The sequence below is a fragment of the Butyrivibrio sp. genome, from assembly GCF_017433805.1.
Classification (GTDB): domain Bacteria; phylum Bacillota; class Clostridia; order Lachnospirales; family Lachnospiraceae; genus Butyrivibrio.
Genome location: NZ_JAFRGN010000052.1, coordinates 1 through 55,941, shown reverse-complemented (window position 1 = coordinate 55,941; position 55,941 = coordinate 1). Strand labels below are relative to the sequence as shown.

The following is a 55,941-nucleotide window of genomic DNA, read 5'->3' as shown; positions in this document are numbered from 1 at the left end:
GTTCATCCTGAGCCAGGATCGAACTCTCACGTTTAAAAGTTTGATCTGGCCAGAACTCAAGCTTGGCTTTTGTTCTGTCCGTTATTTACTAATTTTTGTTCTGAATAATTCTCTTGGAATTTTTCAGGGTTGCATTACTGTTTATTTGTCAAGGTACAGGAGCCTAGAATCCGCTCCACTGCTGCGTTTGCGGTGTTTGTGTCCGCATCAGCAACGAATATAAATATATCACTCGGTAATATAAGTGTCAACAACAAATTTCAATTTTTTTTGAGTTTTTTATAAAAAGGCTGGCAAACCCAGTATTTGCCAGCCTTTCAGTCTATAAACTTTTTATAAAGTTACTTATTATTTAAGTGATACCTTCTGCTCAGCTCCATTAATACTCACTATCATTTCCAACGTCTGAATAGATGTAGCAGCCTCTTTATCTATCTCTGTAAGCACAACCAGACTCTCATGAGCTCTGGAATCAATTGTTCCCACGAAAGATGAAAGATCATTAGGGAGGAATGTAACTGGAGTATATCCTAGATTCTTGCCATTTAATATAACCTGGAACTTTATATTCTTTTCGAGAATATTTACCTTCTTGGCTCCGTCTGATCCATTGTACAGATCAAATCTCAGCACCAGAAGCTTCTTGCCTTTTTCAGCATTTATGACATAACTCTTAGAGCTTTCTGGGTATGTACTGGATACAGAATATCCCTCGTAGGATAAGAATATGTCATCAATAATTTCCTGTGTTTCTTCTGTAGATAAAACTATCGCATCAGGATCTTCTGCTACCTTACTTGGTGTCTCTGATGGAGTATCAGTCTGCTCCTCTGGCTGCGTTTCACTGGTATTTGTTTCTGTGGAACTGTCAGAAGTCTGCATGTTTCCTGCATCATCTTCCACTGGGATCACTTCTTCAATGGATATATCAGTAGTTGGTTCTTCAGGCTGAACTGGTTCTGGCTCAGGTTCTGGAGCAGGCGTAGGAGCAGGAGTTGTAGTCTGAGCGCTCTCCGCTTTCGCCTTTTCTTTTTCTGCCTTAGCTTCTTCTTTTGCTCTTTGCTTGGCTACTTCCTTGGCATCAACATATGTCAGCTTAGCCTGACCATTGTTGGAATACTTCATCAAAAGGCCAACAGCAAATTCAACTGTCTGGTTATACTCATCCTCAGTCATCTCAGGAAAAGCTTCGCCACAGCCAGCCAAACTAAATGCAATACATATAGCTGTCATTATTCCCAAATACTTTTTTGCCCTCATAAGCTATCCTCTCTAGGAGTGATTATTTGGTCTCTAATTCAAAGTAGAATTCTACTCCATTATCATAGTTCTTGACGCCATATTCCTGATGCATGCCTTCCATAATTGCCTTAACAATGGATAATCCAACGCCGCTTCCACCGTATTCCCTGGTTCTGGCTTTATCAACCTTGTAAAACTTCTCCCATATATGACCGATACTGTCATCTGGAATAGGTTTACCAGTGTTAAAGACAGATACCCTTACATGACTATCTTTCTGGGTAAGCTTGATTTCTATGATTCTCTCGCCATCTATATGGTTAAGAGCATTGCTATAATAATTCTGCAATACTTCTTCAATTTTGAATTCATCACCCCATACAAATATCGGCTCATATTCATCAAACTTGATAGTAACATCTTTTTGTCTCGCTAAAAGATCTGCAGATTTAATGTAGTTTGATATCATATCAACGATATCAAATCTCTCCATATTGGCATTTTCGTTGCCAAATTCCAGCTGATTAAGAGTAAGGAGCTTTTTAACCATGATGTTCATCTTGTTGGCTTCATCCATGATTACTTCACAATAAAAGTTCCTGCTCTCTTCATCATCATTAATGCCTTCCTTAAGACCTTCTGCATATCCCTGAATAAGAGCTATTGGGGTTTTAAGTTCATGAGATACATTGGATAAAAATTCCTTACGCATCTCGTCAATTTCTTCTTTTTTAGCAATATCATGTTTGAGCGCTATATTGGCATTCTTGAGTTCTTTGATCGTGAACTCAAGTGTCTCAGACAGTTCATTCATGTTAGAGCCAAGGGCATCAATCTCACTGTGGTAATCACCGGTAGACTCGTACTTAGCTTCGAAATTAAGCTTTTTCATATCATCAGATATAAAGTACAGTCTCTTGATAGGATCTGTTACTCTCTTGGAAATGTACAGGATTACCATGGATCCTGCGACGATGGCAACGATAGCCACATATATCATGAAAGTATTGGAAATAGCTACACTGTCTTTGATACTCTCCATTGTAGAACGCACCAAAACCAGGTTTCCATTTCCTACTACTCCCCACATCTCCAGATATTGTCTGCCGTTTTTATCTTCTTCCCTCTGAAGAGTATAGTTCTCGCCAACATCCAAAATAACTCTATGCTCTATTTCGTACTCTCCACCAGAGGTGTTGATCATATTCTCCCACAGAATCTTGGCCAAAAGCTCTGCGTTACTGGTTGACGACTTGATAGTCTTGGAATCACCATCAAGGACTATCATTTCAATATCATATCTCTCACAGATATGCCTGATTTCCTGATCAAACTCTTCTGATGTAATATCACCTGTAGAGGTAGCACGATCTATACTTCTATACGCTTCGATGATAGCTTCTCTCTTATTTTGTACATAAAAGCTTTCCATGAACAAAAGATTCATGACAAGACAAAAGGTAAAGGTACCAATTATGGTTGCAATGAAAGCAACGCTTATTTCAAAGCGTATGGAATGGGTCTTATTAAACTTTTTATCATTTCCCATATCTACAGCCAAACCAATTCCCCGTATTATTCTGCGTCAAACTTGTAGCCCATTCCCCAGATAGTCTTGATCATATCGCCCTTCTTGCCAAGCTTGCCACGAAGTTTTTTAACATGAGTATCAATGGTTCTGGCATCGCCAAAATAGTCATAGTTCCAAACATTATTAAGAATCTTTTCCCTGGAAAGAGCTACGCCCTTATTCTCAAAGAAAAATGATAAGAGTTCGAATTCCTTATAGCTAAGATCAATCTCTTTACCGTCAACAAGAACGCTATGAGCAACTTTATTAACTACAATTCCGCCAATCTCCATGATCTGATTATTTGCCGTCTGATTAGTTCTGCGCAAAATAGCAGAAACTCTTGCTGCAAGTATCTTGGGACTAAATGGCTTGGAAATGTATTCATCAACACCAAGCTCAAAGCCTAAAAGCTCATCTCTTTCCTCCGCCTTAGCTGTGAGCATAATGATCGGAACCTTAGAATTGGCTCTGATTTCTCTGCACACTTCCCAGCCATCTCTCTTAGGCATCATAACATCAAGAATAATCAGTGATATCTCTTTATCTTCATAAAAAATATCAAGAGCCTGCTGTCCATCCTCAGCCTCAACTACGAGATATCCATCTTTTACTAAAAAGTCTTTGACGAGTTTACGCATCCTGCTCTCATCATCAACTACTAATATTTTAAGATCTTCCACTGTGTCAGTCCTCCTGATTGTCGTCTATATTTTCTGTATCCTCATAATAACTTGAAGTATCAGTGATGCCAAGCCTTTTTTCAGCTATTCTGACTTTTTTCTCCCTCTCTTTAAGGTCCTGTTCCCATGATGCATATCTGTTTGTCACATTACTCTTGTAGTTGATAATGTTGTCGTTTTCGGCTGTTGCAGCAATTACAAAAAGAAGAATCACAAGTATCACAAGCACTATATTGCATATAATCGATAGTATCTTGGTAAAATCTACCTTTTTCCCCTTTTTTTCAGGTTTTATCCTCTGTTTCACAGAAAGGCTCTCAATTGCAGAGTGCCTGGAAAAAGATACACCTACAGGAATAGGAATTATATCCTCCTCACTATATCCGCTTTCAATCAGCCTTATCCTGAGTCCGATAAGATAGCACCAGCCAATGGGGGTTTTGAATATCTTATTCTCAATAGACTTCTCATATACAGCCTTTATATCAGTCGGTTTACTGGACTTTACTCTGGACTGCAGAAGCCTTATCTTGGACGCATCCATAGTAGCCTTCTGAGTATCAGCCTCGGAAGTAAACTGAAAGCCTTCTACTATGAAGTTGTCAGCATTACTTTTATCATCAGCCGCCATATTCTGCTCCGTTAGCTGCAATGAATACACTTACACTTCTGGCCTTAAGGGTTTTATTCCTCCAGGTAAGAGGTTTTGGTCTGTTAAAAAAGTATTTGCCTTCGTCATCACCTGTATCAATGCAAAGTGCCCAGTATGTACCTTCTGGAGGGTTTGGAAGCATGATCTGTATATCCTCCCAATATGCATTGATCGCGATGTATACTATATCGTCATGGCCTTTTTTGTTATAAAAGCCAGCATATCTGACACATACAACCCTGGATTCGCCAGTAATATTGTGGTTATCCGGATTCTCCGTATGAAGTGATATATTAGGATATCCGCATGCTGCTGGCTGTAGGTCTTTTCTGATGCAAGGATGCTTTCTTCTAAACTGGATAACACGTCTGTAAAAATCAAAAAACTCTTTATTCTTATTAAGCAGTTCCCAGTTGAGCCAGGATATCTCATTATCCTGACAATACGCATTGTTATTACCAAACTGAGTGTTGCCAAATTCATCTCCTGAGTAGATCATAGGAGTTCCTCTGCTGCACATTAGAACAGTGATAGCATTTCGCATCATCCTGAATCTCAGGTCATTGATACCAACATCTGAAGTCTCTCCTTCTGCACCGCAGTTCCAGCTTCTGTTATCATTAGCTCCATCAGTATTGTTCCAGCCATTGTCTTCATTGTGCTTGCTGTTATATGCATACAGATCATATAAAGTGAAGCCATCATGGCAGGTAATAAAGTTTACAGAGGATTCATATCCCATATAAGCTCCGCCGTATAGATCCATGGAGCCTGTAATTCTCTTAACAGCTTCTGGTGCAGCCCAGATATCGCCCTTTAAGAAGGATCTGATATCATCCCTATATTTGCCATTCCACTCAGCCCATCTCTTCCATGCAGGGAAATTACCAACCTGATACATTCCGCCTGCATCCCAAGCCTCTGCTATGAGCTTGACGTTACCAAGGATTGGGTCGTAGGCAAGACGCTGAATAAGTGGTGGTCTTTCCATAGGGGATCCATCCTGATCTCTTCCAAGAATACTAGCAAGATCAAATCTGAATCCATCAACTCTGTACTGTTCAACCCAGTATCTAAGGCACTCAACAATGAGCTCCTGAACCATGGGATGGTTACAGTTCATAGTATTACCACATCCGCTGAAGTTGTAATATTGTCCCATAGGAGTTAAAAGATAATAGATATTATTATCAAAGCCCTTAAAGGAAATAAAAGGACCATTCTCATTACCTTCTGCTGTATGATTGAACACGACATCAAGGATAACCTCAATTCCGTTATCCTTAAGTTCTTTGATCATATGCTTGAGTTCAACGCCTTCTTTGTTATACTCACTCTGATAGGCGTAGCTCGTATTTGGAGCAAAAAAGCTTATGGTGTTATAACCCCAATAATCAAGAAGCGTTTTGCCATTAACTTCTCGTTTATCCCTTGTTTCATCAAATTCAAAGATTGGCATAAGCTCTACCGCTGTTACGCCAAGTCTCTTTAGGTATTCAACTTTTTCCTTGATTCCTTCAAAGGTTCCTCTGCACTTAACGCCAGAAGAAGGGTCCATTGTAAATCCCCTTACATGCATTTCATATATAACTGAATCGCACATAGGGATTTCAAGGCTGGAAGTTGCATTCCACTCAAAGTTGTCTCTAACAACTCTGGCTCTGTACTGCCCATTCTTATTAAGCCTCTGTCCCCAGATTCTCTGTCCAGAAACAGCCTTGGCATAAGGATCAAGCAAAACATTATTCTTATTGAACAAAAGACCTTTCTCGGGATCCCAAGGCCCATCAACGCTATAACAGTACTCCAGATTTTCTATATCAAGTCCGAAAACAATCATGGAGTATACTTTACCGATCTTATAGCTCTCAGGAAAAGGGATCTGGGCAAATGGCTTTTCTTCGCCGCGATGGTATAGCAAAAGAGTCACCGATGTAGCGCCGTTAGAATATACGGTGAAATTTACGCCATCAGTGAGCATAGTTGCACCATTAATGCCATAAAAACCAGGCCTCACACGGAAGCCTGATATTTCATCTAGAGCAAGCATCTGTCTGTTAAGATCGCTTTTCCTTAGTTCTCGCCCATGCCGCTCTCCGATCTCTATAGGTTTTCTGCTCTGTCTATGTCTTCTAAACTCGTTCATATTAATATATTAACACATTATTGATAAATTTTCTGTGAAATAAAAAAGACGGCGAGGTAAAAACCTCGCCATCTTATAGTACATTTTTAACTAATTAAACAGGATATGCTCCATTTTTGGTATCAGCAGCTGAAACATCAACTGATGTCTGCTGTGCCATACGATACTTGAAGAAGTCTGTAGCAACCTGTGGGAACAATGCATATGAGAGAACATCCTCATCCTGCTGCTTCCACTGAGCAACTTCCTTCTCGAACTTAGCAAGTCCTGGCTCAAGCCTATCTGCAGGCCTGCATGTGATAACTTCTCTGTCGCCAATGATCTTCTTCTGAACTTCTGGGTTGAAAGGCTTAATTGTCTTACCATACTCACCAGCAAGGAGGTCCTTAGTCTGGTCAGTAGCAACCTTATATCTCTCACCCATAAGTACGTTCATAACAGCCTGTGTTCCAACGATCTGTGATGAAGGTGTTACAAGAGGTGGCTCACCGAAGTCCTTACGAACCTGTGGAATTTCCTCAAGAACTGTATTGTACTTATCGCTAGCATTCTGCTCTTTGAGCTGGCTAACCATGTTAGAAAGCATTCCGCCAGGTACCTGATACATAAGAGTCTTGATGTTAACACCAAGAACCTTAGCATCCATAAGTCCGCTAGCAAGGCACTCTTCTCTATATGGTCTGAAGTGATCTGCAATCTTAGCAAGAATCTTCTGATCAAGACCTGTCTCGAAAGGCTGTCCCTTGAAGGCCTCAACCATAACTTCTGTAGCAGGCTGTGATGTTCCAAGAGCGAATGGAGAAATAGCACAGTCGATGATATCTACACCAGCCTCAGCTGCCTTCATGTATGTCATGCTGGCAACACCTGATGTGTAGTGTGTATGAAGGTCGATAGGAAGGCTTGTAGCACTCTTAAGAGCCTTAACAAGCTTCTCTGCCTCATAAGGAAGAAGAAGTCCAGCCATATCCTTGATACAGATAGAATCTGCTCCCATGTTCTCAATATCCTTAGCGATGTTCATCCAGTACTCTTCTGTGTATGCATCACCAAGTGTGTAAGCAAGAGCGATCTGAGCATGTCCGCCCTCTTTCTTACAAGCCTTAACAGAAGCCTCAAGGTTTCTAAGGTCGTTAAGACAGTCGAAAATTCTGATAATATCGATACCGTTAGCAATAGACTTCTGAACGAAGTACTCTACTACGTCATCTGGATAATGCTTGTATCCGAGGATATTCTGTCCACGAAGAAGCATCTGAAGTTTAGTATTCTTGAAGCCTGCACGAAGCTGACGAAGTCTCTCCCATGGATCTTCCTTAAGGAATCTCATGCAGGAATCGAATGTAGCACCGCCCCAGCACTCAACTGCGTTATATCCAACCTGATCCATTGTCTCAATGATAGGGAGCATAACTTCTGTAGGCATTCTGGTCGCAATAAGTGACTGATGTGCATCACGAAGTACAGTCTCATTGATACGAACTGGTTTTTTCTGTAATTCTGCCATATCTTTTTATCCTTTCGAATTTATTGTTCTACTTATAATCAATTTATACTCCAAATACCGCCATAAATGTACCAGCAACTACGGCTGTACCGATAACTCCGGCAACGTTAGGTCCCATAGCATGCATGAGCAGGAAGTTTGATGGATCATATTCAGCACCAACCTTCTGTGATACACGGGCAGCCATAGGTACGGCAGAAACGCCTGCTGAACCAATAAGTGGATTGATCTTGCCACCTGTTACCAGGCAAAGAAGCTTACCAAGAAGACATCCAGCGGCTGTACCAAATGCAAATGCAATAAGTCCAAGTACAACGATGATGATTGTTGTTGTGTTAAGGAAAGCCTCAGCACTTGTTGTAGCACCAACGGATGTTCCAAGAAGGATAACTACGATGTACATAAGTGCGTTAGAAGCTGTTTCCTGAAGCTGACGAACTACTCCAGACTCTCTAAAGAGGTTACCAAGCATAAGCATACCAATAAGAGGAGCTGTTGTAGGAAGGATCAAACTTACAACGATAGTAACGATTACAGGGAAAAGAATCTTCTCGAGCTTGGATACTTCTCTAAGCTGCTGCATTCTGATCTTTCTCTCTTTATCTGTTGTAAGAAGCTTCATAATAGGTGGCTGAATCATAGGCACGAGAGCCATGTACGAATAAGCAGCTACCGCAATAGGTCCCAGAATAGATGTCTGATGCAGTTTGGATGCAAGGAAGATAGATGTAGGGCCATCTGCTCCACCGATGATTGATACAGCAGCAGCCTGCTGATCATTGAATACAAATGCAAGAGCCATGAAGTATGCTGAGAAAATACCAAACTGAGCACCAGCTCCCATAAGGAAACTGATAGGGTTCGCAATAAGTGGACCAAAGTCAGTCATGGCACCAACACCCAAGAAAATGAGTGAAGGAAGAATTGCCCATTCATCCAAAATGTAGAAATAATGGAGAAGACCACCAGCAGAATCGCCAACTGGCTCAGCCATGATTTCAGGATAAATGTTAACAAGAAGCATACCAAATGAAATTGGTACTAAAAGCAAAGGCTCAAATCCCTTAGCAATTGCAAGATACAAGAACACAAGAGCAACACCGACCATTACGTAGTTACCAGGTGTCATTGTAGTAAATGCTGTCTGTTGCCAGAGATTAGATAATGTATTAACTATGTAATCCATTTTTTATCCTCATTTCTGTTTTAATGAAAACTAATTACTCTGACGTCTCTATTAGTTAAGAGTAGCAAGGCATGTTCCAGCCTCAACAGAATCACCAGCAGCTACATCGATGCTTGCAACTGTTCCGTCCTGAGGAGCAACCATAGGGATCTCCATCTTCATAGACTCGATAGTAACAACTGTGTCACCCTTCTTAACAGCCTGTCCAACGCTAGCGTTGATCTTGAGAACCTTACCAGCTGCACCAGCCTCTACTTTAACAGCACCTGCGCCAGCACTTGCCTTCTTAGCAGGAGCTACAGGAGCCTTAACTACAGGAGCTGAAGCTACAGGAGCAACTCCTGAGCCCGCGCCTTCTTCTACAGTTACATCATATACGTTTCCGTTAACGGTTATTGTATAGTTCTTCATTTATATCTCCTTTCGATGAGCATGGATGTTACCGTGCTCGATCCCCTATATTAGTGTTTTTTCCAGTTATTATTTACTTTTCTGATAGATCTTACACGGAATCCATCTGTACCAGCGCTTCCCTCGTATGCAGCAATTGCAGCAGCGATAACTGCAACAAGCTCTGCATCGCTTGAGAGATCTTCCTGCTCAGCAATCTGATTGATTGTGTTATCCATTGCCTTCTGAGCGATTTCCTTGTCACTCTCTTTCTTTTTCTTGTTGCCACCAAAGAGCATTGGGAAAAGAGAAATGATAAGTGAAATAAGGATAAGAATTGCGAACGCCATACCCATTCCAAGAAGAGTATTAAGTCCAGCATTCTCAAGCTTCTCACCAGTAGTCTTCTGAACAGTTACGCCGATATCAGTAGGCTCACCTCTGTTTGAAAGGTAAATCTCCATATCAGCAGCGTGCTTGGTTCCCTGAATTACAGCATCTACTACTAATTTACCATCTTTATTAACTTCATAGCTGATCTCTTTTACAAAAAGATCACCAGGAAGTGTCTCAACTGATTTGTATCCGAGATCATTAAGTGCCTTGTACCAGCTCTCATATCCACTGGCAAGGACCTCATAACGCTCATCTGAAGTGCTCAGTGCAATATCGAAGTACATCTTCTCTTCGAAGTTATCAGGAGTAATACCCTGTAAATACCACGCTTCGAAATTGTTATCTTCGAGTGCCTCTGCATAGCCCTTCAGGCTTTCCTGTGTGAATATATCAGACGAATACCTGCTTCCTTCTACGGTATTGGATTTAGCATCTTCACCGCAGGCTGTCAGTCCCAGAAGGCAGCTAAGCATTACGCCCAAAACCAACATTTTTCGTTTCATTTTGAGTGCTCCCTTCATTAAACTGTGCCATGTTTCTTGGCAGGACGCTCATCCCTTTTTGTAAAAAGCATTTCGAATGCACCTACAACATACTTTCTAGTATCTGCAGGCTCAACGATTTCATCTACATATCCTCTAGCTGCAGCACTCTTAACATTGTTCTGAAGTGCAGCATATTCTGCAGCAGCCTTAGATACTGTCTCAGCATCCTTACCGTCGCAGATGATCTTGGCAGCAAGATTAGCATCCATAGTTCCAACCTGAGCATCTGGCCAGCTGATAGTAACATCAGCACCAATTGCCTTGGAGTTCATGATGACATATGCGCTACCAAATGCCTTACCAGTGATAAGGTTAACCTTAGGAACTGTAGCATTAGCAAGTGCATAAACAAGCTTGCCTGCAGCCTTAGCTACATGCTTCTCATCGCACTTAGATGCGCCAAATCCTGTTGCGTTTGTAAGTGTAAGAACTGGAAGATCAAAAGCATCACAGAAGTTAATGAACTCAGCTGCCTTCTCACAGCCGTGAGCTGTAAGCTTGTCAGCAAACTTCTCTGCTTCCTTGCCATTCTCATCAAATACAGCTGTACGGTTACCAACAAGACCAACTGTTGCACCGTTAAGTCTGATAAATCCTGTTACCATCTCCTTTGCATACTCTCTCTTTGTCTCAAAGAAGATGCCATTATCTGAGATATGTCTAGCGATAAGTGAAGGATCAGCTGTTGCGCCATCCAAATTCTCGCATGCTCTGTTCAGGTCATCAGCACACTCCTGATATGTATCTCCATCCTCGTTGTTAGAAGGAAGAATAGATACGAGTTCTCTAACCTGAGCATAAATTGTAGCCTCATCAGCAACTACATCAACATTAGCTGTCTCTGTAGCCTGCCACTTAGCAGATGATGTATCACACTTCTCTTTGTAGTTGCCATCAAGAGCGTTAGGTGAGTTTACAAAAAGCTTAGCCTTCTCAGACTCCATGAATGTAAAGTCTGTGATAGAAGGAATGATCGCAAGTCCACCACCACAGGCACCAAAGATGGCTGTGATCTGAGGAACAACTCCAGAAGCCTCCACCTGCTTAAGATAGATTTCGCCAAAGCCGTTAAGGGCGTCTGTTGCCTCCTGAAGACGAAGTCCTGTTGAATCGATAAGTCCGATTACAGGAGATCCTGTCTTGATTGCCAGTTCGTACAGGCGAACGATCTTCTTGGCATGCATCTCACCGATAGATCCGCCAAGTACTGACGCATCCTGGCTGTAAACATAAACCAGATTACCGTCAATAACACCATAGCCAGTAACTACGCCGTCTGATGGTGTTTCTTCCTGTTTCAGATTGAAATCTGTGTTTCTGGCTGTCACAAGAGCACCAATTTCAACGAAACTGTTTTCGTCGAGCAAAGCATTGATTCTTTGTCTCGCTTGTGAAGAACTACTCATTTGTTTACCTCCGAAATTTTTTATAATGAATAATATATGCACAAATGAATTGTAAAAACGCAGAAATCTGCTATTTTCACAACATAAGTCAGAATATATTGTATCATAAAAAATGGCAAAAAAAAGGAAAAATGCATAAAAATTTGCGCATTTTTCCTATTATTTTATGAATTGTATATTATTAATTGTTCTGGCGAAAACCATTAACTGCAAATTGATAAAATAGTATCTGTTAATTAAATGTCAAGCTTGACATTTATCTCCTCTTCAGCCTGAGCCTTAAACTCCTCAACCTGCACAGTTCCTATAGCTGGAAGCTCATCGAGCGATCTGACGCCAAAGCTTCTAAGGAACTCTTCAGTTGTTCCAAACAAAAGTGGTCTTCCTGGAGCATCTAATCTTCCAAGTTCCTGTACCAGTCCAAATTCCACAAGTCTGTTCACAGCGTGATCACTGTTAACTCCTCTTATCTTTTCTACTTCAAGCCTTGTAATAGGCTGTTTGTAGGCGATAATAGACAAAGTTTCCATAAGTGAATCAGTCAGAACTGCCTTTTTAGGCGCCTTGGCAATTTTGACTAAATATTCATACATTTCCTTTTTGGTGCATAACTGAACTGCCTTTTCCAGCTCTATTAAACCAATTCCGCTATCGGACTTTTCATATTTTTCTTTTAAGTATTCAATATACTTCTTTACTTCTTTTGCATCAGTCTCCATAGCCTTAGCAAGTGCGCTAATTTCTACAGAATCCCCCATAGTAAATAGAATAGCTTCTACTACAGCTGCTCCCTCTTCTCTTGTCATATCAGCTTGCCTTCCTGGACGTAATTATAATATCTCCAAATGTTGTTTCCTGCTCGATTTCAATCTCTCCGAGCTTCATCTCCTCCAGCATTACAAGGAACGTAACAATGATTTCCGTCTTGCTATGCTGTTTCTCAAGGAGCTGTCTGAAACTAAAACGTGAATGTTCACGGATATAGGCCTTGATGTACAAGGTCTTGGCATCCATGTCGATTTCCTCTTTTTCAATGTTACCGAACTTACTACGAATAGGATCGACCTTGTCTTCCTGCCTCTTTAATAGCTCCTGGAAAATCTCATTAAGCTTGGATAATGTTGCATCACCGATAAGTCCGGTCAGGTCAACAGGCATCTCATACTCTTTGACTTCCTGTGGAATATTCTTATTTCTGTACCAGGAAAGCCCGGCATCCATCTGCCTGTCCTTAAGCTCATAGGCCATATACTTGTACATCTTGTATTCAAGAAGCTTTTCAACGAGCTCTGCTCTTGGGTCCTCTTCTTCTCCCTCTTCGTTAACCTCTTTAGGAAGAAGCATCTTGCACTTAATATCGATCAGTGTCGCTGCCATAACAAGGACTTCACTTGTAACATCCATATCATCGCTCTGCATGGCATTAATATATTCCAGATACTGATCAGTTATAGTAGCAATCGGAATATCATAGATATCTATTTGGTTCTTATCAATCAGATGTAGCAAAAGATCCAGTGGACCTTCAAACACCTGTAGTTTAACTTCCAGTGACATTTCCTACCTCATAAAAAACGATAATTCTTACTTTTTATGAACCCTGATAACATCAACTTCTCCAGGGTTAAACATTCTGACATGGATACTATGTGTACCTAAGCCTCTGCTCAGGATCATAGTTCTGCCATTTTCTACAAATTTACCACCATCATATTTAGGGAAAAGAGCTATTGCCGGAGAAATAACACCTCCAAGAAGTGGAAGTCTTATGATACCTCCATGCACATGACCTGATACTGTAAGATCAGCTCCCCAGCTTGCATATTCATTAAAGTACTGTGGATTATGTGCTATCAAAACCTGAAATGCATTCTTGTCGCTATGTCCTACAAGCTTATCAACATAGCCTTTTTCCATTTCAAGCTTAACAACCTTACGAAAATAATCATGTTTAAGGTCAAGGCCAGTAATACGAATATTTGCATCTTCAATATTCGTACTATCATTCTCAAGCACTACTACTCCCGCTTTCTGAAGACCACTTCTATATCTGGAAAAAAGATTTCCAAACTCATTAGTAAAGGTCTTGATCTTGTGTTCATGATTGCCATTTCCCATATATACAGGGAACTTGGCTGCCAGTTCAGTCAGGACATAAAATCCAGCCTGATACCTGATCTCTCCCTTGATTCTGTGAGCGGTAAACATATCACCTGCACACAATACGGCATCAGGATTCTCAGCCACCACAGCATCTATCAGTTTATCGTTGTTGTTACCAAAAACGTATCCGTGAAGATCTGATAAAAGAACAAATGTATAATCTCTACTCACCTTATCAGAATCTATATCATACCTTCTCACCACAAAGCTATGAGTGTCATGATAGATCACGGCCGCCGATAAAATAGCCAGTATTAAAATAGCAATCAAAATATATATCCACATAAAGTCAGCTCGCCTAGAATCTTAAACGTAACAAACATAATTCTATCACAGACTTGTAATATTACAAAGAAAAAAGTCCCCGGAGAAACTCCAAGGACTTTTCATAAATTTGATTTAGTTATATTTGCGCTTTCTTGCTGCTTCAGACTTCTTCTTGCGTCTTACGCTAGGCTTCTCGTAGTGCTCTCTTTTACGGATCTCCTGCTGGATACCAGCCTTTGCACAACTTCTCTTAAAACGACGCAGTGCGCTATCCAAAGTCTCGTTTTCTTTTACTACTACTGTTGACATCTCTACTCTTACCCTCCCTTCAGTCCCTTCAAGTACATGACTGATTGGGTTATTTATTATGCTTATACTAAGCCCATTAACTCACATAACATGAATAATTTTAACACATATCTCATGTCTGTCAAGCACATTTTTGATAATTTTATTATTAATTTATCTGAGTTTCAAGAACAGCCTTCGCTTCAGCAAGTGCATCCTGAATACCTGCAGGATTCTTACCACCAGCCTGAGCCATGTTTGGACGACCACCGCCGCCACCGCCAACCTTAGGTGCAATTGCCTTAACAAGGTTACCAGCATGAGCTCCCTTAGCCATTGCTCCATCAGTAGCCATAGTTACAAGGTTAACCTTGCCATCAGCTTCTGAGATAAGAACAACAACGCCTTCTCCAAGCTTGGTCTTCATCTGATCGCCAAGATCACGAAGTCCGTTCATGTCTACACCCTTAACAGCTGTAGCAAGAAGCTTAACTCCCTTAACCTCAACAACCTGATCAGTTACATCACCAAGAGCAGCTTGAGCTTCCTTACTCTTAAGTGACTCATTCTCGCTTCTGAGAGCCTTGAGTTCCTCCTGAAGCTTCTTGATATGATCAACAAGATCTGCTGGTGTAGTCTTGAGAGCCTTAGCTGCATCTCCAAGATTAGCCTCAACATTCTTGTAATATGCTCTTGCGTTGTCTCCTGTAAGAGCCTCAATACGACGAACACCTGCAGCAACACCGCTCTCTGAAAGGATCTTGAAAAGACCGATGTGGCTTGTGTTAGCTACATGAGTACCACCACAAAGCTCGATAGAGAAGTCGCCCATGTTAACAACTCTTACTGTCTCGCCATACTTTTCGCCAAACAGTGCCATAGCACCTGTCTTCTTGGCCTCTTCTATAGACATCTCCTTAGTTACAACTGGAAGTGCCTCCAGAATCTTGGCATTAACAATCTCTTCAACCTTCTGGATTTCTTCTGCTGTCATAGCCTGATGATAGCTAAAATCAAATCTTGTCTTGTCTGGATCCTGATATGAACCAGCCTGCTCAACGCCATCACCAAGAACCTGCTGAAGTGCCTTCTGAAGAAGGTGAGTTGCTGAGTGGTTACGACAAGTCTTAGCTCTGTTATCAGCATCAACATTAAGTGATACCTTATCAGAAACCTTGAAGCTTCCAGCTACTACCTTACCAACGTGTGCTGTTCTGCCACCAGCTACCTTAATAGCCTCTGATACTACAAACTTAGCTCCGTCAGAAGAAACGATCTCACCGATATCTCCAACCTGACCACCCATTGTGCCATAGAATGTAGTCTTATCTGTAAGGATAGTTCCCTGCTGTCCCTCTGCAAGCTCAGATACAAGAGCATCTGCGCCAGCCATAGCTACAACAGTACCATCGCATGTAATTGCATCATAGCCAAGGAACTGCGTTGTTACAGACTCCTCAAGATTGTCAAATACACCAGCTCCAGTTGTAAGGTTAGCTGAGAAGTTCTGGTTCTCTCTAGCCTTCTGCTTCTGCTCTTCCATAGAAGCAGCAAAGCCCTTCTCATCAACTGTAAGTCCCTCTTCCTCTGCAAGCTCAGCTGTAAGCTCTACAGGGAAACCAAATGTATCATAAAGGAAGAATGCATCCTTTCCTTCGATTTCCTTTTTGCCAGCTGCTGAAGTAGCATCAAGAATCTTTTTGAACTCCTTCATACCATTCTCAAGAGTAGCCTCGAAACGAGTGATCTCTCTTTCAAGCTCTGTAAGAACGAACTTCTGATTCTTGTTAAGGTGCTCGTAGCTGTCAACATACTCGCTGATATAGATCTTAGCTACACCAAGGATCTGCTCCTTGTTTAGGCCAAGTGTTCTTGCATGTCTTACAGCTCTTCTGATAAGTCTTCTGAGGATATATCCAGCACCTGTATTAGAAGGAAGAAGCTTAGCCTCATCTCCAATAAGCATAACTGCTGTACGAGTGTGATCAGCAAGAATTCTCATAGATCTTGTTGTCTTCTCATCTGACTCGTACTTGATTCCGCTCTCTTTTTCAATATAAGCGATAACAGGAGCATGAAGGTCGATCTTGTAAACGTCATCTACTCCGTTAAGGAATGCAAGAATACGCTCAAGTCCCCAACCTGTATCAACATTCTTCTGAGCAAGTGGTGTAAGATGACCATCATGATGCTTCTCGTACTGCATGAATACGTCATTACCAATCTCAGTATACTTACCACAATGACAGCCTGGCTTACAGTCAGGTCCGCATGGTGGAACATCATCTTTTACATAGAACATCTCACTGTCAGGACCGCATGGACCATATTCAAGTCCCCACCAGTTGTCCTCTGCAGGAAGATAGTAAATATTCTCAGGCTTAAATCCAGACTCAATACGATACTTAGCACCCTCTTCATCTCTTGGTGCATTCTCGTCACCTGCAAATACAGTTGCAGCAAGGTGATCAGCATCAAATCCGAAGAGCTGTGTAAGAAGCTCATAACTCCACTGGCAACGCTCTTTCTTGAAGTAATCTCCAAGAGACCAGCTACCCATCATTTCAAAGAAAGTACCATGGCTCTTGTCACCAACTGAATCAATATCGTTAGTACGAACGCATCCCTGCACATTGCAAAGACGTGTTCCCATAGGATGCTTCTTACCAAGAAGGTATGGCATAAGTGGCTGCATACCAGCAACGTTAAACATAACTCCTGTAGAACCATCTGATACAAGTGATACAGCGCCGCAATCTACATGGCCTCTGTCGATATAAAACTGCTTCCATGCTTTACGCAGTTCGCTAGCAGTAAACTGTTTCATAAATATTTCCTCCATTTATATAACATGATATACGGATTGCTTCACTTCGTTCTCGCAATCCTACATACATTCGGAAATCGAATCACTCATACTTCGTGATTCTTTTTTCCTCATGTATGTTCGGTCTTCAAGGTCATGCATATATTTGTGCAAGCACATATATGCATGACTTTGAATCCCTATATCATTAAAAATCAAACTTATCAGCAAAGAATGCATCGAGCTGATCGATAGCGATTCTCTCCTGCTCCATGCTGTCTCTGAATCTAACAGTAACCATGTTATCGTTCTCAGACTCAAAGTCATATGTTACGCAGAATGGAGTTCCGATCTCATCCTGACGACGATATCTCTTACCAATATTTCCACGATCATCAAATTCGCAGTTGTACTTCTTGGAAAGCTGAGCATAAATCTTCTCAGCACCCTCGTTAAGCTTCTTGGAAAGAGGAAGAATACCAATCTTAACAGGTGCAAGTGCTGGATGGAAATGAAGAACAGTACGCATATCTGGCTTGTCCTCAGTTCCGATGTTCTCCTCGTCATATGCTTCGCAAAGGAATGCAAGTGTAACACGGTCTGCACCAAGTGATGGCTCAACTACGTATGGGATATACTTCTCGTTTGTCTCATCATCGAAGTAATCCATAGGCTGACCTGATGTCTCCTGATGTCTTGTAAGGTCATAGTCAGTTCTGGAAGCAATACCCCAAAGCTCGCCCCAATCTGTGAATGGGAATGCATATTCAATATCTGTTGTATGATCTGAGTAGAATGAAAGCTCCTCTGGATCATGGTCACGAAGACGAAGGTTCTCTTTCTTGATACCAAGTGAAAGAAGCCACTCATAGCATGTCTTTCTCCAGTACTCGAACCACTCTGTCTGTGTGCCAGGCTTGCAGAAGAACTCAAGCTCCATCTGCTCGAACTCTCTTGTACGGAATGTGAAGTTACCAGGTGTGATCTCGTTACGGAAGCTCTTACCGATCTGGCAGATACCAAATGGAACCTTCTTACGAGATGTACGCTGCACATTCTTGAAGTTTACGAAAATACCCTGAGCTGTCTCTGGACGAAGGTACACTGTATCCTTAGCATCCTCAGTAACGCCCTGGAATGTCTTGAACATCAGGTTGAACTCTCTGATGCCTGTGAAGTTGTGCTTGCCACATGATGGACATGGAACGCTGTGCTCCTTGATGAAGTTCTCCATCTCCTCGTGTGACCATCCATCAACTGATGTCTCAAGTGTAATATTATTCTCTGCAGCAAAGTCCTCGATAATCTTGTCAGCTCTAAATCTCTCGTGACACTCTTTACAGTCCATAAGTGGATCAGAGAAGCCACCAAGATGTCCAGAAGCAATCCATGTCTGTGGATTCATAAGAATCGCGCAGTCAACACCTACGTTGTAAGGGTTCTCCTGTACGAATTTCTGCCACCATGCTTTCTTGACATTATTCTTGAATTCAACGCCCAGATTACCATAGTCCCAAGTATTGGCAAGACCTCCATAGATCTCTGATCCTGGGTATACGAATCCTCTTGCCTTGGCCAGGGCTACGATTTTGTCCATTGTTTTTGCGCTTGCTTCCATAATCCTCCATTCTGCGACTGCTAACTGCAGACGTTTATAACTTATATTTTATTTTGAAAGAAGCATCTGTACTAACTCGTTAGTTACATTAGTAAGATCAGCTTCCTTTTTATCTCTAAGTGCAACACCACTTGTCATATATTCAATATTATATGGTGTATATATTACTGTCTTCTCACTGGTTATGACAATATGTTTATCCAAAAAATCATCACTTCCAAGATCAATTTTGTTGCCATTCTTGTCAACGAGCGCACTTGAAAGCTCGTAACCATTGTCCATAGCCTCCTGAACAGTGCCATAGAATAATCTTGTCTGATTGTAATGTGAATAATCAGAAGAGTTCTCAAAAGTCATAACGAGCTTGGCAACAGGCTCATCCTCAATGACCTCAGCTTCTGCAATCTCTATTCTTGGTGTATCATACTCGGAATTATAATAAGAAATCTCCTCCGCAGCCATATCTGACAACTCGGCTATATCATAATATTCCTGATCAAAAGCCTCGAAGATGGTATTGGTAACTTTGCCATCTTTGCTGATACTAAGGCTCGTATCTTTTTGTTTGTCCCCACCACATCCAGTAAGTGTCATCGCACATACACATGCTGCTCCAGCAAAAGAAATCGCATATCTATGTAATAATTTATTCTCTTTAATACTATGTATTTTCACTATTTCCCCTCTATTTAGCTAAAAAAATACAAACAAAGTTATTATATCCAAATAGCTTTTCTTTTTCAATACTCAAAGGTTTCTAGCATCTCAAGGCTCTTAAGAGACCTGTCGATGTACTTTCTGCGATACTCTTTAGTTACTCTGTCCAGCTCATCGAGGACTTCTTCTGTAAGAGAAAAAGAAAATAGTCTGTTCAAAGGACTACTACTGATATATTCCATCGCATATTTTGTAGATTCCAGCAGGTTCCTTCCTTCTGGTATTCCAGGATATTCTCCTTCTATCTGAAGTGCTCTAAGTTCAAATATACACCTGACCAGTTTATTAGGTATACTGTCCTTTAAAAGAGCTTTAAGCGAAAGATAAAGAAGATTAAGAAGTTCCTTATCCTCATTATTTTCTCTCGTATAAAAACTGCACAGCTCAAGAAAAAAGGTGCCATAACAGGCACCTTCCAGTTTTGTTCTGAAGCCTTCAAAATAGTTTTCAATATCCGCTTCAACAATAGTATAGGAATTCTTACCTGCAAATAGCTTGAACGTTCCAAAGCAAAAGGGTTCTACCATACCTGATAGTTTGGCAGAAGGCTTTCTGGCACTTCTGGCAAAAGCTGTTATCTTACCTCTCTCGGCGGTAAAAATAGTAGCAACCCAGTCATAGTCTCCTGCAGGCGCATGCTTTAATACTATTCCGCGGACTATTACAAAATCTTCCATGTCACATCCTGATAAACGCTGTTAAATAATTACTTGAGATCTCTGATATCATAGCCAAAGCTCTTCATCTGAGTCTTGTCATCTCTCCAGTCTCTTCTGACTTTAACCCATATCTGGAGATTAACCTGACAGCCAACGAGCTCTTCAATATCTTTTCTGGCAGCTGAGCCAATCTTTTTGAGCATTGCTCCGCCCTTACCAATAACGATTCCCTTGTGAGAATCCCTCTCACAGATGATCGTAGCATCTATATCCATGATTCCATCGGGATCATAAACTTCTTCCGGCTGCTGAATCCCAGAAAGATCCAAAACCATAGGGCCGTCAAAATCATCATCCATATCATCTGCCGTATTCTGAGCTTCCAAAGCCTCTTTTTCCATAGCTTCGAGCTTACTCTTTTTAGGCGGATGCTGATGTCTCTTTTTCTTGGGCTTAGGAGCCTCTACAATCTTTTCTCTCATTCTCATGGTCTCAATAGTAACAGCGATTCCATGAGGAACCTCATCCTGTAAAAGACGAAGCGCCTTCTCTCTGATGATCTCAGCCGCAATCTGCCTCTCTGGCTGATCTGTAAGAGTTTCCTCGTCATAAAATGGAGGTCCAAAAGGAAGGAGCTTTTTTATTGTATCCATGAGCTCATCAATATTCTGTCCCTTAAGGGCAGCTACCTTAACAACACTGTCAAAGTCCATTTCTGCCCTGTAGGCATTCTCGAACTTATCAAGGTTGTCCTTGGATACCGTATCTATCTTGTTAATGACAAGAATCACAGGCTTTTTGCACTTCTTAAGTTCCTCAATGATAGACTTCTCACCAGCGCCAATGAATGTGCTTGGCTCAACAAGCCACAGTACAACATCAACCTCTTCAAGAGTACTCTTGGCAACCTTGGTCATATACTCTCCAAGCTTATTCTTGGAATCATGTATACCAGGAGTATCAAGGAAGATCATCTGACAGTCATCATCCGTATAAACTGTCATGATCTTATTCCTTGTAGTCTGTGGTTTGTTAGAGGTTATGGCAATCTTCTGTCCTATCATGTGATTCATGAGGGTAGATTTGCCTACATTTGGCCTTCCTATAAGTGTTATAAAGCCTGTTTTAAAATTATCCTTCATCTTGTCCTTTCAATTCATTAACTTTTCTTTTTCTTGGAAGCTTTCCTAGCCACAAGAATAATTACTGTCACAAATACTGCAAGAATAAACAGCTGAGGAATATGGATAACGATCCAGATAAACAGCTCTGAAATAGCATGAAGCACTGACTTGCAGCTATCAATAAAGCCCTCTGCCATACGCTTTCCTGCGCTCTTCTCCTCAACAGGAGTGAACTTGGTAACCTCTGTGATATCAAGATAGATTGTGCTGTAGTTAACCTTGTTGTCATAGGTACGAAGCTTGGATTCGATGCTCTCAAGTTCGTATCTCACTTCTGAAAGTCTGCTCTCTACAGTGATGATATCCTCAACCGTCTCAGCTGACTCTACAATCTCAAGAAGTCTGTCTTCCTCAGCCCTGAGAGCTTTCTTCCTGCTCTCTGTATCTACATACTGAAGAGTTACATCCTCAACATTCTGAGATTTGTTGGTAATGTTCGTAACTCCCTCGACGGTCTCAAGGAATGAGTCAAGCTTATTGGCTGGAATCCTGATAGTAAGGCTTGCATCTCTTGTGATGGTTCTGCCTGAATATCTGCTTCCGTTGTAGATATTGCTAGATTCAACATAGCCACCAAGCTCTTTTATCTTGTTATTAACTGAGCCAAGAACATCGTCAAGATTCTCCGCTTCCGCAGAAATGTTCATGGTGGTAATGAGTTTTCTGGAAGTATCTACAACCTGTTGGCTCTCTGTTCCGGATGCATTAACAGGTTCTTCAGCAAAATCTGCTGTCTTGTACTCATATACGCCATTAGAATCATAGGCTTCTTCTGTAGCCGCCGCTTCCATATAGCCTGAGTCGCTTTTACTACTGCCACAGCCTGATAAAAGAAATGCTGCTGTTAATACTCCTGTTAAAACCTTAACCCCAATACATTTTTTCATACTATTGTCCTCCCCAATAATATTTATCTGTTTACAAGCTGCTCAACGTTGTCAAACAGATTTTTCTCCTCATCGATCTTGTCATTAGTACCAATTACGCAAAGACACTCATCCTGCATAAATGCATCAACATAATCCGCAAGACCTCTTATAGTTTCCTTGGTTGTTCCAAGAAGCTCATCTCGATTTCTCTGGATATTCTCCATCTTAGCCTTGCAAAGATAAGCTGTAAGGCCATATGCTCCCTTTCCAGAAGGAGTCTTAGGTGTATCCAGATCAGAAATAGCACCTATTATATACTGCAGAATTGTTCTGTCGTCAGCATCAAAGTTTCTGAGATAATCCGCAGCCTTCTCAAATATATCAATACTATTCTTAAGATTAGGATCTCTATAGGTAACAAATGCACTGTCACCATTTTTAGCGTAACTGCTCATACATCCATAAGCGCCGCCAATAACTCTTATGTTTTTCCAAAGATAATCGTACCCCATCATTACCTTGAGAACGCGCAGTGCTCCGTTGTACTTAAGTCCCTTGGATGCAAAGTTACCTGCTCTGCATACATACTGAACCTGTCCTGCAGTCTTGAAGGCCTCATTTCTCTTAGAGGTCTTGATATCAAGTCTTCCAAGGTCAATGTTCTCAGTATAAAGAGAAGCTGCAAACTTCTTGCTATTTTCTGGAATTCCCTGATATTCCTTATCAGTTCCAGTAATATCAACCAAAAGGTTGTCTGCTCTGAAAATAGCCTTACTCAGTATAACCAGAGTATCGACAATTTCCTTAGCTCCCTCCTCGGTATTTATATCCTTGTTAAGCTGCTCTAAATGTCTGAAATATCCAATTCCGCTTACGCAGTCAGAAACATACGCTGCTGGTGATATATAAGACATAGCGCGAAGAGCTGCTGTCTGATGTCCGGAAGAAGCAAGGTCAGACTGAAGTCTTGCATACTGCTCACCAAATATCTCTTTCAGCCTCTTAACATCATCAAACTTAGTAGATGTAATAATCTCCTGAACTAGCTCAAATGCTTTATCCAGATTGCTATGAAGCACCTTGACGCTTATTTCAAAGGCTGTCTCAAATTTGGATACATCATTGGAATCAGTGTAAGTACTGATTGCGCCTGAAAGTCCGCCGGTATAAATGTTGATCTCATTGTAGAGGTCACCATATGTATAATTGGCTGTATCCAGCATTCCAAGAACCTTTTTGAGCACTGAAGCATATGGAAGATACTTGGCATCAATATTCTTGAGATCAAAAACAAAGGAAACGTAGTCGATTCCATTGGTAAACACATCGTGATGAAGAATCTTAACGCCCTGATACTCCTTGAGCTCATAAATGAAGTTATCAGCTTCTTTCTTGAGATCCTCGAGCTTTAAAAGAGGAATCTTTTTGAGGTCCTCAGGATCATCAGGCTGTTCCTGGTACTCCTTAAGCTCTTTGGTCTCTCTCACGATTCTGTCTATCTCATCAGCAGAAAGAGATTCCTTATACTTAGCAAGCTTATCCTTAAGCTCTTCATCCTTTTTCTCTGTAAGTCCCTGCTCAGGCTCAAGAAGAAGGATTGTTTTATGAGTATTGTCCAAAAGATACTTCTGGATCAGGTCTTCAAAGTATCTGCCCTTAGCATCCTCTTTGAGCTCTGCAAAAGTATTGTTGGCCTCAACATTTATCCATGGGCTGTTATCGTCGTAGAGCCAGCTGTCAAATATCTGAAGGCCATACAGAAGTCCCTTAGGGAATCTTCCAAAATCAGCTTCTCTATATTTGAATTCATCGAAATTAAGTCCTGCTAAAAGAGATTTCTTATCAATTCCATCTCTTACCTGCTTCTCAAGGACTTCTCTGATAGTATTAACAAATTCTTCCTTTTGGGAAGCATCAGCATTCTTGGCAATAATAGAAAATACAGGCTGCTGAAGTCCATTGTCATACTCACTGTAAACATCCTGTCCAATACCCTTGTCGATAAGGGCCTTCTTAATAGGCGCTCCAGGAGCTGAGCAAAGCGCATAATCCAGAATATCGAATGCCACATACAGCTTTCTATCAAGTGTTGATCCTACGCTGCAGTTATAGGACAGATATGTATTCTGCTCAAGTGGCTCGCTCTCCATGATTGAGTATGGCTTATGTATCTCTCTGGGAGCAGTAAAAGCTTCCTGCCTCTGTATCTCAGAATCCACCTCAAGATAATCAAAGCCTGAAAGATAGTTCTTGTCGATATAATCAAGCTTTTCAGCCATATTCATATCGCCATAAAGATAAATATAGCTGTTGGATGGATGATAATACTTTCTATGGAAATCAAGATATTCCTCGTATGAAAGCTCAGGAATAACGTCCGGATCGCCACCAGATTCAATTCCATAAGTAATATCAGGATAAAGAGAATTCTGGATTTCTCTTGAAAGCACGTCATCTGCTGAAGAAAACGCACCCTTCATCTCATTATATACAACACCATTGATGGTAAGTTCACTGTCCTTATCTTCCATCTCATAGTGCCAGCCTTCCTGCTTGAATATCTTGTCAGTCTTGTAGATATTAGGATAAAAAACTGCATCAAGATATACATGCATCAGATTGTGGAAGTCTGTATCGTTGCAACTGGCAATCGGATAAACCGTCTTGTCAGGGAATGTCATAGCATTTAAAAATGTGTTAAGAGAACCCTTGACCAGCTCTACAAATGGATCTTTGATTGGGAACTCTTTGGAACCACACAGAACCGTGTGCTCGATAATATGAGCTACACCAGTAGAGTTCTTGGGTGGAGTTCTGAAGCCAATAGCAAACACCTTGTTATTATCATCATTAGATAAAAGTGTTATTCTTGCTCCGGTCTTTTTGTGCCTGAGAATATAGCTGTCAGAATTAAGATCATCAATTCTGCGATTTTCTATAATCTCGTAGGTAGTTAAATCTTCTAATCTCATTTAGTATGCTTACCTTTCAGGTTTCTATATATTAAACAAATCAAATATCAAAATCGTCCCCACTTTTGTAAGGAATATCAAAATCATCTTTTTTATTTTGAACAGGAACTTCAACATGCGCAGTCTTGTACTCTGTTCGCTTTCTGAACACAACCTTGCGCTCAGAATCCTTAATTTTCTGAGGTTCTTCTATCTGAGGTTCTTCTGCCTCAGGCTCTTCTACCTTAGGTTCTTCTACCTTAGGTTCTTCTGTCTTCTTCCTGTCGAGACCAATCTTGCCTTCGAACTTAGGCATTCTCATCTTGGACTTATCAATATCCATCTCATCCTCAGCCCCAGTTGGGAGAATCATTCCCTCAGGAACAAAGCGAGGCTTTTCTTCGTCAGTCTTTTCTACTTTTTCTTCTACTTCTATCTTCTCTTCTGATCTGGTTTCTTCTGGAAGTCTGAAGGCTTTCTTCTCAAGAGGAACATATTCAGCATCTTCGTCGCCGAATGGCTTGACAACCTCTTTTATCATCTCATTAGACTTAGGTCCAATGCTGTCCTCTTCATCTCCATCGTCCAAATAATCTTCCTCTGGTAGCTCTTTGAACACCTCTTCCTGCCTTGTGAGCGTAATAAGTGATACTACACAGGCAAGTACAAATGCAAAGAATACGGTGACAACATTCTGATCATTCATTCTGGTAGCGCCAAAGAAAGGAGTCGCAATAAATACCAGAATTGTAGCCATAAGCCATGGAGAGATTCTTCCAAAATTCTTGTTTCTGAAGTATCCAACAAGCACTCCGGACATGGCAATAAATGTAATAACATAAACGAGCTTGTAATTAGTGTAGGTCCAGAACATGCTAAAGGTATTCAGGTTGCGGAAATAATATCCTGACCAGTTATGAAGAACTGCTCCCATCTGCATGAAGCCGGCTTCCTGAGCTATCATTCCAAAGAATGTGATAACCCCGGCCAGAACAACAAATATCAAACTAAATGCGCCAACATGGTCCTTATCTCCTGCCATAAACATAACAGACAAAAGAAGCGGAACAGCTACAACAATTGTTCCCGCATCAAGATAGGCCATGAAACCAACAACCATTCCAACTATCACATACCAGATAATGAACCACTTGGATGTATAGTTGCCATCAGATGCATCTCTAAGGTAAATACCAATAATGAGAAGCTCAAGTCCCAACATTACAAGGAACAATTCATCAGTGCCAATAACTGCCTTACTAAGTCCTTCTGTAAAAACAGGCATGAAAGAAACGTAGGCAGCAAATATTACAGAAGCAGCTTTCCCTAAAACCACCTTGCAGGTAATAGTGCCAAGCATAACAAAAAGCATGAAAAGAGCTATCTGAAGGCCATAAGCTACGATAATCTTATTGCCTGTAAAATACATTACAAATCTAAGAATATCTGTATAAACCGCAGATAAAAGATTGTATTCAGTAGAAGCACCAACTGCTCCTACCTGAGCATTCTCAAATAAAGACAGTTTGCCAGAAGGTGCATAGGTTGTTCGTCCCAGTATATCCAATCTATAGAATATTCCACCTGCAAAAATAGCAATAAGCATCAAAGCATAAATTACTCTGACGCCTACAGTATGTGCCAAACTCTCCAGTTCGATATGATCACATATTCTGCCAAGTAAAAATGTCAGGACACTCATAATGAGCACTCCCAGCACCGTCAATATTGCAGAATAAGCAAGCTTCATATCTCCAGACGGAAAAAGTCCTGAAAAGAAACTAGAACTCGCTACCATTATCACATCAAAAATCATAAACATAATCAAGATGCACAAACCTGGCCACATACGTTTTAGTTTCATTTCAGGACTCCCCCACGTTTACTATTTTGTTTTATAGATTTATATACAAGACTTTTTTCATAGATAAATCATTTTATATTGTGAAATAATCACTCTTCAGGCTCATCCCAGTTATGATATACAGCCTGAACATCATCATCCTCATCAAGAAGATCAAGGATTCTTGTAAGGTACTTAACAGTCTCAGGATCAGTTACTGAAACATAGTTCTGAGGGATCATAGTAACCTCAGCAGAAGCTGTCTCAATCTTAGCCTCATTAAGAGCCTCTACAACTGCCTGGAAATTATCTGGAGTTGTAAGGATCTCATAGCTGTCATCTTCCTCATTGAAGTCATCAGCACCAGCATCAAGAACAAGCATCATAAGATCATCAGATGACATCTTGCACTCTTCCTTGTCGATAAGGATCTGTCCCTTATTATCAAACATATAAGATACGCAACCAGGAGTTCCTACGTTACCGTTACCCTTTGTGAATGCGCTCTTAACGTTAGCTGCTGTTCTGTTCTGGTTATCTGTAAGAGTCTCAACGATGATAGCTGTACCGCCTGGGCCATATCCTTCGTATGTGATGCTCTTGTAATCAACTGCTCCATCAGCGCCTGATGCCTTCTTGATACCACGCTCGATAGTATCGTTAGGCATATTGTTAGCCTTAGCCTTGGCAATTACTGTAGCAAGCTTGAAGTTATTAGCAGGGTTTGGGCCGCCCTCTTTAACTGCTACTGCAATTTCCTTACCAATGATAGTGAAAATTTTTCCCTTTGCAGCATCATTCTTTTCTTTCTTATGCTTGATGTTTGCAAATTTTGAATGTCCTGACATAAAAAACTTCCTTCCTTTAGATATATCTAATTTGCTATTTCTAATTCTTTTTCTTCCTGAACAACCTCCTCATCAGGGAGCTTGTTAACCAAAACACTCTGAATCATATGATTGTCTACAGAAAGAATCTTGAAACTATAGCCATCAACTGTGGTGCTAAACTCCTCGTCAGCCTCAGGAATCCTGTCAAGCTGAGATATCATATAACCGTTTAGCGTCTCAAATTCGCTCTCGCCGAAAGATATTTTAAATCTTTTCTCAAGAACTTCAAGAGGAGTCTTACCCTCAACTATATATTCGCCGGAATTCTTGGTAGGTTTGATGAAGTTCTCATCCTCATCATACTCATCCATGATATTACCTACGATTTCCTCGAGGATATCCTCCATGGATACAAGGCCAGCTGTCTGTCCATACTCGTCGATGATTATAACCATCTGAGTCTTGGTAGACTGCATGCTATGGAAAAGAGAATCAATATTCCTTGTCTCTGGAACAAACTTGGGCTGACGAAGCAGACCCTTGATCTTCCTGATTGGAAGAGCCTCATCTGTCTCCTCAGAGAGCTTCTTCATAGCATCTCTTATATGCATGATACCGATGATATGATCAATATCATCAAGGTATACTGGGAATCTGCTATTATTCGTATCCATCATAAAGCCAACAGCCTCTTTAAGGCTCATATTGGCATCAATAGCCACCATAGCCTTTCTGTTGGTCATGATATCTCTGGCCTCTTTATCAGAGAACTCAAAGATATTAGTGATCATATCAGCTTCTGTTTCCTGGAGAACACCCTGTTCCTGACCTTCTGAAACCATTGACTTGATCTCCTCCTCAGTAACATCAGATTCATCCGCTTCTCCGCGAATCCCAAACAGATATAAAAGACCTGCTGAAAGAGCATTAGATACGAAAACAAATGGATAGCATATGCTGAGTATGATACTCACTGGATAATAACATACATAAATCCATTTCTCCGGATATCTTGCGGACAGCTTTCTGGGAATCAGAACTCCAAAGCACATTATCAAAAGACTGATAATCAGACCAGTACACAAAAATATAATACTGCGCGAATAATCGGCGCTATTCACATCCATTCCTGCAGCCATGACAATAGCATTAGAAATGTCAATTGTGACCATACCGCCTAAAATCATATTAACTACAATATTAAAATACTGGATACACTTGATCAGTTTGGCATCGTCCCTGATGGCAGCCAAGACCTTGGCACTAAGCTTATCCTTGTTCTCAAGTGCCTTTTTCTCGATTTCTTCCTCTCTGACATGCCCCAGTGCAACACCAAAACCATGCACCAGAACATCCATTATCAGGATGATGCAAAAGATAAGAATACTGACAGAAGGCAAGCCTTCGTCCATAGTAGTTCCTCCTATACATAAAAAGTCAACTTACACTATACCATATTTTATGTAGCTTATCCAGTGGGGCTAAATCTCACAGCACCAGCTTATCAATTTCTGCCCTTAAAACATCACTATATATGCCATCTTTGGACTTTTCTTTATAATCCAGTTCCTCGTATGGCACCAAAAGGTTGTGTTTCCTAGCACTGTTGTCCCTCACCTTATCATAGGTCCAGTGATTAGCATAGTAGAACCTGCTCCATCTGATATGCTCGATCTTCCAGGCATCCTCAGAATTCTCTTCAAGCTCTCCGTCTGCCATAAGTTTTTTCTCTATCCAGTAATGATCTGCTCTGGCAATATTAGAGCTCTTGAAAAAGCCGTTGAGCTTCTTCCACTCTTCATCAGCCGCCCTTTCAAAATCATCAGGCACCTGTCCGTTACTGTATCTGAGATAATAATCGTAGTTAAAGAGCTTTCCCTGCCTGTAGAGCTTTTCTTTTTTGATGTTGTCTTCTGTGAGGATATCACTCAGATCGCCAAAAGCCAGCATCTTATTAGAGATATAAAGCTGCGCAAGGCCTGCTTGATTCTCAGAATAGCAATGTATCTCAGCATCAGGATTCACATACAGAACCTTCTGAACAAGCGCAATACTCTGTTCTTCCAGTGTGTAGATAATTCTGCTCATCTGAGAAAGAACATCCATTTCCTCTTCCCATGGCGTTTCATGAATCACTATACTGTCACCATTCATAGTGTGAAGACCACCCACAAATGAAGCCTCTGATGGAGAACATCCCCATATATGATATTCAATTTCCTGGTTAAGCCCATAAATGTTATTCAGATAGCCATACTTAAAGATTGCTTTTCCAACTCTACCATAGCCAATAACAGCTACCTTGAGCTTCTCGTTTCTCCTGTCATAGAAATTATTCTTCTTCCAGTAATCTCTGGCCATAACATCATAAATATTAAAGAAATGAAGTCCGGATGTTTCCTTACTGGCTGCATCCAACAGTGATGGATCAATGTCTCTTAGCATCATGAACACATTGGAACCAGACAGTTTTTTCTCATTTTCTGTAAAAAAGCTCACGTTATCCATGTCATTTTCAAACATAAGGATGTGATTCTTAACCTTTTCTACCCTGAACTTTTTGAGATTATCTCTGTCATCATCAGGATTGTTATAAATTGTATAGCCATGGCTGAGTTTGGAACCAACCTCTTGCCCCAGATCATTGTCTGTATAAACTACCGTGGCATCTCCACTTAATCTTGTAAAAAAATGGTCCACTTTGGCATAAGCATATCGAACAACACTCAGAATAATACCTGCAGTAACGATAACGGCAGTAATCTCTGCAAACACAATAAGTGAATTTTCAAAATCAACAACGGGATTTACAAAATAGAGCGCAACAGACGCATAGATAGTCTCCCATACTGGAAGCCTCCCATAATATCCATATCCTATGCAGGCTGCAGTAAATGGAATAAGCCCGAAAACATATGATATCCATGGGTATTTCTCTTTTATTCTGGCAAATATTTTCATAGTCTCTCCCTCACAAATCATAAGTAAGCAAATTTATAGTCCTATCTTAATAACAATAAGAAACCATAAATAATTGCAAACCCTTTTAAACCTTACCATTTTTAACTGTTTCAATCAATAAATCTTTATATAGAGCACTTTTCATAGTAAAATAACTTGGTGAAAGATAATTTGGGGGATATTTATGGTTTCACTTTTTTCGATGGTATTAAACGCTGTTATCAGCTTTCTTTTATATGTTCTCAGGGCCTTTTTCTCTATGCTGGCTTTTGTAGTAAAGAGTCTTTACAAGGTATTTAAGCTCTTCTTCTGTGCTTTCCCACTTACCTGTATAGCATTTGTGTGTTTACTGCTTTTCAATGCATTTCTGGTATTTAAGGGCATTCCTGAAATCGAAGCCTTCACCGAATACGAAGATATACTGGAAAAAGATGTCGCTACTTCAGTAAAGCTATTCCGTGATCTCAGAATCTGGTGGGTACTAAACATCTATCCAACACGCGGGACTATCACCTTTGTCCTTTTGATCATCCTTTCAGTGATAATGGCTATTCCTGTTCTTTTAGCCGTCCTATGCATAGGTGTTTTCCTATCCTTCGGACAGTTTTTATTCTATGCAGCATGCATAGATATTGTCGTATACTTACTTAGAGCTATTTTTCAGAAATCCTTTGCAGCGCAGTTCTTGGACAGATACTACCGTCTTTTCCCTGATGCCGGCAAAAGACATTACGAGAAAAACTACGAAAAGTGGCTGCGAAAGCATCATAAAGATTTCGAAGAGGACGACGAAGACTATAAGCCTCGCAAAAAGTCAGCAAGAGACTTTTATGAAGACGATGAGTACGATGATGACTATGATGACGAGTACTATGAAGATAATGAGTACTATGAAGAAGACGAGTATGGCGATGAAGATTATGACGAAGATAATGACGATTATGATGTAGACGAATACGAAGACGATGAAATCTACGAAGATGATGAATATTACGAAGACGACTATGACGACGAAGAAGATGACACTATAGAGGATAAAGCTTCAGCAGCAACCACCTTTGATTTCTTTGCTGGCTGCAGCTCCAGAGAAAGCGTCGACAAGAAATACAAATCTCTAGTTAAGCTCTATCACCCTGACAATATGGACGGCGACACAGCTGCTCTTCAGGAAATAAACGTTCAATATACAGAAGCCAAGAAACGTTTTGGATAAAAGAAAAGATTAGAAGGTATTACAGCCTCCTAATCTTTTTATTTATTTTCCCACAAATACTCTTGGTACTCTTTTGTTAATGTCACATGTAAGTTCGTAGTTAAATCTGCCGCTCATTTCCCCGAGAGCTTCCGCAGATATTTCTTCTCCTGTGTTCTTATCACGCCCCATAAGAACAACTTCATCTCCCTCTTTAACATAAGGAATATCTGTTACATCTACCATAAACTGATCCATGCATACTCTTCCAAGAATATTAGCATGATGTCCGTTTATGAGAACATAGCCCTTATTAGAAAGACTTCTGGGGTACCCATCACCATATCCCACAGGAATAGTGGCAATCTTGGTCTCTTTTTCTGCTACAAAGGTTCCTCCATAGCTTACTGGTGTTCCAGCTGGAACCTCTTTAATCATAACAATATGACTGATGAGTTCCATCGTAGGTTTCAGATCCACAATATCTCTTGGAACATCCTCTGATGGCCACATGCCATACATTGTAACGCCAGCTCTTACCATATCCATAGAAGACTCTGGAACAGAAATGATGCTGGCTGAGTTAGCGCAGTGATGAAGAGGAATCTTGTGTCCTGTCTGCGCTTCTATAGCAGCTACGAAATCAGCAAAAACCTTCTCTCTTTCTCTTGCATTAGACAGGTCGGCTTCATCCGCTCTAGCAAAGTGAGTAAAGATACCTTCTACCTGAATGCCTGGCATATCCATTACTTCTCTGGCAAATTCAATGCCCTTATCGTCTGGTGTAATTCCGATTCTGCTCATACCGGTATCAACAGCAATATGAATGTGCGGAGCCTCATTAAGTTCACCATTATTCATAAGCTCCTGGCCACAATCAGACAGCTCTTTGGCCATATCAAGTCTGAATACTGTAGGTCTGATGCCCTCAAGGAGCATTCTCTTATACGCATATGGGAATGTATAGCCCAAAATCAAAATAGGCTTCTTAATTCCACTGTCTCGAAGTTCAAAAGCTTCCTCAGCAGTTGCCACCGCATATCCCCAAATATAATCCAGCTTCTCGAGATTTCCAGCTATTTCAACAGCCCCATGTCCATAGGAATCTGTCTTAACAACAGCCATGATCCTTGTCCCATCGGGAATATTCTTTTTCATTGATTCCAAATTGTATCTGATAGCGTCAAGATCAACCCTGGCGTATACTCTTGAATACTCTTCAAGCATTTCCTAAAACCATCCTAATTCTATATTTGTCTCAGAATGTCTTCCATTCCAAGAATGATGTCTGAAGCCACCATGGAATGCTTACCCTTATCCTCTGCAGCCTTATCACCGCTTAGACCGTGAAGATAAACTGCCAGGCAGGCAATTTCAAAGGATGTCTTACCAAAAGCCATGAAAGCTCCCATAATTCCCGCAAGAACATCTCCGCTACCTGCTGTAGCCATTCCATCGTTACCGCTCATATTAATATATATCTTTTTCTCTTTGCTGTCAGCAATAACAGTTCTGGCATCCTTGCAGACTACTGTACAGTGCAGGTTAGAAGCAAGTTCCCTTGGATATTCCAGAATATGTTCCTTGCAATCTCTGATATCTCTGTCAAAGAGCCTCGCAAACTCTCCAAGATGAGGCGTAATAACAAGCTTCCTGCTACTTCTGGCATAATTCGATAAAAGATCTCTAAGCTCATGATCTCCTGCTATAAGATTGAGCGCATCCGCATCAACCACAAGATTACCAGTATACTCCTCAAGAGTCTGTCTTGTGAGCTCATAACCGCTCTGAGTAGTTCCTATGCCTGGTCCAAGAACCACTGCACTTGCCCATTCAAAGCAAAGCCTTAGTTTATCATTAAAAGGTTCAAAGTCTTCGTAGGTAACAAGCATAGCTTCTGGTAAAAGAGATTTCATTACCTCTGCATTTTCAAAAGCAGTAAATATCTTGACCATACCAGCTCCTGCCTTCATACATGCATTAGCTGCAAGAAGACACGCTCCGCTTATATCCTTAGAGCCTGCAATGATAAGAACTTTCCCGTTGGTTCCCTTGTTGCCATCAAGTACTCTTTCCGGCAAAAGCTCCCTGATATCCTCATCATAGTAGAAAGCTCCTGGTTCCTTGGATAAAAAGCTATCTTCCGTAATACCAACATCTTCTACAAGCAGCTTACCAGTGTATTCACACCCAGGATACAAAATATGGCCAAGCTTGACCTGATTAAAGGTAATAGTCATATCTGCTCTTACGGCATTTTCCATCACTTTGCCATTATCAGCATTGATTCCCGATGGAATATCTACACTTGCCACGAGAAGATCTGATTCTCTCTCCGCCTTACAACTATTTATGTACTTAACAGCATCAGCATAATCTCCGGATACAGGACGTGACAATCCTATTCCGAACATTGCATCTACTATAATATCCCACTCGGCAGGGCTTTTGTTGTCTCTTATATTGGAAAAAGTGTCCGGAGTGACTGAATACTTTTCCAGGATTTTAAGCTGCTGCAAAAGAAGGTCAGAGCACTTAGTATAATCCCCAATTACGCATATACTGACCTTGATTCCCTTCTGTTTAAGTAGTCTTGCAATGCACGCTCCATCTCCTCCATTGTTGCCAACACCGCAAACCACAAGGGCTCTCACTTTTCTGTCCAGGTGCCTTGCCCCCAGCCATTTAAAAATGTTCTCAGAAGCCTTAAGCGATGCTCTTTCCATAAGAACGATGCTTGGAACACCAAAGTATTCAGAAGTGTTCCTGTCATACACCTTCATCTCCTGACTATTTACAGCATATCTCATAGTACTCCCCCTTATTATGTAAAACTAAAGCAAAAAGGGCTGCCCATCAAGGCAGCCCGTAAATCATTCAACATACTCTTCACCAGATAAAGGCCGCCTTATTGGATGCCTCTTATCCGGATCATACTTCATATCGAAAAGATCAACCACTTCAGGTCCAAAAATCTGATGCATATATGAATAAAGATTATAATTCTCCATTTCTGCTTCCTGAAGTCTTATAACATTCTTTTTAAGTTCTATTCTCGCTCTCTTGATCCACTCATCAAGAGCATTGATATCAGTTGTGTTGTCATAAAGTCGTTCATAGCAGACCTTCATGGTCTCTATCATGAGTTTATAATCAACGTCATAAATCTGCTTGGATAAATCGAGAAGTTCATCCTGATGGCTATCTATCTTCTCATTACATTCATTGATCAGCCTTGTACGCTCTGAAATCTCTTTTTCTATATTGGGGGCATTACCAAGCTTGTTGGCCTTATCTCTAAGGGGCACAATCTCACCAAGAAGCTTTTTCTTGAGCTTCTTGATATCCTTGGTCTGGCTCCTGAGCTTACCATCCTTCTCAACGAGGGCGTTAAGCTCATCTGCGAGCTGTTCTATTTCAGGTGTCATGTCTGTCTGCGTAAACAATTGATGCCATTTATTATCCAGCGTCAAAATAGGGATACTCTTTCCCTGCAGCGCAGACATATAAACTTCATCGTTTTTTGCCATCAGATAATCTCACAATCATCAGTTTATGTATTTTCGTACCTGTTAATATTATACGATAATTTCATCAAACTGTCAGATAAATGTACATTTTCTACCTGAATATTGTTAGGAACTTCAAGGTCAACATGCGCAAAGTTCCATATAGCCTTGATTCCACATTCAGCGAGCTTATGAGCCATTGGAACAGCCTGTTCCTTAGGAATAGTCAGAACAGCTATTTCAATCTGATTCTTTTTGACAAATTCCTCCATTTCATCCACTGGACGAACTTCTACGTCACGAATCTTAGTTCCATAAAGCTCTGGGTTACAATCAAAAGCTCCCTTAAAAACAAAGCCTCTTCTGGTAAAATTGGTGTAACCTGCAATAGCCTTACCAAGATGACCTGCACCGATAATAACGAGGCTATGCTGTTTATCAATGCCTAATATCTTACTGATCTCATCGTAGAGATAATTGACATTATATCCATATCCCTGCTGGCCAAACCCTCCAAAATTGTTAAAGTCCTGTCTGATCTGAGAAGCTGTAACCTTCATAATATCTGAAAGCTCCTGAGAGGATATTCTTTCAACGCCCTTCTCTTTCAGATCTCCCAGATATCTAAAATAGCGGGGGAGTCTCCCTATAACCGCCTGAGAAATCTCTTTATCTGCCATTTTGAGCTCCAATCCTGCGCAATTAACGCTTTTATATTATAATCTGAATCTTAAATTGTTAATTAATTCTCAATTATAATTATACCCCATACGTTAAATAAATGTCAATTAAATAGCGGCCCTTGAAAGAGCCATTTTTCGGCTATTCAAGGGCCGTTTTGGCACCATTATCCATTCACAGAAAAAGATATTATGGCTTGAAGTAACTAATTGTATCAGTCATGTCTTCTGCCAGTTTCTGAAGCTTATTCGCAGACTCTGTAATAATAGAGAATGTAGCATTAAGCTCCTGCATAGAAGCATTGGTTTCTTCTGTAGATGCTGCATTTTCCTCAGATATTGCTGACAGATCACTGATGATTTCTACAAGCTTATCCTTAGCATCATTCAGCTTATTGATATGTCCTGAAATGCTGTCTGTACTCTCAGAAACATTATCTACATTAACAACCATGCTACGCATGTTAGACTGGGTTTCATCAAGCTGCTCTGCCTGCTGTGAAAAGCTCTCATTAAGTCTCTGAAGAACCGCAACAGAGGACTCTGAATCAGCAACAAGCTGTTCTACAATCTTCTTGATTTCTTCTGCACTATTGCTACTCTGTACAGCAAGCTGTCCAATCTCAGTAGCTACAACAGCAAAACCCTTGCCAGCATCACCTGCTCTGGCAGCCTCAATACTTGCATTAAGTGACAAAAGATTGGTCTGAGAAGCAATCTCTGTGATAGCCTGAGAGAACTTGGAAATCTCTTTTGCAGATTCATTAGTAGAACTGATCGTATCACCAATATCTTTTACAGAGGCCTGAACATCTTCACTCTGCTTAATAAGCTTTTCAAGAGCATCCATAGCTGCGTTACAGGATGTCTTCATCTCACCAGCATAGGAATTTAACTGTTCTACGTTATCTGCAACTTCTTCAATATCTCTTCCGATATCCTGAGTATTACCAGCTGCAGTCTCTACACTCTCAGCCTGATTTACAGCGCCGCGTGAAATATCATCAACAGCTTCGCTTACCTGAGTGGATGCATTTGAAGCCTGATTAGCTGACTCAGCAAGCTCAGCGCCAGATCTCTTAAGCTCATTAGACATTTCCATGGTATCGCCAATAACGGAACCAAGCTTTTCCATAAGAGTCTTGGCGCCATCAGCAAGAAGTCCGATCTCATCATTTCTATTAAGCAATCTCTCATCGATAGAAAGCTTTAACTCACCCTGTGAAAGATGACCAAACTCATCAGCAATCTTCCTCATCTTAACGGATGCTGTATTTGCAACAACTATACCGATTGTAGAAGTTACTACAGTCATGATTATCGAAATGATAACCATAAGTATAATGACTGTTCTTACTGCATTAGCTACATCCTCTCCGTTTCTACCTGCAAATACCATTCCAGCAACAGTGCCATCACTCTGAAGAAGTGGACAATAGTAGCAGTATATTGCTTTGTCTGATCCGGCAGGAACTGCATTAGGAGTATATTTCTCGCCCTTTTTGTTAATTACTGCATCCACAACCGCATCAGAAGCATTGTAGCCAACAAGTCTTTTGCCGTTAGATACAAGTGTAGTAAGCACTCTTTCTTTTCCATAGAAAACTGAATACTCAAGGCCTGTCTCGTTTTTCAGATTATCTATGATTTCCTGATATTCCTCAGCTACTACTTCTTCGCCTTTTGTAAGGACTCCACCTTCATAAGCCCAGTCACCATCCCAGACGTTAGACATCTCACTTTGTATATGATTAGCAGCAACACGAAGTTCCTCTCTAACCATCTCACTATATATCTTATTGATCTGGTAACCACCTACAATAGTGAGTACTGTCGCCACAACAAAGATAGCTATAACTGCCGCAATAATAAGCTTTTGAACCAGTTTACCGTTAAATTCTTTGGGCTTCATGCAATCAGACCTCCTTACTGAGTCAAATCGATATATTAATTAATTCATTAACTTTTTACCGTTTATAGTTATTATACAAAAAAATCCCAGACATTTCTGTCTGGGATTCTTATTGCTTTATTAAATTTTGATAAAATAAATCAGTTTACACGAATACCATTCTCATCAAAGAAGTATTTTTTGCCATAGATAGATACAGTAGCGTTTCTTACCATATGTCCATCTCCATCAAAGTAGCGGATGCCATCATCACGAGTAAGAGTTCTGTTCTTGATCACTACACCTCTATCATCTACATAGTATACGTAGTCTCCATCGTCTATTAGTGAACTATACTGTACAGATCCATCCTCAGCAAGGTAATAGGTCTTGGTATACTTGGTTACAAACTGTGAAACAAGCATGCGTCCATCTTCGCCAAAATAGTATCTCTTATCATCAACATCAGCGAAATTATTGTGCATTACCTGACCCTTTGCATTCACATAGTACTTATAGCCATCATTTGCAACAACAAGTGTGCTTACAAGCATAATACCCTTTTCATTGAAGTAGAAGGTTGAACCATACTTTGTAAGGAACTCTCCTTTAAGCATATGACCTTCTGAATCAAAATAGTACTTGCCTTCATCAGTTGTCAGATACTTACCTCTGAGCATCTTACCATTTTCATCGAAGTAATAGGTCTCGCCATCAAGAGTAAGCCATCCTGAGTACTTGCTGCCATCTTCAAGTATGTAGAAGTATGTGCCATACTTGTTAACTATTGTACCAGCTGGAACTTCTTTCTCTTCTTCTACTGGTCCATAGTATGAAGCATCTGTAATAGCTTTACGAACTACGATAGCACCAAGTCTTGGAGTGTTAGTTCCAAAGGTCATTGTAAGCTGACCATCTGCTACTTCTACATCTACAGCAACAGATGCATAAGTATTAGCTGCATTGCTGATAGTAAAGCTCTTATCTTCTACTGTTCCAGATACTGTGCTCTTGTAGACTGAGTTACTAAGGAACTCTACCTGATAATTACCATTCTCTACATCTACAAGGAATGTCTCGCCTGCAGGAAGAGCAAAGTCTGTGTAAACAAGCCATGGAAGTGTTCCATCAAATGTGAATTCCTCTGTACGTCCCTGAATAGCTGAATCCTTATTCTGGAAGCCAAAGCCTTTTTCCTTAGCATAGGCACTTCCAAGAGCTTCCATAGTCTGCTTGCCGTTCTTAGGGTTGACAGTGATACCTGTCCATCCATCAGCAACACGGTTTGTGCTGATACCAAAGTCAAACTTATAAAGTGCAGGGTAATTTACTGTAACCTTAAGGTTTGCCTTGCCCTCATAATCCTCTACTGTACCTTCTACATTGAAGGTTGTACCAAGGCTTGATACATCAATGTCAGAAGTATTCCATGTTACAGCAGCTGCTGTTGTTGCTCCACTTGCATATGTAGCTGTAACTGTCTCTGGGAGAGTAAATTTCTTATTGAGGTACTCAATCTCTGCAAAAGAATCAGCTACCTTTACAATGTAGTCTGCAACAATATGAACTGTTACAGTTACTGTATCCTCAGTTCCTTCTATAGAACCTGTAAGTGTATAATCACCAACCTTTGTTACATCAAGCTTATCAGTATTCCATGTAACCTTAACGTCCTTGGTGCTTCCATTTAAGAATGTTGCCTTAACTGTAGCAGGAAGAACAACTTCATTTCCAAGGATAACCTTAATGTCTGAAAGTGCTTCATAGCCTGTAGGAACATTTGCAATTACTCTTACTGTTACATCAACAGGATTCTCTGAATATCCACGAATATAAGCATGAGCTGTATATTCACCAACTGTATGAATATCTACATCATCAGCATTCCATGTGATAAGTACTGTCTGCTCTACACCTTCACTGTCTGTAACAGAAATGTACTGCTTCTGAGCTGCAAGAAGATCTGCTACTGTCTGACCCTCAGAAAGAGGTGTATCCTGAACAAGCTCCATAGCTGTAAGCTCTTCATTGAGTGTATCAATTGCAACTGTAGTCTGAACTGTAAGAGGAGCACTTGCGTAGCTCTCTTTTTTATCTACTACTGAAACAACCTTATATGAGTAGAACTTACCGCCCTTAACAGTAGCATCTGTAAAGCAATAAGCTCCAGAAGGATCTACATTTATAGGCACTTCTTCATATACAGGGTTAACTCTTGTAATAACAGCTGCATTGAGAATTGCAAGATTTCCTGGGTTAGAAGCTACAATTTCAATCTTGTCATTTTCGCCAATAGTAACAACTGTTGACTTAACGATATCTGAAACAAGTGGAGACTGTGATACCTGTCCAAGATCTGTACCATTTACATAAATTGTTGTATCGTTATAAGCTCTGTTGTTATAAGCAGCACCAGCATAAACATCAACTCTGTATGCTCCCGAAGGTGCATCTACAAAGAACTTAAGCTCATTGTCTCTTCTGTCAAGATCGCAACATGCTTTCTCGATAGGTGTCTGAGTATCACCAGCATTCTCAATTCCTACGCCAACCTTATTCCAGTTAACAGTTGAACCTGTGCCTTCTTCCCATCCGAAGCCTCTTGCCGAGCTATAGTCATCTGCGAGGATTCTCTCAAAGCCTGTAGCATTTGAGCTCTTGTATCCAAAGTCAAACTTTCTGAATACTCCTGCATCTGCATAACCAACGAGAACTTTTTCTGTCTGAGGTACTGGGCTTTCACTTGTTACAACACCCTTAGCATCAAGCTCTCCTACTGTCTCGTAATCGCCAATTACCTGGTTGCCGTTTTCGTCAACTGTTACGTCAGCTCTTTTAACAACATAGCCCTGAATATCATGACCATATACACCGTCATTTGCCTGTGTGAAGTTGATTGTTACGCTACTTGCATCAACGCTTCCCTCTGAAACCTTGGAAGTGATAATGCCTTCAGAGATGAGATAGCTTGTATGTGCAGGCTGGTTGTAGCCAACGTTCTGCCAAGCAACACCTTCTCTGTAAGCAAGGTCTGTAAGCGAGCAAGGAACTACATAATCAGTCTGAATTGTTGTTGAGTAAATTCTAATTCTGCTGTCATCAGCAGCGCATCTTGCGATGATTTCTTCTCTGTAATCACCAAGAATATCTGCAACAAGACCAAGGTTGCCCTTTGTTCCGTTACTTGTAAGAACCTGTGATGACTCAAAGAGTGTTATTGACTTCTGGTTCTCATAATCCCACTTCTCAATAGTTGTTGTAAGTGGTGCATATGCAGCCTGGTTGAAGGTGTGATCCTGCATATCTGCAAGAAGGTCTCCATCCCAGAACATTGAGAAGTTAACAGCTGGTGTAGCACCATCTGAAAGTGCGATCATTGAATCTACTGATCCATTTGAAGCTCCAACAAGTCCTGAAAGTGAGCTAAATACATCAGCATTTCTGGAATTCCATGCTGGCTCATCATTGCCCTTGTAGTTAGGGTTAGCAATTGACCAGTACTCTGCTCCCTCTGCTGTAGGATCGATATCTGATGCCATTCCACGTCCGGTATCCTTACCTGTGTAGTAACCAGTGATCATCTCACCTGTCTCAGCATCATGGATTTCTACATGGTATGCAGCATTGTCATGCTCGTGAACATCCATAACCTCAAGACCAGGATTAGAAGGAATCCAGTCACTTACATGCATTGCATCGCCGTGACCAAGGCCTGTGCAGTAAAGAGCTGTTCCATCGTTGTCGATAGTAAGTGAACCGTAAACGATCTCATCTTTGCCATCGCCATCAACATCGTTGACAGAAAGGCCGTGGTTACCCTGAGCTGTATAAGCTGAACCATTTTCAATGTTGTCTGTATCAAACTTCCAGTAAACACCGATCTGCTCTACTTCTTTGCCCTCATCATCTGTTGTCTTTGTGAGATAATAAGCTGTAAGAGCTGTTCTTGTGTAATATCCTCTAGCAAATACTGCGAAAGGAGTTGTTCCGTTAAGGTAAGCAGTTGCAGAAAGGAATCTGTCTACTCTGTTACCATAGCCATCGCCCCATGCTGATACTGATCCTCTAGCAGGAACGTAATTAGTTGTATCAATAAGTTCACCAGTGTTGCCCTTGAACATTGAGAAGTACTCTGGCCCATCGAGAACATAACCAGATGTATTTCTGTAATCGTTCTTGGAACTGATAACATCTGTAGGAAGTGCATCGCTGTTGCAAGCGCCTACAAATCCAGTCTCAACAAGACTTCCATTCTCATTCTTGTAAGTTGTTGTACCATCTGCAGTCTTCATTGCGATCTCTGCAATACCGTCTGCATCGTAGTCCCAAACCTGGAACTGTGTATAGTGAGCACCAGATCTGATGTTAACACCAAGATCAATTCTCCAGAGCTGGCTTACAGCACCTGTGCTAAAATCCACCTCATATCCATCAAGGAAGGTCTTTCCTGTGTAGCCAGAACCTGAGTTATCTTTGGCATTACTTGGATACCACTTAACGATGAGTTCAAGCTCTCCATCGCCATCAAGATCTCCAACGGACATATCATTAGCAGTATATGAACAGGTTGAACCATCTGGCATTGTCTCATCTGCAGGCTTATTAAGGCTAAGCTCAATGTACTGGTTAGCCCATACAGTTGTTTCTTTTGCTGTAAGGCCAAGAGAAGAATCATTGGAGCCAACTACAGTATAAACATTGGATGGAAGGCCACCCTCATCGATCATGTTGGTTGCACTGATATCATGTGCAATACATGTACCATTTCTGTATACATTGAATGTTGTTGTAAGTTCTTTGCCATTGAAGTCACCAGGGAAGCTTCTCCATGAGAGGTAATTTCCTCTGGTAATAGGATTGCCATCTCTATCTGTTGCAGAAACCTTGATCTCTGCTCCAGCATCTCCGGCAAGGTTCATTACTACAAGAGCACGTGTAGCATAAGACTCAAGTCCGCCTGCTACAAGTGAACCAGCGATAGGGGTTACAACAGTCTCAGACTGCTCACCGATTCCACCTGCATTCATAGCAGCAACTTTGTAGTAATAGTGAATATTTGTAGCTATCTCAGGATCTTCATCTGTAAATGAATTTGTAAAGGATTCTCCAACCTTAACAAACTCCTTGAAGCCCTTATCGCTCTCTGCCTTAGCAGAACGATAGATGATGTACTTGATAACATTCTCATCAGCTGGGCTCTCATCCCATGCAAGAGTAATTGTTGTCTGAAGCTCTTCCTGGCCTTCCTCAGGGCTTGTGCACTTAAGGCCACGAACTGCTGCAGGTACTGCAACGCTGCTATCAAGCATTGACTGAGTAACGATATTACTTGCTGCTGACTCAGAACCGTCTGCAACAACGCATGTCATATAGTATGAATAAGTTTCACCAAGAGCTGCTGTCATAGCGCGGCAGTCAAGCTCGTTGTCGATAAGTTCCTGTGCTGTGTAGCTCTTAACCAGATTGAAGGTCTTATCAGACTCACCCTTCTGGTAAACTCTGTAGGATACAGCATCCTCTACCTTAGTGAATGACAGAAGGAATGTTGCTGTGGTCTTACCGAATGAAAGCTCTGTAATAGCAAGGTTTCCAGGAGCTGGTAAAAGAGATGTAATAGTAACACCGTTGATGTACTGATTAGCACCTTCTACTGTCAGATTGAGCTGACCATCTGTAACACTTACTGTTCCTGTGCAGCTTCCAAGAGACTGCTTGCAGGCAATTGATCCGATTGAAATTCCCTCAGCAGAATATGCAGGCTTAATTGTACTTGTTCCATTTAAAAGATCTGCAGCATATACTGTAATTTCATATTTACCGTTTGGAAGATCAACTGCAAATTCTCCGGCACCAAGGTTAAAGTCATCTGCCATAGCTGATGAATCAGCCTTGCCATTTCCACCTCTGTAACGGCCATTGTTAGGAGCTGTGATCCATCCATAGCCTTTTTCAGCAGTGTACATCTCATTCTGGTTAACACCAGTCCAACCTTCCATTGTAGGAGAATTGTTGTAGTTAAAGTCAAAGCGAAGTCCTGCTGTCTTAGTAGAAACTGCAAGCTTGTCAGATACTTCTCCTACACCATAGCTGTTAAAGCCTGCTACGGCATATACATATGTAACGCCACCTCCACAGCTTGGATCAACATAAGTTGTCTTACCTGAAACAGAATACTTATCAGCCTTTGAAAAATCTACATCATCAATTGTCTGTCCCTCTGAAAGTGCTGCTCTGTAAATATAGTAAAGCTCTGCGCCCTCAGCAGCTTCCCACTCAAGTGAAATGCTTGTGGCACCAATTGAAGTTGTCTTAAGACCCTGAGGCTTAGCCGGAGCTTCTGAAGCTGCATTGATAACTACAAGACCAGCCAGATCATCAAGCTTGTCTGAAGCACCCTCAACCTTACCACTAGCATAATCAACAATACCTTCTGCTACACACTGAGCAAACTTAAGTGCTCCATAGTACTGAAGGTGTGTAGAATCATCAACGCCACCTGCATATGCGCCTGTAGATACCTCACCGGCTGCAAGCTTAAGGAAAAGCATCTTGGAGCCTTCGATTCCAAAGCTGTTACATACATCGATAGAACGCTGTGTAAGATCAACATAAGGAATGTCGTACTGTGCAGATAATCTCAGCATTACCTGTCTGTATGCTTCGAAGTTACTTGCAAAAGAATTAAGGCTTCCATCTGGGTTAGTTGTGTAGCTATAGCGGGCAACTGGTGTAACAAGTACAGGTGTTGCACCTCTTTCTATAGCACCATTTACATAAACCATCATCCACTTCTCAAAATCATCAGCAGAAACATATCTGTTTGGTCTTGAGTAAGTAGCGTCATTGTGTCCCCACTGTACAAGGAGGTAGTCACCTGGCTTGATGTCCTCAAGGATATCATCAAACTTACCCTCGTCGATAAAGGACTTGGATGAACGTCCACCAATTGAACGGTTCTCTACAATTACATTTGCTGTCTCGTAAACCTGTGACTGGCTGTATCCGCAGTCGTCACACTCTCTTTCCTCTACGAAATCACCAAAGTATGAAGAAAGGACCTGGCCCCATCCAGTCTGTGGATAATAATAGGAATCATAAGTCTGAACAGTTGAGTCAGAAGCAACAAAGATTGTAGGCTTATCACCTCTTTCCTCAGTAGCAAGTCTTGTGATCTTGACTCTGGAAACATAAACCTTTGTAGTCTGCGCATCACTCATAGATGTGGCACTACTTGTGCCAAGGAACTTAAGATTAAGATTGCCATCTACAAGGTTAGCCTCAAAGCTAGCTGATTGACTTCCGCCAGCGGGAACTGAGATACCAGTAACCTTGGTAATGTCCTCAGCCTCAAGAGCTGCAGTATAGCCGTTATCAGTAGGGTTAACAAATGTAACCTCAACCTTGTAATCAGCATTATAAAGATCTACATCAAAAGTAGATGTACTCTCATATGTATAAACGCCATAGCCTGTAGATTCAGTTTCTGTCCAAATCTTGCTGGCAATAGCAACATAGTCTTCAGCATCAACTACATTGCCAGCTCCTGCAGAAACAGCAGGAACTCTTGGATAATAAACGTTGCTAACCCAGCCGGCAGCTGCCTGGCTATAATCAACATCGCTAAAACCGTATCCATTATCCTTACTATAAACACTTGCAGATGAAACGTTACCATTTGTACCGAATCTGATATCTGCAACAGTCAGATCTTCATGGAAATTATCAAAGCCATCATCTCCCTGATCTGCAATAACTCCATCCTCAGAAGCATTTACATTTGCTGTAGTAGCAAGAAGATTAGCTGTAACCTTGGTTTCTTCATCCAAAGCCTCAGCCTGAGTTTCTTCAAGTTCAAGCTCATCAAGCTCAGAATCAAGAGAATCTCCTTCCTCTGCCTCATCAAAAAGAACTACTTCATCTTCAGAAGTATCCTCTTTGGCCTCATCAGTTTCTGTGTCAGATTCTAATGAAGTAGCTTCACTACTAGAATCGCTACCAGCCTCAGAAGCTTCCTCGTCAAAAACGACCACATCTGAAGAATCAAGAGAACTTACCCCCTCTTCCGCAAATGCTGTGATGCTTCCTGTACCAGCAGCAATAGTTGACGCAGCCATAATGGCGCTCATACCAAGTGCAAGACTTCTGCCTAGCGCCTTGGAGCGTCGGTTACTACCCTTATACATCCCAACAACCTCCTTTTTTCCTTTCCCCTTTTTGTTAACATTTCCTTACTTAGCAATCCCCCTCAAGATCGCAGACATAAAAATGTTACAAATAATAATTTATCTAATAACATATTTTAGGCATTTTGTCGGAAATTGGCATTGCATTTTCAGCATAATGTTTTGCATTTTTGACCATTTCAAATTATCTGAAAACAAGCGCTTATTACGCACATTTTATATATATGCATAGTCTTTTTTGACCAGTAAATATTGTATTTTTGTCCAAGTGTTTACATATATGTTTTTTTCGTATAATATTGTTGAGTTAAAAAACTTGATACAATCGATTTTCAGAAACAAGGAGAAATATATATACATGGGATACAAAGATTACATGGTACGTGCCACAGCAGGCAACGCACAGATAAGAGCATTCGCAGCTACCACCAGGGATCTTGCTGATTATGGCAGAAAGGCTCACGGCCTATCTCCAATCGCTACAGCAGCTCTTGGAAGGCTCATGACAGGAACAGTTATGATGGGTCAGATGATGGATAATGACAGCGATATGATCACAGTCAAGATGGACGGTGATGGCCCACTTAAGGGCGTTCTCGCTACAGCTGATAATAAAGGCAACGTTAAGGGCTATGTCAGCAATCCATACGTTATCATGGAGCCTAACGCTGCCGGCCATCTTAATGTAGGCGGCGGAATCGGCGAGGGAACTCTTACAGTTATCAGAGACATGGGATTAAAAGAGCCATATGTCGGCCAGGTTCCTCTCTACACAGGAGAAGTTGCTGAAGACCTTACCTACTACTTCACCAAATCTGAGCAGACACCTTCCTCCGTTGGTCTCGGAGTTCTCGTAGAAAGAGAAAACCTTTCAGTAATCGCAGCTGGTGGCTTCATTGTTCAGCTCATGCCTTTTGCTGATGAACAGACAATCACACATCTCGAGTTCAATCTCGGTAAGTTCTCATCCGTCACAGACATTCTCAAGGCAGGCAAGACACCAGAGGATATGCTTAGGATTGTTCTTGATGGATTTGATATCGAATTTACAGATACAGTAGACCTTAACTTCTACTGCAACTGCGACAAGGACCGCGTAGAGCGTGCTCTTATGCTTGTTGGTAAAAAAGATATTCAGGACATGATAGATGATGGCAAAGAAATCGAGATAAAGTGTCACTTCTGCAATAAAGCTTACACCTTCTCAGTAGATGAGCTTAAGGCAATCAAAGAAAAAGCCAAATAATTCAATGTACATAGAAAAACCGCGGTCACTTGGCCGCGGTTTTATTTATTATCCTGTCTATCCAGAAAACTATTAACACAACAAATATCATAAATAGCTGAGAGTGGAATATACCAACAATGTAGTAATTTCTCTCAAGAAAATATTCCAGCTTAAATCCTGTAAACACCAATATCCAGGTGTATATGACGTACATCAGAAGAATCGGCGAATTTTCTATAACCTTCTTCATATTTGCCAGGAAATCCTTGAAGGAAGCATCAAAGTACACGAATCTACCTATCATTAGTCCAAAGTAATACATCATAACAGGCCCATACTGACTCTCATCACCTATAGTATTAAGGTACATCAGAGTTATGATGGCAAAGAACATGCCAAGCATTCTCATGGTAGCCTTCTCTTCGCTCTTTAGTATCTTGAGCGGAATAATAAAGGTATCCAGTATGGAATTAAGAACACATGAAAAGCATATCAAAAACAGCAGAACAAAATCCTTACCATCTGCCCAGGTAGTTGTCAGAAACGTCTCAAACGGCGTAAGGTTAACGGCCTTTCCCGTCTCCACAAGCTCATACACATGGTTGATGATGACATAAGCACAGGAAAAAGACATTACGCAGGTTCCTGATATTATCATCTCAAAGAACTTCTGAAGTCTCACTTCAAAGTCTTCTTTTGTATAATCCTCCCTGCATCTTTCGTCATATTTCTTGCCATAAGCCTTAGAAAAAAGAAAGATAATTCCTATACAAACGCCGCTAAGCGCCAAGGTCAGGCATAAAAAAATCAGTTTCTTGATAATCGTAAAGTCTGGATTCAAATAAGCTTCTATTGTCATGACATTCCTCAATCAGTAATCTGTCTGTAACACTCTGGTCTGCGATCTCTGAAAAGTCCCCAGGATGCTCTCATTTTTCCATTCTCTGCAAAATCATATTCTGCGTAGATTATTTCTTCCTTATCCTTGCTGGCTCTGGTAATACAATCGCCAGTAACATCAGTAAGGAAGCTATTACCATAGAAAGTAAGGCTGGATTTCTGTCCGCCGTTTTCCTCGGATGGCTCAACATCCTCTCTTCCAATTCTGTTGGCTGCAGCCACTGGAATAATATTAGCTGCTGAATGTCCCTGCATTGTGCGCATCCAGTGTCCTGAACTATCCACATCAAGAATAGGCTCCGAGCCAATTGCTGTAGGATAAAGAATAATGTCGGCACCTCCAAGTGTAAGGCACCTTGCAGTCTCCGGGAACCACTGATCCCAGCAGATGCCAACGCCCACGCGGCCATAAGCTGTATCAAACACCTTAAAGCCTGTATTACCTGGAGTAAAATAGAATTTCTCCTGATAATAATGGTCATCTGGAATATGAGTCTTGCGGTACACTCCAAGGTCACTTCCATCAGCATCTATCATCACAACTGAGTTGTAAAATACATTGCCATCCTTCTCATATACACAGATAGGCATAACCACCTTAAGCTCAGCACACAGCTTTTTAAAGTGTGCTACAGCCGGATTCTCAGACAGAGGAAGTGCAAGCTCATAGTAGTCATATCTTCGCTCCTGGCAGAAGTACTTACGCTCAAACAGCTCAGACAAAAGAATTATCTTAGCACCATTAGCCGCTGCCTCTCTTGTAAGCTTATCTGCCTTTTCTATATTTCTTTTAACCTGCTCAGCATCTGATGCAGCCACTTCGCCGCAGGCAAACTGCACACAGGCAACTTTAACCATGTTTCCCATTCTTAGTTTTCTCCCAAATTATTCTCTGGTATCTGCTGGGTAATACAATGAATATTACCGCCTCCCAGAAGTATATCTCTTGCTGGTATGCCGATGATTTCTCTGTCAGGACACAGCTCACTTAAGATATCCAGAGCTCTCTCATCACTTTCTTCGTTCTCGCCGCCAAACTGAGGAACCAAGGCTGCTCCATTTATAAAGTAGAAATTCACGTAACTTGCAGCAAGTCTCTCGCCTACTTCTCTGAAATCTTCGCCCTCTTCAAACTCATAGTTGGCAAGGTCAGCCTCTGAAACAAGAACCGAATGATCAGGGATGGGGAGCTTATGTACAACAATGCTCCTGCCCTTGGCATCTGTCTCTTTTTCAAGATACTCAAGATCAGCTCTTGAAAGTTCATACTGTGGATCATTCTCATCGTCTGTCCAGGCAAGAACTACTTCACCCGGAGCCACAAACGCGCACACATTATCAACGTGCTCGTTGGTCTCATCGTTATATATACCTCGTGGAAGCCACAGTACCTTCTCTACATTCAGATATTCTCTGAGTTTTTCTTCTATCTCTTCTCTGCTCATGGCTGGGTTTCTACCTTCGCTAAGAAGGCAACTCTCTGTGACCATGGCTGTTCCTTCGCCGTCGCAGTGGATGGAACCACCTTCCAACACAAAAGGCTGAGCATCGTAAAATGGAAGTTCTATCAGATCGCAAAAACTACTTGCAACCTTATCATCCTTATCCCAGGAAGCATAGAGTCCATCGACTTCTCCGCCCCAGGCATTAAAAGACCAGTTGATTCCACGAATTTCAGCCTTAGAACCGGCATTATCCCTTACAACAAATGTAGGTCCAACATCCCTGGCCCAGGCATCATCTGAATCAATAGGTGGAATAAGACATCTGTTCTCGAGAACATCAGATACAGTATAAAGAGTATCTTCATTTGCAAAAAGACTCTCACCCTCTGCAATGATCCTGTCCTCTTCCTCTTTGGTCATAGGCGCTACTAAACGTCCTGTTCCCTGTACATAATCTGTAATTATCTCATCCATGAAGTCCCTTGCTTCCTTCCAGTGGGCCTTATCTGCGATAAGATAGAGATTTTCTCTCTTGAGGATTTCTATAAATACATTAGCAAAAGAATATAAGGCACCAGCTCTGTCCTTCCTCCAGCTTCCTGGTCTTACAGGATAGATCATTATTGTGCCATCATGCCTTGAATACTCAGCAGGCATGTAAAAACCATCTTTTATAGGAACTGAATTTGTAATCCCTGACAATTCTATTCTCCTTCACAGTCTCATCTTAAAGTCCTGATAACCAAACTTTTTGATTACTTCTACTTCCCCGTTCTCATGCATAATATCAATATCAGGAAGTGGCATGCCATTAAAGGTATTGTTCTTGACCATACTATAGATAGCCATATCTTCAAAGATAAGCTTATCTCCAATATTTATCTCATGGACAAAGCTATAATCACCAATGACATCTCCAGCAAGGCAAGTTCGGGAAGACAATCTATAGTTGAACTCCAGCTCTCCTGGCTGCTCTGAGTCACGAAGTGGTGGCCTGTATGGCATCTCCAGTACATCCGGCATGTGGCAGGCAGCTGATGTATCAAGTACCAAAACCGGCATTCTCTGGGTATGTACGATATCCATTACTGTTGTAACAAGATAGCCCGCATCAAGCGCAATGGCTTCTCCAGGCTCAAGGTACACTTCCATATCATACTTGCTCTTTATCTCTTTAATAAAGGTGATAAGGCCATCCACATTGTAGTCTTCTCTTGTAATATGGTGTCCGCCGCCAAGGTTTATCCATTTGATCTTGCGACCAGCACCATTTACAGCCATATCGCCTGAAGGCTCTTGTCCTTCATTCTTAAGAGGAAAGAATCTTCCAAAGTTCTCCTCTACATGATGGAAGGTCTGACGAAGCGGCTCGAAATCCTGCTCGCAGAGAGTATGAAAATGTATTCCCTCAACGCCCTCAGGAAGCTCAGCTGGCATATCAGCAAGCTTAATTCCAAGTCTTGATCCTTCAGAACAAGGATCGTATATCTCATGCTCTTCCTGAGTACTGAACTCAGGATTGATTCTAAGCCCAACAGAAATCTTACCTTCTCTTACAGGCTGTTCCCAGGTTTTCCTGTGATGCTCAAGCTGGTTGAGGGAATTAAATACGATGTGATCGCATATCTGGCACAACTCCGCCATCTCATCATCTTCAAAGGCAGGCTCATATACATGATTCTCTATGCCTTCCCGAACCTTAAGCTCTTCGTGAGCAAGTCTCGCCTCATATAAGCCTGACGCCGTAGCACCAGTAAGATATTTAGCTATAAGTGGGTAAGTCTGATATACAGAATATGCTTTCTGAGCAAGAAGTATCTTAGCTCCTGACTCCTTCTGTACTCTATCTAGAATCTCAAGATTTTCTCTTAGCTTTTTTTCATCTATAACATACGCGGGTGTTCTCACCTCTGTAAGCTTCATAGGCATTCCTCCATAAAAAAGTGAATGTACATATCTATCATATCAATCGAATTGTTAAGATGCAAACACGCCCTTAAACATGCATTAAAAAGGTGGAAGTTCATTTTCACAAACTTCCACCTATATATCTACTTACTTATTAGTCCACAAGAACTGGATTCTCATCAACAACCCATGGAAGACCATACTCGTTAAGCATCTCCATGTATGGATCTGGATCAAACTCATCAGTTGTGAATACACCTGGCTTCTTCCACTTGCCTGACAGTACAAGAGCTGTACCGATCATAGCTGGAACACCTGTTGTGTAGCTGATAGCCTGGCTGCCGAGCTCCTTGTAGCATTCCTGGTGATCACAAACATTGTAAATGAAGAGTGTCTTCTCTTTGCCATCCTTGATTCCGCGGAAGATACATCCGATGTTTGTCTTACCAACAGTTCTAGGTCCAAGACTTGCAGGATCTGGTAAAAGAGCCTTCAGGAACTGAATAGGAACGATCTCTCTACCTTCGAACATGATAGGGCTTGTTGAAAGCATACCAACATCCTCAAGACATCTCATGTGATCAAGATAGCTCTGACCAAATGTCATGAAGAAACGAATTCTCTTGATCTCAGGGAAGTTGCGGCCAAGTGCCTCAATCTCCTCGTGATGAAGAAGGTACATATCCTTCTGACCAACCTGAGGGAAATCATATACTCTCTTAATTTCCATAGGCTTAGTCTCGATCCAGTGGCCATCCTCCCAGTAACTGCCGTTAGCACTTACTTCACGAAGGTTGATCTCAGGATTGAAGTTGGTTGCAAAGGCATAACCATGGTCACCACCATTGCAGTCAAGAATATCAACTGTATGAATCTCATCAAAATAGTGCTTCTTAGCGTAAGCTACGAATACACTTGTTACACCAGGGTCAAAACCTGTTCCAAGAAGACCTGTGATACCAGCCTCCTTGAACTTGTCCATATATGCCCACTGATAGCTGTAATCAAAGTAAGCTGTAAAGCCCTTTTCCTTGCAGCGCTTCTCATAAGCTGCACGCCATACAGGCTCATCTGTATCCTCTGGCTCATAGTTAGCTGTATCAATATAGTCAACCTTGCACGCAAGACATGCGTCCATGATTGTAAGATCCTGATAAGGAAGTGCTACGTTAAGAACAGCGTCAGGCTGATACTCCTTGATAAGCTTGATAACATCGTTAACATCATCAGCATTTACAGTAGCTGTTGTGATCTTAACAGGTGTTCCCTGTTTCTCAAGCTTGTCCTTGAGTGCATCACACTTGCTAACAGTTCTGCTCGCAAGGCACATCTCTGTAAATACAGCGCTATTCTGTGCACATTTCTGAATTGCTACCTGTGCTACGCCGCCGCAGCCAATAACCAATAATCTTCCCATTTTATTTCTCCTTTTCTTCACTATAGATAACATCGGATCAGGTCATGAAGTAATATGCCAATTCGCAAGCAAGCTTGCATTGGCAATCACTTATGACCATGTTATCTAGACATATCTTCCTCTTCCTGAAGAAGATCCTCTACGTATTTAGGCAACATGAACGCTCCCTTGTGAAGGTGCGTAGTGTAATACCAAGTCTTGATTCCTCTCTCATCCCATCTATCAGGGTTGAAATCCTTGAGCGGATGATACTTCTTGCTGGCAAATCCAAACAGCCAGTATCCAGCAGGACATGTAGGAATATGCGCCTGATAAACTCTATTAACAGGAAATACTCTGTAAGCCTTCCTGTGCATGGCTCTGCAGCTCTCCTCATCCTCATCATAGAATGGGCTTCCGTGCTGATAAACCATGATTCCATCATCGTGAAGTGCCTTGTAGCAGCTTCCGTAGAACTCTTTTGTAAAAAGACCTGCCTCATGACCAAGAGGCTCTGTAGCATCATTGATAATAAGGTCGTACATATCCTCACATTTACGAAGATACTTAAGTCCGTCCTGATAATAGATGTGAACTCTGTCATCCTCAAGACCAACGGCATTATCAGGGAAGTACTGCTTACATACATCCACAAACATGTTGTCAGGCTCTACTACATCAATAACCTTGATCTCATCATAGTGACACAGCTCTCTTGCTACGCCTCCGTCACCACCACCAAGAACCAGTACTCTCTGAACCTTGGGATGAACAGCCATAGGCACGTGAACGATCATCTCGTCATATGTGAACTCGTCCTTCTCAGAAAAGATGATATTACCATCTGAAGCAAGGAACTTGCCAAACTCAGGGGAATCAAACACGTCTATTCTCTGGAACTCACTTGTTCCGGAAAAGAGCTGTTTAGCCAGCCTGATACTTATCTTAACATTTCCAGTGTGCATATCACTGAACCAATAATCCATCTCAGCCATGCTATTTCCTCCTACACATCTATTATTTTAACACAAATAACTCTGAAATATCTTCACTCTCAGGGCCCTGCATTGAACAGCCCTTAGCCATTGCAGTCTTGATATAATCAAGAATCTCTTCTGTAATAACTTCTCCTGGAGACAGAATTGGAATTCCAGGTGGATAGCACATTACTGACTCTGCACTGATCCTGCCTACAGTCTGATCGATAGGAAGTGACTCTTTTTCTGCATAGAAGGCTTCCTGTGGAGTTGCCTTAACAATAGGAGTCACATACTCTGCAGAGAAAAAGCTCTGCTCAGGCTTAGCATAAAGTCTTCTGATATCAGCAAGAGCTCCTGCAAGTCTCTCAATATCCTGAAGTCTATCACCAATTGATATATATGCCATAACATTAGACAGATCACCAAACTCCATCTGAATGTCATATTCATCTCTAAGGAGGTCGTAAACCTCGATACCTGTAAGACCAATCTTTCTGGTGTTAACTACAAGCTTGGTCTCATCGAAATCGTAGATGCTTCCGCCATTTTTGAGCTCATTACCATAAGCATAATAGCCACCAATGTCATTGATCTCTTCTCTTGCGTACTGAGCCATCTTGGTAACCTTCTCAAAGCTGGATGCTCCGTTAAGAGCAAGGTTTCTCCTGGAAATATCAAGACTTCCAAGAAGAAGGTAGCTGGCACTTGTGGTCTGAGTCAGGTTAACGATTCTACTGATATATCCAATATTAGCATCTGGTCCACACAGAAGGATTGAGCTCTGAGTAAGACTTCCGCCAGATTTGTGCATACTGATAGCTGCCATATCTGCGCCTGCTGCCATGGCATTAAGTGGAAGGTTAGGTCCAAAGTAAAGATGAGTTCCATGAGCCTCATCAACAAGGGCCTTCATACCATTCTCGTGAGCAAGATCAACAATAGCCTTCAGATTAGAACAGATACCGTAATATGAAGGGTTATTAATGAGAATAGCCTTAGCTTCTGGGTTCTCCTCAATAGCCTTCTTAACATCCGCAAGCTCCATTCCAAGAGGAATACCAAGATTAGTATCTACCTTGGGATCAATATATACAGGAATAGCACCACACAGAATAAGAGCATTGATAGCACTCTTATGCACGTTTCTGGGCATAATGATCTTCTCACCCTTCTTGACATGGGATAAAACCATAGCCTGAACAGCACTTGTAGTACCATTAACCATCATAAAAGCATGAGCTGCGCCAAAAGCATCAGCCATAAGCTCTTCTGCTTCCTTGATAACAGAAACAGGATGGCAGAGATTATCAAGAGGCTTCATAGAGTTAACATCTATGCCAACACATCTGTCACCCAAAAAGCTTACGAGCTCTGGGTTACCTCTTCCTCTTTTATGACCAGGCACGTCAAATGGAACAACGCGCTGCTTCCTAAACCTCTCCAAAGCTTCATATACCGGAGCCTTTTTTTGTCTATTAAGATCCAACTAACTACCCTCCAAAAAAATCCTTACACACAAGTAAAGGAGTGGCATGCCATACTGACATGCTACCCCCTCTTATTATCTAATTACACAGTAATGTAATCATACTATAAAACTTCTTAATATTAAAGCAAAATATGAGTAACTTTTAGTTGTTTTTTCTAGACTTTTTCTTTTTCTTATTCTCTGGTTTCTGATCCGCATTTTCTTCAGTATTATCAGCCTTTTCAGAAGCCTCTGCTATATCTTCTTTTTCTTCCTTTTCTT

40 protein-coding genes are annotated in these 55,941 nt (G+C 41.2%); 2 read left to right on the top strand and 38 right to left on the bottom strand.

Annotated features, from left to right (window positions below; all coding sequences use genetic code 11):
• Nucleotides 1-348: 348 nt before the first annotated feature.
• From IJI01_RS12960 to IJI01_RS12840, 25 genes are all read right to left on the bottom strand, one after another.
• On the bottom strand, nucleotides 349-1,260 hold the full coding sequence (locus tag IJI01_RS12960; protein WP_292191139.1) for a hypothetical protein: 912 nt from the start codon (nucleotides 1,258-1,260) through the stop codon (nucleotides 349-351).
• Between the two features lie 22 nt (nucleotides 1,261-1,282).
• Nucleotides 1,283-2,791, bottom strand: a complete 1,509-nt coding sequence (locus IJI01_RS12955; protein WP_292191146.1) for a sensor histidine kinase — start codon at nucleotides 2,789-2,791, stop codon at nucleotides 1,283-1,285.
• 26 nt (nucleotides 2,792-2,817) lie between these two features.
• Nucleotides 2,818-3,495 carry a response regulator transcription factor gene (locus IJI01_RS12950; protein WP_292191137.1) on the bottom strand — a complete coding sequence of 226 codons (678 nt, stop codon included), beginning with the start codon at nucleotides 3,493-3,495 and terminating at the stop codon, nucleotides 2,818-2,820.
• Between the two features lie 4 nt (nucleotides 3,496-3,499).
• Nucleotides 3,500-4,126: a hypothetical protein gene (locus IJI01_RS12945; RefSeq protein WP_292191134.1), complete on the bottom strand. Its 627-nt coding sequence runs from the start codon at nucleotides 4,124-4,126 to the stop codon at nucleotides 3,500-3,502.
• Nucleotides 4,116-6,293: a glycogen debranching protein GlgX gene (gene glgX / locus IJI01_RS12940; RefSeq protein WP_292191131.1), complete on the bottom strand. Its 2,178-nt coding sequence runs from the start codon at nucleotides 6,291-6,293 to the stop codon at nucleotides 4,116-4,118. The genes IJI01_RS12945 and glgX overlap by 11 nt, the downstream gene beginning before the upstream one ends.
• A 94-nt stretch (nucleotides 6,294-6,387) precedes the next feature.
• On the bottom strand, nucleotides 6,388-7,800 hold the full coding sequence (locus tag IJI01_RS12935; RefSeq protein WP_292191123.1) for an oxaloacetate decarboxylase subunit alpha: 1,413 nt from the start codon (nucleotides 7,798-7,800) through the stop codon (nucleotides 6,388-6,390).
• A 43-nt stretch (nucleotides 7,801-7,843) separates the two neighbouring features.
• Nucleotides 7,844-8,986 carry a sodium ion-translocating decarboxylase subunit beta gene (locus tag IJI01_RS12930; protein WP_292191119.1) on the bottom strand — a complete coding sequence of 381 codons (1,143 nt, stop codon included), beginning with the start codon at nucleotides 8,984-8,986 and terminating at the stop codon, nucleotides 7,844-7,846.
• A gap of 51 nt (nucleotides 8,987-9,037) precedes the next feature.
• On the bottom strand, nucleotides 9,038-9,397 hold the full coding sequence (locus IJI01_RS12925) for a biotin/lipoyl-containing protein (RefSeq protein WP_292191117.1): 360 nt from the start codon (nucleotides 9,395-9,397) through the stop codon (nucleotides 9,038-9,040).
• Nucleotides 9,398-9,447: 50 nt separating this feature from the next.
• On the bottom strand, nucleotides 9,448-10,275 hold the full coding sequence (locus IJI01_RS12920; protein ID WP_292191114.1) for an OadG family transporter subunit: 828 nt from the start codon (nucleotides 10,273-10,275) through the stop codon (nucleotides 9,448-9,450).
• Nucleotides 10,276-10,292: 17 nt separating this feature from the next.
• Nucleotides 10,293-11,723: an acyl-CoA carboxylase subunit beta gene (locus IJI01_RS12915; protein ID WP_292191111.1), complete on the bottom strand. Its 1,431-nt coding sequence runs from the start codon at nucleotides 11,721-11,723 to the stop codon at nucleotides 10,293-10,295.
• Nucleotides 11,724-11,959: 236 nt separating this feature from the next.
• Entirely contained in the window at nucleotides 11,960-12,529 is a 570-nt protein-coding gene (gene scpB, locus IJI01_RS12910; protein WP_292191107.1) for an SMC-Scp complex subunit ScpB, read from the bottom strand.
• A gap of 1 nt (nucleotide 12,530) precedes the next feature.
• Complete coding sequence (locus IJI01_RS12905) at nucleotides 12,531-13,280, bottom strand: segregation and condensation protein A (RefSeq protein ID WP_292191104.1); 750 nt, start codon at nucleotides 13,278-13,280, stop codon at nucleotides 12,531-12,533.
• A 27-nt stretch (nucleotides 13,281-13,307) separates the two neighbouring features.
• Nucleotides 13,308-14,156, bottom strand: a complete 849-nt coding sequence (locus tag IJI01_RS12900) for a metallophosphoesterase (protein WP_292191101.1) — start codon at nucleotides 14,154-14,156, stop codon at nucleotides 13,308-13,310.
• A gap of 129 nt (nucleotides 14,157-14,285) precedes the next feature.
• Nucleotides 14,286-14,462 (bottom strand): 30S ribosomal protein S21, encoded by a 177-nt coding sequence (gene rpsU, locus IJI01_RS12895; RefSeq protein WP_013280615.1) that lies wholly within the window; start codon nucleotides 14,460-14,462, stop codon nucleotides 14,286-14,288.
• 148 nt (nucleotides 14,463-14,610) lie between these two features.
• Nucleotides 14,611-17,268, bottom strand: coding sequence for an alanine--tRNA ligase (alaS, locus tag IJI01_RS12890; protein WP_292191097.1), 2,658 nt, complete (start codon nucleotides 17,266-17,268; stop codon nucleotides 14,611-14,613).
• A gap of 187 nt (nucleotides 17,269-17,455) precedes the next feature.
• Nucleotides 17,456-18,865 (bottom strand): glycine--tRNA ligase, encoded by a 1,410-nt coding sequence (locus IJI01_RS12885; RefSeq protein WP_292191095.1) that lies wholly within the window; start codon nucleotides 18,863-18,865, stop codon nucleotides 17,456-17,458.
• Nucleotides 18,866-18,913: 48 nt separating this feature from the next.
• Entirely contained in the window at nucleotides 18,914-19,540 is a 627-nt protein-coding gene (locus IJI01_RS12880; RefSeq protein ID WP_292191092.1) for a hypothetical protein, read from the bottom strand.
• A 65-nt stretch (nucleotides 19,541-19,605) separates the two neighbouring features.
• On the bottom strand, nucleotides 19,606-20,259 hold the full coding sequence (gene recO / locus IJI01_RS12875; protein WP_292191089.1) for a DNA repair protein RecO: 654 nt from the start codon (nucleotides 20,257-20,259) through the stop codon (nucleotides 19,606-19,608).
• A gap of 29 nt (nucleotides 20,260-20,288) precedes the next feature.
• Nucleotides 20,289-21,383, bottom strand: coding sequence for a GTPase Era (era, locus tag IJI01_RS12870; RefSeq protein WP_292191086.1), 1,095 nt, complete (start codon nucleotides 21,381-21,383; stop codon nucleotides 20,289-20,291).
• A gap of 17 nt (nucleotides 21,384-21,400) precedes the next feature.
• A complete protein-coding gene (locus tag IJI01_RS12865; RefSeq protein WP_292191084.1) occupies nucleotides 21,401-22,312 on the bottom strand; it encodes a DUF4349 domain-containing protein in 912 nt (303 codons plus the stop codon).
• A 23-nt stretch (nucleotides 22,313-22,335) separates the two neighbouring features.
• Complete coding sequence (locus IJI01_RS12860; RefSeq protein ID WP_292191081.1) at nucleotides 22,336-25,266, bottom strand: insulinase family protein; 2,931 nt, start codon at nucleotides 25,264-25,266, stop codon at nucleotides 22,336-22,338.
• 40 nt (nucleotides 25,267-25,306) lie between these two features.
• The gene (locus tag IJI01_RS12855) at nucleotides 25,307-27,109 is read right to left on the bottom strand and encodes a hypothetical protein (protein WP_292191078.1); all 1,803 of its coding nucleotides are present in this window, start codon (nucleotides 27,107-27,109) and stop codon (nucleotides 25,307-25,309) included.
• Nucleotides 27,110-27,198: 89 nt separating this feature from the next.
• Nucleotides 27,199-27,936, bottom strand: coding sequence for a YebC/PmpR family DNA-binding transcriptional regulator (locus IJI01_RS12850; RefSeq protein ID WP_029230992.1), 738 nt, complete (start codon nucleotides 27,934-27,936; stop codon nucleotides 27,199-27,201).
• Nucleotides 27,937-27,962: 26 nt separating this feature from the next.
• The gene (locus tag IJI01_RS12845) at nucleotides 27,963-29,330 is read right to left on the bottom strand and encodes a hemolysin family protein (RefSeq protein WP_292191072.1); all 1,368 of its coding nucleotides are present in this window, start codon (nucleotides 29,328-29,330) and stop codon (nucleotides 27,963-27,965) included.
• A 76-nt stretch (nucleotides 29,331-29,406) separates the two neighbouring features.
• Entirely contained in the window at nucleotides 29,407-30,879 is a 1,473-nt protein-coding gene (locus tag IJI01_RS12840) for a RyR domain-containing protein (protein ID WP_292191069.1), read from the bottom strand.
• Nucleotides 30,880-31,063: 184 nt separating this feature from the next.
• Between IJI01_RS12840 and IJI01_RS12835 the strand changes: the two genes are divergently transcribed.
• Nucleotides 31,064-32,092 carry a hypothetical protein gene (locus IJI01_RS12835; RefSeq protein WP_292191067.1) on the top strand — a complete coding sequence of 343 codons (1,029 nt, stop codon included), beginning with the start codon at nucleotides 31,064-31,066 and terminating at the stop codon, nucleotides 32,090-32,092.
• A 42-nt stretch (nucleotides 32,093-32,134) separates the two neighbouring features.
• On the opposite strand, the gene alr is transcribed toward IJI01_RS12835, so the two are convergent.
• From alr to IJI01_RS12805, 6 genes are all read right to left on the bottom strand, one after another.
• Nucleotides 32,135-33,298: an alanine racemase gene (gene alr, locus IJI01_RS12830; protein WP_292191064.1), complete on the bottom strand. Its 1,164-nt coding sequence runs from the start codon at nucleotides 33,296-33,298 to the stop codon at nucleotides 32,135-32,137.
• A 20-nt stretch (nucleotides 33,299-33,318) separates the two neighbouring features.
• Nucleotides 33,319-34,881 carry an NAD(P)H-hydrate dehydratase gene (locus tag IJI01_RS12825; protein ID WP_292191061.1) on the bottom strand — a complete coding sequence of 521 codons (1,563 nt, stop codon included), beginning with the start codon at nucleotides 34,879-34,881 and terminating at the stop codon, nucleotides 33,319-33,321.
• A 63-nt stretch (nucleotides 34,882-34,944) separates the two neighbouring features.
• Entirely contained in the window at nucleotides 34,945-35,601 is a 657-nt protein-coding gene (locus tag IJI01_RS12820) for a hypothetical protein (protein WP_292191058.1), read from the bottom strand.
• 23 nt (nucleotides 35,602-35,624) lie between these two features.
• The gene (locus IJI01_RS12815; protein WP_292191056.1) at nucleotides 35,625-36,260 is read right to left on the bottom strand and encodes a redox-sensing transcriptional repressor Rex; all 636 of its coding nucleotides are present in this window, start codon (nucleotides 36,258-36,260) and stop codon (nucleotides 35,625-35,627) included.
• A gap of 190 nt (nucleotides 36,261-36,450) precedes the next feature.
• On the bottom strand, nucleotides 36,451-38,172 hold the full coding sequence (locus tag IJI01_RS12810; RefSeq protein ID WP_292191054.1) for a methyl-accepting chemotaxis protein: 1,722 nt from the start codon (nucleotides 38,170-38,172) through the stop codon (nucleotides 36,451-36,453).
• 140 nt (nucleotides 38,173-38,312) lie between these two features.
• Nucleotides 38,313-46,334, bottom strand: a complete 8,022-nt coding sequence (locus IJI01_RS12805; RefSeq protein ID WP_292191051.1) for a rhamnogalacturonan lyase family protein — start codon at nucleotides 46,332-46,334, stop codon at nucleotides 38,313-38,315.
• Between the two features lie 358 nt (nucleotides 46,335-46,692).
• On the opposite strand from IJI01_RS12805, the gene hslO reads away from it, so the two are divergent.
• On the top strand, nucleotides 46,693-47,580 hold the full coding sequence (hslO, locus tag IJI01_RS12800) for an Hsp33 family molecular chaperone HslO (RefSeq protein ID WP_292191048.1): 888 nt from the start codon (nucleotides 46,693-46,695) through the stop codon (nucleotides 47,578-47,580).
• 25 nt (nucleotides 47,581-47,605) lie between these two features.
• Here hslO and IJI01_RS12795 read toward each other — a convergent pair whose 3' ends face one another.
• From IJI01_RS12795 to IJI01_RS12765, 7 genes are all read right to left on the bottom strand, one after another.
• Entirely contained in the window at nucleotides 47,606-48,421 is an 816-nt protein-coding gene (locus IJI01_RS12795; RefSeq protein ID WP_292191046.1) for a hypothetical protein, read from the bottom strand.
• A gap of 8 nt (nucleotides 48,422-48,429) precedes the next feature.
• A complete protein-coding gene (gene aguB, locus IJI01_RS12790; protein ID WP_292191044.1) occupies nucleotides 48,430-49,329 on the bottom strand; it encodes an N-carbamoylputrescine amidase in 900 nt (299 codons plus the stop codon).
• A gap of 2 nt (nucleotides 49,330-49,331) precedes the next feature.
• Complete coding sequence (aguA, locus tag IJI01_RS12785; RefSeq protein WP_330623180.1) at nucleotides 49,332-50,609, bottom strand: agmatine deiminase; 1,278 nt, start codon at nucleotides 50,607-50,609, stop codon at nucleotides 49,332-49,334.
• Between the two features lie 12 nt (nucleotides 50,610-50,621).
• Entirely contained in the window at nucleotides 50,622-51,830 is a 1,209-nt protein-coding gene (locus tag IJI01_RS12780; protein WP_292191041.1) for a carboxynorspermidine decarboxylase, read from the bottom strand.
• Between the two features lie 139 nt (nucleotides 51,831-51,969).
• Nucleotides 51,970-53,232 carry a saccharopine dehydrogenase family protein gene (locus IJI01_RS12775; protein WP_292191039.1) on the bottom strand — a complete coding sequence of 421 codons (1,263 nt, stop codon included), beginning with the start codon at nucleotides 53,230-53,232 and terminating at the stop codon, nucleotides 51,970-51,972.
• 101 nt (nucleotides 53,233-53,333) lie between these two features.
• Nucleotides 53,334-54,197 (bottom strand): polyamine aminopropyltransferase, encoded by an 864-nt coding sequence (gene speE / locus IJI01_RS12770; RefSeq protein ID WP_292191141.1) that lies wholly within the window; start codon nucleotides 54,195-54,197, stop codon nucleotides 53,334-53,336.
• Between the two features lie 31 nt (nucleotides 54,198-54,228).
• Nucleotides 54,229-55,677, bottom strand: a complete 1,449-nt coding sequence (locus IJI01_RS12765; protein ID WP_292191037.1) for an aminotransferase class I/II-fold pyridoxal phosphate-dependent enzyme — start codon at nucleotides 55,675-55,677, stop codon at nucleotides 54,229-54,231.
• Between the last annotated feature and the right edge of the window lie 264 nt (nucleotides 55,678-55,941).

What these genes read in the sequence shown, in the direction of transcription:
- IJI01_RS12795 (WP_292191046.1), bottom strand. Translation starts at nt 48,421, where the DNA reads ATGACAATAGAAGCTTATTTGAATCCAGACTTTACGATTATCAAGAAA.
- era (WP_292191086.1), bottom strand. Translation starts at nt 21,383, where the DNA reads ATGAAGGATAATTTTAAAACAGGCTTTATAACACTTATAGGAAGGCCA.
- IJI01_RS12915 (WP_292191111.1), bottom strand. Translation starts at nt 11,723, where the DNA reads ATGAGTAGTTCTTCACAAGCGAGACAAAGAATCAATGCTTTGCTCGAC.
- IJI01_RS12945 (WP_292191134.1), bottom strand. Translation starts at nt 4,126, where the DNA reads ATGGCGGCTGATGATAAAAGTAATGCTGACAACTTCATAGTAGAAGGC.
- IJI01_RS12820 (WP_292191058.1), bottom strand. Translation starts at nt 35,601, where the DNA reads ATGGCAAAAAACGATGAAGTTTATATGTCTGCGCTGCAGGGAAAGAGT.
- glgX (WP_292191131.1), bottom strand. Translation starts at nt 6,293, where the DNA reads ATGAACGAGTTTAGAAGACATAGACAGAGCAGAAAACCTATAGAGATC.
- rpsU (WP_013280615.1), bottom strand. Translation starts at nt 14,462, where the DNA reads ATGTCAACAGTAGTAGTAAAAGAAAACGAGACTTTGGATAGCGCACTG.
- IJI01_RS12960 (WP_292191139.1), bottom strand. Translation starts at nt 1,260, where the DNA reads ATGAGGGCAAAAAAGTATTTGGGAATAATGACAGCTATATGTATTGCA.
- IJI01_RS12935 (WP_292191123.1), bottom strand. Translation starts at nt 7,800, where the DNA reads ATGGCAGAATTACAGAAAAAACCAGTTCGTATCAATGAGACTGTACTT.
- hslO (WP_292191048.1), top strand. Translation starts at nt 46,693, where the DNA reads ATGGGATACAAAGATTACATGGTACGTGCCACAGCAGGCAACGCACAG.
- IJI01_RS12925 (WP_292191117.1), bottom strand. Translation starts at nt 9,397, where the DNA reads ATGAAGAACTATACAATAACCGTTAACGGAAACGTATATGATGTAACT.
- IJI01_RS12920 (WP_292191114.1), bottom strand. Translation starts at nt 10,275, where the DNA reads ATGAAACGAAAAATGTTGGTTTTGGGCGTAATGCTTAGCTGCCTTCTG.
- IJI01_RS12885 (WP_292191095.1), bottom strand. Translation starts at nt 18,865, where the DNA reads ATGGAAGCAAGCGCAAAAACAATGGACAAAATCGTAGCCCTGGCCAAG.
- IJI01_RS12955 (WP_292191146.1), bottom strand. Translation starts at nt 2,791, where the DNA reads ATGGGAAATGATAAAAAGTTTAATAAGACCCATTCCATACGCTTTGAA.
- alaS (WP_292191097.1), bottom strand. Translation starts at nt 17,268, where the DNA reads ATGAAACAGTTTACTGCTAGCGAACTGCGTAAAGCATGGAAGCAGTTT.
- IJI01_RS12775 (WP_292191039.1), bottom strand. Translation starts at nt 53,232, where the DNA reads ATGGGAAGATTATTGGTTATTGGCTGCGGCGGCGTAGCACAGGTAGCA.
- IJI01_RS12805 (WP_292191051.1), bottom strand. Translation starts at nt 46,334, where the DNA reads ATGTATAAGGGTAGTAACCGACGCTCCAAGGCGCTAGGCAGAAGTCTT.
- aguB (WP_292191044.1), bottom strand. Translation starts at nt 49,329, where the DNA reads ATGGGAAACATGGTTAAAGTTGCCTGTGTGCAGTTTGCCTGCGGCGAA.
- IJI01_RS12905 (WP_292191104.1), bottom strand. Translation starts at nt 13,280, where the DNA reads ATGTCACTGGAAGTTAAACTACAGGTGTTTGAAGGTCCACTGGATCTT.
- IJI01_RS12865 (WP_292191084.1), bottom strand. Translation starts at nt 22,312, where the DNA reads ATGAAAAAATGTATTGGGGTTAAGGTTTTAACAGGAGTATTAACAGCA.
- IJI01_RS12930 (WP_292191119.1), bottom strand. Translation starts at nt 8,986, where the DNA reads ATGGATTACATAGTTAATACATTATCTAATCTCTGGCAACAGACAGCA.
- IJI01_RS12815 (WP_292191056.1), bottom strand. Translation starts at nt 36,260, where the DNA reads ATGGCAGATAAAGAGATTTCTCAGGCGGTTATAGGGAGACTCCCCCGC.
- IJI01_RS12835 (WP_292191067.1), top strand. Translation starts at nt 31,064, where the DNA reads ATGGTTTCACTTTTTTCGATGGTATTAAACGCTGTTATCAGCTTTCTT.
- IJI01_RS12810 (WP_292191054.1), bottom strand. Translation starts at nt 38,172, where the DNA reads ATGAAGCCCAAAGAATTTAACGGTAAACTGGTTCAAAAGCTTATTATT.
- IJI01_RS12845 (WP_292191072.1), bottom strand. Translation starts at nt 29,330, where the DNA reads ATGGACGAAGGCTTGCCTTCTGTCAGTATTCTTATCTTTTGCATCATC.
- alr (WP_292191064.1), bottom strand. Translation starts at nt 33,298, where the DNA reads ATGCTTGAAGAGTATTCAAGAGTATACGCCAGGGTTGATCTTGACGCT.
- speE (WP_292191141.1), bottom strand. Translation starts at nt 54,197, where the DNA reads ATGGATTATTGGTTCAGTGATATGCACACTGGAAATGTTAAGATAAGT.
- IJI01_RS12860 (WP_292191081.1), bottom strand. Translation starts at nt 25,266, where the DNA reads ATGAGATTAGAAGATTTAACTACCTACGAGATTATAGAAAATCGCAGA.
- IJI01_RS12780 (WP_292191041.1), bottom strand. Translation starts at nt 51,830, where the DNA reads ATGAAGCTTACAGAGGTGAGAACACCCGCGTATGTTATAGATGAAAAA.
- IJI01_RS12825 (WP_292191061.1), bottom strand. Translation starts at nt 34,881, where the DNA reads ATGAGATATGCTGTAAATAGTCAGGAGATGAAGGTGTATGACAGGAAC.
- recO (WP_292191089.1), bottom strand. Translation starts at nt 20,259, where the DNA reads ATGGAAGATTTTGTAATAGTCCGCGGAATAGTATTAAAGCATGCGCCT.
- scpB (WP_292191107.1), bottom strand. Translation starts at nt 12,529, where the DNA reads ATGACAAGAGAAGAGGGAGCAGCTGTAGTAGAAGCTATTCTATTTACT.
- IJI01_RS12840 (WP_292191069.1), bottom strand. Translation starts at nt 30,879, where the DNA reads ATGAAAATATTTGCCAGAATAAAAGAGAAATACCCATGGATATCATAT.
- IJI01_RS12850 (WP_029230992.1), bottom strand. Translation starts at nt 27,936, where the DNA reads ATGTCAGGACATTCAAAATTTGCAAACATCAAGCATAAGAAAGAAAAG.
- IJI01_RS12855 (WP_292191078.1), bottom strand. Translation starts at nt 27,109, where the DNA reads ATGAAACTAAAACGTATGTGGCCAGGTTTGTGCATCTTGATTATGTTT.